The 56,878-nt window shown below is 66.6% G+C and carries 53 protein-coding genes (1 of these 53 cut by a window edge); 20 read left to right on the top strand and 33 right to left on the bottom strand.

Going from position 1 to position 56,878, the window contains the following annotated elements; translation table 11 throughout:
• The 4 genes from ABLE94_RS21880 to ABLE94_RS21865 form a co-directional block, all read right to left on the bottom strand.
• A protein-coding gene (locus ABLE94_RS21880) for a hypothetical protein (protein ID WP_348809844.1) crosses the window boundary here: on the bottom strand, positions 1 to 878 show its 5' portion. Its footprint begins 364 nt before the window's first position; only the first 878 of its 1,242 coding nucleotides appear in the window; it begins with the start codon at positions 876 to 878; the stop codon falls past the left edge of the window.
• Positions 871 to 2,175 carry a YcaO-like family protein gene (locus ABLE94_RS21875; RefSeq protein WP_348809843.1) on the bottom strand — a complete coding sequence of 435 codons (1,305 nt, stop codon included), beginning with the start codon at positions 2,173 to 2,175 and terminating at the stop codon, positions 871 to 873. Before ABLE94_RS21875 ends, ABLE94_RS21880 begins: the two co-directional genes overlap by 8 nt.
• Positions 2,172 to 3,122, bottom strand: a complete 951-nt coding sequence (locus tag ABLE94_RS21870; protein WP_348809842.1) for a hypothetical protein — start codon at positions 3,120 to 3,122, stop codon at positions 2,172 to 2,174. Before ABLE94_RS21870 ends, ABLE94_RS21875 begins: the two co-directional genes overlap by 4 nt.
• Positions 3,123 to 3,395: 273 nt before the next feature.
• Positions 3,396 to 4,775 (bottom strand): amino acid ABC transporter ATP-binding/permease protein, encoded by a 1,380-nt coding sequence (locus ABLE94_RS21865; protein ID WP_348809841.1) that lies wholly within the window; start codon positions 4,773 to 4,775, stop codon positions 3,396 to 3,398.
• A gap of 192 nt (positions 4,776 to 4,967) precedes the next feature.
• On the opposite strand from ABLE94_RS21865, the gene ABLE94_RS21860 reads away from it, so the two are divergent.
• Positions 4,968 to 6,403, top strand: a protein-coding gene (locus ABLE94_RS21860) for an IS3 family transposase (protein ID WP_348809840.1) whose coding sequence is annotated in 2 segments (ribosomal slippage) — positions 4,968 to 5,331 and positions 5,331 to 6,403 — 1,437 coding nt in all. Because the reading frame shifts where the segments join, the coding sequence is not laid out codon by codon here.
• Here the strand turns inward: ABLE94_RS21860 and ABLE94_RS21855 are convergent.
• Positions 6,400 to 6,804, bottom strand: a complete 405-nt coding sequence (locus ABLE94_RS21855; protein ID WP_348809839.1) for a hypothetical protein — start codon at positions 6,802 to 6,804, stop codon at positions 6,400 to 6,402. The genes ABLE94_RS21860 and ABLE94_RS21855 overlap by 4 nt on opposite strands.
• A complete protein-coding gene (locus ABLE94_RS21850; RefSeq protein ID WP_348809838.1) occupies positions 6,797 to 8,557 on the bottom strand; it encodes an ABC transporter ATP-binding protein/permease in 1,761 nt (586 codons plus the stop codon). The genes ABLE94_RS21855 and ABLE94_RS21850 overlap by 8 nt, the downstream gene beginning before the upstream one ends.
• 37 nt (positions 8,558 to 8,594) lie before the next feature.
• Between ABLE94_RS21850 and ABLE94_RS21845 the strand changes: the two genes are divergently transcribed.
• The 4 genes from ABLE94_RS21845 to ABLE94_RS21830 all read left to right on the top strand — a co-directional run bounded on the left by ABLE94_RS21845 (position 8,595) and on the right by ABLE94_RS21830 (position 12,074).
• Entirely contained in the window at positions 8,595 to 9,674 is a 1,080-nt protein-coding gene (locus ABLE94_RS21845; protein ID WP_348809837.1) for a FecCD family ABC transporter permease, read from the top strand.
• A gap of 56 nt (positions 9,675 to 9,730) precedes the next feature.
• Complete coding sequence (locus tag ABLE94_RS21840) at positions 9,731 to 10,732, top strand: ABC transporter substrate-binding protein (RefSeq protein ID WP_348809836.1); 1,002 nt, start codon at positions 9,731 to 9,733, stop codon at positions 10,730 to 10,732.
• Positions 10,729 to 11,460 carry an ABC transporter ATP-binding protein gene (locus tag ABLE94_RS21835; RefSeq protein WP_348809835.1) on the top strand — a complete coding sequence of 244 codons (732 nt, stop codon included), beginning with the start codon at positions 10,729 to 10,731 and terminating at the stop codon, positions 11,458 to 11,460. The genes ABLE94_RS21840 and ABLE94_RS21835 overlap by 4 nt, the downstream gene beginning before the upstream one ends.
• Positions 11,461 to 11,771: 311 nt before the next feature.
• Entirely contained in the window at positions 11,772 to 12,074 is a 303-nt protein-coding gene (locus ABLE94_RS21830) for a GIY-YIG nuclease family protein (protein WP_348806007.1), read from the top strand.
• 388 nt (positions 12,075 to 12,462) lie between these two features.
• On the opposite strand, the gene ABLE94_RS21825 is transcribed toward ABLE94_RS21830, so the two are convergent.
• The 3 genes from ABLE94_RS21825 to ABLE94_RS21815 are packed head-to-tail and all read right to left on the bottom strand — an operon-like array spanning position 12,463 to position 14,786.
• Positions 12,463 to 12,945, bottom strand: coding sequence for a MaoC family dehydratase (locus ABLE94_RS21825; protein ID WP_348809834.1), 483 nt, complete (start codon positions 12,943 to 12,945; stop codon positions 12,463 to 12,465).
• 30 nt (positions 12,946 to 12,975) lie between these two features.
• Complete coding sequence (gene couO, locus ABLE94_RS21820) at positions 12,976 to 13,872, bottom strand: 4-hydroxyphenyl-beta-ketoacyl-CoA hydrolase (protein ID WP_348809833.1); 897 nt, start codon at positions 13,870 to 13,872, stop codon at positions 12,976 to 12,978.
• Positions 13,869 to 14,786 (bottom strand): SDR family oxidoreductase, encoded by a 918-nt coding sequence (locus ABLE94_RS21815; RefSeq protein ID WP_348809832.1) that lies wholly within the window; start codon positions 14,784 to 14,786, stop codon positions 13,869 to 13,871. Before ABLE94_RS21815 ends, couO begins: the two co-directional genes overlap by 4 nt.
• Positions 14,787 to 14,889: 103 nt before the next feature.
• On the opposite strand from ABLE94_RS21815, the gene ABLE94_RS21810 reads away from it, so the two are divergent.
• A complete protein-coding gene (locus ABLE94_RS21810) occupies positions 14,890 to 15,336 on the top strand; it encodes a MarR family winged helix-turn-helix transcriptional regulator (protein WP_348809831.1) in 447 nt (148 codons plus the stop codon).
• Between the two features lie 5 nt (positions 15,337 to 15,341).
• Here ABLE94_RS21810 and ABLE94_RS21805 read toward each other — a convergent pair whose 3' ends face one another.
• The 6 genes from ABLE94_RS21805 to ABLE94_RS21780 all read right to left on the bottom strand — a co-directional run bounded on the left by ABLE94_RS21805 (position 15,342) and on the right by ABLE94_RS21780 (position 21,827).
• Positions 15,342 to 16,868 carry an acyl-CoA synthetase gene (locus ABLE94_RS21805; RefSeq protein WP_348809830.1) on the bottom strand — a complete coding sequence of 509 codons (1,527 nt, stop codon included), beginning with the start codon at positions 16,866 to 16,868 and terminating at the stop codon, positions 15,342 to 15,344.
• Between the two features lie 147 nt (positions 16,869 to 17,015).
• Positions 17,016 to 17,792, bottom strand: coding sequence for a crotonase/enoyl-CoA hydratase family protein (locus tag ABLE94_RS21800; RefSeq protein WP_348809829.1), 777 nt, complete (start codon positions 17,790 to 17,792; stop codon positions 17,016 to 17,018).
• Between the two features lie 74 nt (positions 17,793 to 17,866).
• Positions 17,867 to 18,892, bottom strand: a complete 1,026-nt coding sequence (locus ABLE94_RS21795; protein ID WP_348809828.1) for an acyl-CoA dehydrogenase family protein — start codon at positions 18,890 to 18,892, stop codon at positions 17,867 to 17,869.
• A complete protein-coding gene (locus ABLE94_RS21790) occupies positions 18,889 to 20,034 on the bottom strand; it encodes an acyl-CoA dehydrogenase family protein (RefSeq protein ID WP_348809881.1) in 1,146 nt (381 codons plus the stop codon). Before ABLE94_RS21790 ends, ABLE94_RS21795 begins: the two co-directional genes overlap by 4 nt.
• 119 nt (positions 20,035 to 20,153) lie before the next feature.
• Positions 20,154 to 20,909 carry a hypothetical protein gene (locus ABLE94_RS21785; RefSeq protein ID WP_348809827.1) on the bottom strand — a complete coding sequence of 252 codons (756 nt, stop codon included), beginning with the start codon at positions 20,907 to 20,909 and terminating at the stop codon, positions 20,154 to 20,156.
• A gap of 75 nt (positions 20,910 to 20,984) precedes the next feature.
• Positions 20,985 to 21,827, bottom strand: a complete 843-nt coding sequence (locus ABLE94_RS21780) for an NAD-dependent epimerase/dehydratase family protein (RefSeq protein ID WP_348805998.1) — start codon at positions 21,825 to 21,827, stop codon at positions 20,985 to 20,987.
• Between the two features lie 129 nt (positions 21,828 to 21,956).
• On the opposite strand from ABLE94_RS21780, the gene ABLE94_RS21775 reads away from it, so the two are divergent.
• Both ABLE94_RS21775 and ABLE94_RS21770 read left to right on the top strand, forming a co-directional pair.
• A complete protein-coding gene (locus ABLE94_RS21775; RefSeq protein ID WP_348805997.1) occupies positions 21,957 to 22,262 on the top strand; it encodes an ArsR/SmtB family transcription factor in 306 nt (101 codons plus the stop codon).
• Positions 22,263 to 22,383: 121 nt separating this feature from the next.
• On the top strand, positions 22,384 to 23,553 hold the full coding sequence (locus ABLE94_RS21770; RefSeq protein WP_425476258.1) for an APC family permease: 1,170 nt from the start codon (positions 22,384 to 22,386) through the stop codon (positions 23,551 to 23,553).
• Positions 23,554 to 23,707: 154 nt separating this feature from the next.
• On the opposite strand, the gene ABLE94_RS21765 is transcribed toward ABLE94_RS21770, so the two are convergent.
• The 4 genes from ABLE94_RS21765 to ABLE94_RS21750 are packed head-to-tail and all read right to left on the bottom strand — an operon-like array spanning position 23,708 to position 28,153.
• Positions 23,708 to 24,754 carry a pyridoxal phosphate-dependent aminotransferase gene (locus tag ABLE94_RS21765; RefSeq protein ID WP_348809825.1) on the bottom strand — a complete coding sequence of 349 codons (1,047 nt, stop codon included), beginning with the start codon at positions 24,752 to 24,754 and terminating at the stop codon, positions 23,708 to 23,710.
• Positions 24,751 to 25,785, bottom strand: coding sequence for a 3-oxoacyl-ACP synthase III family protein (locus ABLE94_RS21760; RefSeq protein ID WP_348809824.1), 1,035 nt, complete (start codon positions 25,783 to 25,785; stop codon positions 24,751 to 24,753). The genes ABLE94_RS21765 and ABLE94_RS21760 overlap by 4 nt, the downstream gene beginning before the upstream one ends.
• The gene (locus ABLE94_RS21755) at positions 25,782 to 26,447 is read right to left on the bottom strand and encodes an SRPBCC family protein (protein ID WP_348809823.1); all 666 of its coding nucleotides are present in this window, start codon (positions 26,445 to 26,447) and stop codon (positions 25,782 to 25,784) included. The genes ABLE94_RS21760 and ABLE94_RS21755 overlap by 4 nt, the downstream gene beginning before the upstream one ends.
• Entirely contained in the window at positions 26,447 to 28,153 is a 1,707-nt protein-coding gene (locus ABLE94_RS21750) for a thiamine pyrophosphate-binding protein (protein WP_348805992.1), read from the bottom strand. The genes ABLE94_RS21755 and ABLE94_RS21750 overlap by 1 nt, the downstream gene beginning before the upstream one ends.
• A gap of 147 nt (positions 28,154 to 28,300) precedes the next feature.
• Between ABLE94_RS21750 and ABLE94_RS21745 the strand changes: the two genes are divergently transcribed.
• On the top strand, positions 28,301 to 29,866 hold the full coding sequence (locus ABLE94_RS21745; protein ID WP_348809822.1) for a sensor histidine kinase: 1,566 nt from the start codon (positions 28,301 to 28,303) through the stop codon (positions 29,864 to 29,866).
• Here the strand turns inward: ABLE94_RS21745 and ABLE94_RS21740 are convergent.
• Positions 29,783 to 30,454: a response regulator transcription factor gene (locus ABLE94_RS21740; RefSeq protein WP_348806087.1), complete on the bottom strand. Its 672-nt coding sequence runs from the start codon at positions 30,452 to 30,454 to the stop codon at positions 29,783 to 29,785. The genes ABLE94_RS21745 and ABLE94_RS21740 overlap by 84 nt on opposite strands.
• 136 nt (positions 30,455 to 30,590) lie before the next feature.
• Between ABLE94_RS21740 and ABLE94_RS21735 the strand changes: the two genes are divergently transcribed.
• A complete protein-coding gene (locus tag ABLE94_RS21735; protein ID WP_348805990.1) occupies positions 30,591 to 31,856 on the top strand; it encodes a cytochrome P450 in 1,266 nt (421 codons plus the stop codon).
• Positions 31,857 to 31,873: 17 nt separating this feature from the next.
• On the opposite strand, the gene ABLE94_RS21730 is transcribed toward ABLE94_RS21735, so the two are convergent.
• Entirely contained in the window at positions 31,874 to 32,347 is a 474-nt protein-coding gene (locus tag ABLE94_RS21730) for a DUF2231 domain-containing protein (RefSeq protein WP_348805989.1), read from the bottom strand.
• Positions 32,348 to 32,396: 49 nt separating this feature from the next.
• Positions 32,397 to 32,996 carry a TetR/AcrR family transcriptional regulator gene (locus ABLE94_RS21725; protein ID WP_348805988.1) on the bottom strand — a complete coding sequence of 200 codons (600 nt, stop codon included), beginning with the start codon at positions 32,994 to 32,996 and terminating at the stop codon, positions 32,397 to 32,399.
• A 120-nt stretch (positions 32,997 to 33,116) separates the two neighbouring features.
• On the opposite strand from ABLE94_RS21725, the gene ABLE94_RS21720 reads away from it, so the two are divergent.
• From ABLE94_RS21720 to ABLE94_RS21680, 9 genes are all read left to right on the top strand, one after another.
• Positions 33,117 to 34,013 (top strand): metal-dependent hydrolase, encoded by an 897-nt coding sequence (locus tag ABLE94_RS21720; protein WP_348809821.1) that lies wholly within the window; start codon positions 33,117 to 33,119, stop codon positions 34,011 to 34,013.
• A gap of 17 nt (positions 34,014 to 34,030) precedes the next feature.
• On the top strand, positions 34,031 to 35,083 hold the full coding sequence (locus ABLE94_RS21715) for a PDR/VanB family oxidoreductase (RefSeq protein WP_348809820.1): 1,053 nt from the start codon (positions 34,031 to 34,033) through the stop codon (positions 35,081 to 35,083).
• Between the two features lie 8 nt (positions 35,084 to 35,091).
• Positions 35,092 to 36,615: a flavin-containing monooxygenase gene (locus tag ABLE94_RS21710; protein WP_348809819.1), complete on the top strand. Its 1,524-nt coding sequence runs from the start codon at positions 35,092 to 35,094 to the stop codon at positions 36,613 to 36,615.
• On the top strand, positions 36,612 to 37,463 hold the full coding sequence (locus ABLE94_RS21705) for a short-chain dehydrogenase/reductase (RefSeq protein ID WP_348805984.1): 852 nt from the start codon (positions 36,612 to 36,614) through the stop codon (positions 37,461 to 37,463). The genes ABLE94_RS21710 and ABLE94_RS21705 overlap by 4 nt, the downstream gene beginning before the upstream one ends.
• Positions 37,460 to 37,939, top strand: a complete 480-nt coding sequence (locus tag ABLE94_RS21700; protein ID WP_348805983.1) for an SRPBCC family protein — start codon at positions 37,460 to 37,462, stop codon at positions 37,937 to 37,939. The genes ABLE94_RS21705 and ABLE94_RS21700 overlap by 4 nt, the downstream gene beginning before the upstream one ends.
• Before the next feature lie 88 nt (positions 37,940 to 38,027).
• On the top strand, positions 38,028 to 39,812 hold the full coding sequence (locus ABLE94_RS21695; RefSeq protein WP_348809818.1) for an AMP-dependent synthetase/ligase: 1,785 nt from the start codon (positions 38,028 to 38,030) through the stop codon (positions 39,810 to 39,812).
• Between the two features lie 105 nt (positions 39,813 to 39,917).
• Positions 39,918 to 41,057 carry an acyl-CoA dehydrogenase family protein gene (locus ABLE94_RS21690; protein WP_348809817.1) on the top strand — a complete coding sequence of 380 codons (1,140 nt, stop codon included), beginning with the start codon at positions 39,918 to 39,920 and terminating at the stop codon, positions 41,055 to 41,057.
• A gap of 16 nt (positions 41,058 to 41,073) precedes the next feature.
• Positions 41,074 to 43,242 carry a 3-hydroxyacyl-CoA dehydrogenase NAD-binding domain-containing protein gene (locus tag ABLE94_RS21685; RefSeq protein ID WP_348809816.1) on the top strand — a complete coding sequence of 723 codons (2,169 nt, stop codon included), beginning with the start codon at positions 41,074 to 41,076 and terminating at the stop codon, positions 43,240 to 43,242.
• Positions 43,243 to 43,256: 14 nt separating this feature from the next.
• Positions 43,257 to 43,865, top strand: a complete 609-nt coding sequence (locus ABLE94_RS21680) for a TetR/AcrR family transcriptional regulator (RefSeq protein ID WP_348809815.1) — start codon at positions 43,257 to 43,259, stop codon at positions 43,863 to 43,865.
• A 10-nt stretch (positions 43,866 to 43,875) separates the two neighbouring features.
• Here ABLE94_RS21680 and ABLE94_RS21675 read toward each other — a convergent pair whose 3' ends face one another.
• The 11 genes from ABLE94_RS21675 to ABLE94_RS21625 form a co-directional block, all read right to left on the bottom strand.
• Positions 43,876 to 44,295: an HIT family protein gene (locus ABLE94_RS21675; RefSeq protein WP_348805978.1), complete on the bottom strand. Its 420-nt coding sequence runs from the start codon at positions 44,293 to 44,295 to the stop codon at positions 43,876 to 43,878.
• Positions 44,292 to 45,179, bottom strand: coding sequence for an SDR family oxidoreductase (locus ABLE94_RS21670; protein ID WP_348809814.1), 888 nt, complete (start codon positions 45,177 to 45,179; stop codon positions 44,292 to 44,294). The genes ABLE94_RS21675 and ABLE94_RS21670 overlap by 4 nt, the downstream gene beginning before the upstream one ends.
• A gap of 50 nt (positions 45,180 to 45,229) precedes the next feature.
• Positions 45,230 to 46,090: an LLM class flavin-dependent oxidoreductase gene (locus ABLE94_RS21665; protein ID WP_348809813.1), complete on the bottom strand. Its 861-nt coding sequence runs from the start codon at positions 46,088 to 46,090 to the stop codon at positions 45,230 to 45,232.
• Positions 46,091 to 46,282: 192 nt separating this feature from the next.
• Positions 46,283 to 47,542, bottom strand: coding sequence for an HNH endonuclease (locus tag ABLE94_RS21660; RefSeq protein WP_348809812.1), 1,260 nt, complete (start codon positions 47,540 to 47,542; stop codon positions 46,283 to 46,285).
• Positions 47,543 to 47,747: 205 nt separating this feature from the next.
• Positions 47,748 to 48,530, bottom strand: coding sequence for an alpha/beta fold hydrolase (locus ABLE94_RS21655; protein WP_348809811.1), 783 nt, complete (start codon positions 48,528 to 48,530; stop codon positions 47,748 to 47,750).
• Positions 48,531 to 48,538: 8 nt separating this feature from the next.
• Positions 48,539 to 49,747 (bottom strand): CaiB/BaiF CoA transferase family protein, encoded by a 1,209-nt coding sequence (locus ABLE94_RS21650; RefSeq protein WP_348805973.1) that lies wholly within the window; start codon positions 49,745 to 49,747, stop codon positions 48,539 to 48,541.
• Positions 49,748 to 49,794: 47 nt separating this feature from the next.
• Positions 49,795 to 50,955, bottom strand: coding sequence for an acyl-CoA dehydrogenase family protein (locus ABLE94_RS21645; RefSeq protein WP_348809810.1), 1,161 nt, complete (start codon positions 50,953 to 50,955; stop codon positions 49,795 to 49,797).
• 93 nt (positions 50,956 to 51,048) lie between these two features.
• On the bottom strand, positions 51,049 to 53,220 hold the full coding sequence (gene helR, locus ABLE94_RS21640) for an RNA polymerase recycling motor ATPase HelR (protein ID WP_348809809.1): 2,172 nt from the start codon (positions 53,218 to 53,220) through the stop codon (positions 51,049 to 51,051).
• Positions 53,221 to 53,316: 96 nt separating this feature from the next.
• Positions 53,317 to 54,558: a CynX/NimT family MFS transporter gene (locus tag ABLE94_RS21635; protein WP_348809808.1), complete on the bottom strand. Its 1,242-nt coding sequence runs from the start codon at positions 54,556 to 54,558 to the stop codon at positions 53,317 to 53,319.
• Positions 54,555 to 55,229 (bottom strand): FadR/GntR family transcriptional regulator, encoded by a 675-nt coding sequence (locus tag ABLE94_RS21630; RefSeq protein WP_348805959.1) that lies wholly within the window; start codon positions 55,227 to 55,229, stop codon positions 54,555 to 54,557. The genes ABLE94_RS21635 and ABLE94_RS21630 overlap by 4 nt, the downstream gene beginning before the upstream one ends.
• A gap of 43 nt (positions 55,230 to 55,272) precedes the next feature.
• Positions 55,273 to 55,491, bottom strand: a complete 219-nt coding sequence (locus ABLE94_RS21625) for a hypothetical protein (RefSeq protein ID WP_348805958.1) — start codon at positions 55,489 to 55,491, stop codon at positions 55,273 to 55,275.
• Between the two features lie 82 nt (positions 55,492 to 55,573).
• Here ABLE94_RS21625 and ABLE94_RS21620 point away from each other — a divergent pair, with 82 nt between their 5' ends.
• The gene (locus ABLE94_RS21620; protein WP_348809807.1) at positions 55,574 to 56,536 is read left to right on the top strand and encodes a GlxA family transcriptional regulator; all 963 of its coding nucleotides are present in this window, start codon (positions 55,574 to 55,576) and stop codon (positions 56,534 to 56,536) included.
• The last annotated feature ends 342 nt before the right edge of the window (positions 56,537 to 56,878 follow it).

Here is a 56,878-nt window from a genome sequence, read left to right as displayed (position 1 = left end):
TGTGCCGGCAGCCCCGAGGTACCGGCGCGATACATTGCGCTCCCCGCGTCGCTCAACGAACGGGCGACGACGAGCTGCCAGAACGCTCGCGCGATCGCGGAGCGTTGTGCCCGAGCATCGTTTCCGTATCCACCGCCCAACGCGATGATCTCGCCATCGTCGACCGCGGCCAGGGTCACCACGCCGCCGAGGCGGGCGGGCAGCACCTGCAGGGTCACCGGCCCTGGCGCCGGGCCCAGAAGATCACTCACCTCGGGATGCATCGCGGACGCCGTCTCGATCACCTCGGGCTGTTCGGCGGCCCACCACCGCCACAAGGCATCCTCGACGGCGAGCGCGGCCCACGCATCGTCTACCGCGGCAGCGTGGGTGAGGCCGGCACCCAGCCCGGATAGGAAGGGTGGATGATCCTCGGGCTCAGCAGGTTTGGTATCCCATCCCCGAGCAAACGCGAGGGTGTACGGCACCCATCCACAGCGCTTCTGCGGTGGCCGGTCACTCTCGGTAACGCGATATCGGGTCGCCGCCACCCAGGTTCGTCGGACGTCGGCTCCCGGTGTGGTGACGGGGCAGCCCGGTTCGGCGACCAGCGCCGGATCGATCAATCCCAGATCGGCGACGTTCAGCGCGGGCGAATGTTCCTCGGACAACTCGGTCATCCGTCCGACCCGGCGAGGCAGCCGGGAATGGTCGGCCGACCACCAATGACGCACCGCCGCGAGGCGAAGACGATCCGCGTCATCGGACTCATCGAGATCGACCACCACGGCCTGCGCGTCGACACCATCATGGCGGGGCAGCGATATCTGGTGGTGCCGGAATGCCTCAGGGATATCGGCGGAATGGCGGATCCGGATGGCGTGCAACATCTCAGGCATGGGGCATGGGGAAGTAGTTGAGATCTGTCTCGGCGAGCGGGCGCTCGCGCCAGCCGAGCTGAACAGGTACGTCCATGACTCGTGCCCGACCGAGAAACGGGAAGGCGGCAGGAGCATTCCCGACCGTGCCCGGGGCGAGCACACGAACCACCCGCATGCCGGTACTGCCGATGTCGTCGGTGGTGATGTCGACGACGATCGGGTCGATACCGTTGGCGTGCAACGTGTCACCGTACTGCGATGCCGATCGGGAGGGCAGTTCGGCGATGTCGGAGATCGCGATCCGGGCGGCCGGTTCCAGCAGATGCGCCATACGTTCACCGGCCCGCGGATCCAGGTAGACCTGCTGCTGCACCATGAGGTCGTCGCAGTCGTGCATGTCGGGGCGGAAGTCATCCAGGTATGCGCGATCGGCTCGCCACGGTTTGAAGGCTCGGCCGTTGAGCTCGCCGTCGGCCATCACCTTCCAGTGCAGGCCGTTGGCACGCAACAGATCGCGTGATCCCTCCTGCAGGGTGAAGGCCTCGGTGAGTGCTTTGAGTGCGGCGTCGCCGAACCGCGGTCGCGCCGAGAAGCCCACGTTGACCAACGAGTGGGCATCGTCGTGCACCACCGAGGCCGCCACGGGTACGCCGAACTCGTTGTCGAGACGGATCACATGGTGACGCAGTCCGTCTGCAAGTATGGGTAACTCGACACCGGCGACAGCGGGCAGGGGTAAGGCGTTGAGCCACCAGATCATGGTGGCGTGACGCTCGATGATCTCCTCGAGTGCACTCGCGACGGCGAAGTCCTCATCGGGTCCGGCCGCGATCCCGGCGAAGGCGCAGAAGTTGGTCGGTGGGGCGGCCGCGAACCCGGCCGAGTACCAATTGACATAGACCAGCGACGCGGGAACGAGGATCTCCGAGCGATCGCCGAGCCTCCGCCCGGGAACCCAGTGGATCCGCAGATCACGGGTCAGAGGGACGAAAGGAAAACCCGGAGAACGATATTGGGTATCGCTGTAGAGTACGAGTTCGGCCGGATCAAGCGTCGGAACACCCCGGCGTACGAGTTCGTGATAGGAGCCCCAGGTGACCGGCAGGGTATCGAGGATGTTGCCGCAGTATCGTTCGGCCGACTCTCCCAACGCCGCCAACTCAGCGGAGCGTGGGTCGTCGAAAGCCGAACCCTGACAGAGGATGTTGTTGGCCCACGGAGTGACTGCACGGATGTCGCCGACGTCGGCCTGTCGGGTGGCGAGGGCGGCCGGAACGCTCGCGTCGTGGGTGACGGTGCGGACCCTTACGATCACACCGGTTCGGTCGTCGACGAGGTCGTCGATGGTATGGGGGCGGTGTGTGGTGCGCCGGGACGGCATCGGGAGTACCGGGTGTCTGCGGTGGTCGACGTCTCCGGTTGGGTCGATCCAGAGTTCGTGGACGACATCACCGGCCCCTGCGCGGGCTGCTGACGGTGATGTGGTGGCGATGATGTCCAGTGCGGCGTCGAGAAGCGTTGTGAGCGAACGTGGACGAGGACCGTGATCGCCGGTGATGGCCGGTGTCCGCAGGACACGAGGACCCGTGGGTCGCGTGCTGCCGCGAGTCGGCGCGCCGCCGCATCCTCATACGAGGCGCCGAGTCCCGGCGTGACCACGGGACCCACCCACAGGCGTCCGCGGGTGATCTCCACCGGGAGCCAGGTGACCCGCATGTCGTGGCACATCCGGTCGATGTCGATCAGATCCGACTCTCGTGAGCCCTGAACAACCACCACCAGAGGTGATCTGGTGGTGAACGCCTGATTCACCACAGCGCGCGCCCCGGTCCATTCGACGGGAATGAGGCGGTCGTCAGGATGAGTGAGCGTGACCATCGCATCGACGGCCTCACCATCGCCGCTGATGAGTGCATCGATACCCCGTCGCCGGATGTCTTGTGGCGCAACCGACCGCACGGTACTCGCGCCTTCGACGGAACGATCTCCGATCAACGCACGCAGCGGATGCGCGGCGCGCGTGAGGTCCGCACTCACCAACTCGTCGCGTCCGGCCTGCCAGGCGGCGATCAGCATCGTCACGGTTGCGGCCGGCAGCCCGATGATGTGGTGCGCCTCGCCGCGGCTGATCACGCATGACCGGTCGTCGAGGGATCGTATCTCCACGCCGACGACCGGGCGGAGTGTCTCGGTGACGAGGGGAACCGGTGTGGAGATGGCGGTAACGGACTCGGAGGTAATGGACTCGGAGGCGGCGGACATGGAGTTCTCCAGGGAAGTGTCGTGCAGGACAACAGGTGTGGCGACCGACGGGGAGGGACGCGGCCCCGGTGGTTACCGGGGCCGCGTCACCGCTGGCCCGGGATCACTCCCAGGAGAAGGCGGTTGCCACGTGGCCGTGATGGTTGGAGTTCGGTGCAAGCACCGCCTCCTCGGCACGCGCCTCTTCGACAGCGACGATCGTGATCTCCGACATGTTTCACCTCCTCTCAGTGTGTGCGTGATGAATCGGTTGGGGGACAACGAGAGTGCGACTCACGAGGGCGTCGCACCGTCATCGTCGGATGATCCGTGCAGCTCGCGATAGTGCGGTGAGCTGACGATGAGATCGTCGTGACGACCGGTCGCGACGATGGTTCCGGCCGCGAGTACGGCGACTCGATCGCACGCCGCCATGACAGAGGCGCGGTGGGTCACGACGATGGTCGTGCGGTTGCGCCGTGCGGCGGCGAGAGCGGACAGGAACTCGGCCTCGGTGTTCGGGTCCAGCCCCGCGGTCGGCTCGTCGAGGATGAGCACATCGGGGGATCTCAGCAGGCCACGTGCGAGGCCGAGTCGCTGCCGCTCGCCACCGGAGAGATCGGCACCCCGCTCGGAGAGGACGGTGTCGAGTCCTCTCGGAAGCCGTCGAATCCGTTCCGCCAGTCGGGCGTTGGTTAGGGCCTCCCAGATGCGTACGTCGTCGGCCGCGGGCAGCAGCAGATTCTCACGCACACTCGCATGGAAGATGTGGGTGTGCTGACCCACGAGGACGACGTGCTCGCGGGTCCGTTCCGGCGACAGCCGGGCCACGTCCACATCGCCGATGGAGAATCGACCGGATTCCTCGGCGATGAGTCGTGTGAGCGCCAGTGCGATGGTGGATTTGCCTGCGCCACTGGCTCCGACGATGGCCACCAGTTCGCCGTCGTCGACGTCCAGATCGAGGTCGCGCACGGCGGGTTCGGTGGTGCCGGGGTAGCGAACCGTCAGTGCGTCCGACCGCACCTCGGCCGAGGTGATGGCCGGTTCGGGTTCGTCGGGACTCGTCTGTGGACGAACTCCGGGGGTGGTGATGAGTTCATCCACTCGCGCGGCGGCGGCAGAGGTCTCGCCGAGTTTGCCGACGGCGCCGCTGATGGCGACGGCCGGTGAGACGCCGGCGGCGGCGAGGGTCACGATCACCGGAACCATGGTGGGGGCCAATGTCCCCGAGCTGACCGCTTGAACGGACAGACCGAGAGCCGTCAGCACAATCCCGACGGTGGATGCTTCGATCAATCCCTGTTCGATGCCACCGCGCACGGCCAATGCCCGTCGTGCCCGCTGGATCCGGCGGGTGCCGTCGGCGGCCCGGGCGGCCACGATGTCCAGACGTCCCAGCAGGACCGCCTCCCGTGCGCCGGTGCGTGCCGACAGGGCATCGGCGGACATGGTGGAGATCGCTGTGCGCAGGACCGTGCCCTGACGAACAGCCCAGGGCAGCAGGGTGATCGGGATGGCGACGATGATGATCTGGGCGAGCGGAAGGAGAAGGCCGGCCGGACCGAGCCAGATGACCGCACCGATCGACACCGTGACCGAGGCGATGGCACCGGCGACCACCTGTGCGGCGGTGTGGGCGTAAAACCATTCGAGACTCTCGGCGTCGGTCATCGCAGCCGAGACGGTGTCCCCGGACTTGCGGCCGGCGAGGCCGAGGGGAGCCAAACGTGCGAGCGCGCGGTCCCTGTCTGTCAGGGTGAGTTGAGACCAACGCTTCGTAGCAACCCTCGTTTTGGCAGGGCGAGATCAGGATGAGTATCGATGTCTGTGTCAACCATTACGGCCACCTCCGATAATGGGGTGATGAGCGGTAGCAATGACCAACCGTCGCGTGCAAACGGGTCGCGGCGCCGTAACTTCACCGCCGAGGACAAGCTGCGCTACCTCGCAGCGTATGAGAAGGCGTGCGAGACCGGCGAGGGCGGCGCGTATTTGCGGCGTGAAGGCTTGTACTCCTCGTCTATCAGTGAGTGGCGCCGACTGCGTGATGCCGGCGTCCTCGATGCCGATGACGCGGCCCGGTCACGGACGCCACGCTCAGGGTTGACCGCCGAGCAGGCCGAGATCGCCAAGTTGAAAAAAGAACTCGCCCAGGCCAACTCAAAATTGGAGACCACCCAGACCGCACTGGACATCATGGGAAAAGCGCACGCGCTCTTGGAGCAGATCTCCAAGAGCGCGGATTCCGATCCCAACCACGGCAAGCGTTGATGTACGCGTTCGAGGAGCTGACCGCGGCCGGCACCACGCAGCGGTGCGCGGCCCGGTTGACGGGCATGTCGCGGGCCACCATGGCGCGGCGCCGCACCACCGAGTCTGCTGCCGATGAGTCCGTGGCCGGTCGTGGCCGAGTGGAGCCGGTGAACAAGCTCGGTACTGCTGAACGCGCAGAAGTGTTGGCGGTGCTCAACAGTGACCGGTTCATTGATGCCACCCCCACCCAGGTGTATGCGACGCTCCTGGCCGAGGGCCGCTATCTGTGTTCGATCTCCACGATGTATCGCATCCTGGGCGAGAACACGCAGGTCAAAGAACGGCGCCGGCTGGCCACGCATCGTTCACCGGCGATCCCGGAGCTGGTGGCCGCCGCACCGCGGCAGGTGTACACCTGGGACATCACTAAACTCGCCGGCCCGCAGCGGGGCGTCTATTACGACGCGTACGTGATGATCGACATCTACTCCCGCTACATCGTCGGGGTACACGTTCACACCCGCGAGTCCGGGCCGCTGGCGGTGGAGATGATGCGTGAGGTGTTCGGGGTGCACGGCATCCCGCACGTGGTGCACGCCGATCGCGGTACGTCGATGACCTCGAAGACAGTGACCGAGTTGCTCGCGGATTTGAACGTCACCAAATCTCACTCCCGCCCGCACGTATCGAATGACAATCCGTACAGCGAATCCTGGTTCAAAACAATGAAATACGCGCCGGCGTTCCCGGCCAGGTTCGGGTCGATCCAACACGCACGAGAGTTTCTAGCGGCGTTTGAGGATTGGTACAACCACGACCACCACCACAGCGGTATCGGTCTGCACACACCCGCCGATGTGCACTACGGCCACGCGCCCACTGTCGCCGCGCAACGCTCACGCACTCTGGCCGCTGCCCGCCGGATTCACCCCGAACGATTCGGCCGCACCGACCCCGCACCCAAGATCCTCGACATGCCCGGCGCGGCGTGGATCAACAAACCCGAACACGACGACCACCAGCCACCCAAACCGGCAGCAGCCTAACCCACGCTGGACTCAAACCCCTTGACAAGTTCCGGGTGGATGCGCAGTCGAATGGTGTCGATGACGCGGTAGGCCAGCACATGCGCGAACCATTGCTCGGTCCACGACGCGAGACCGATACCGATGACCGTGGCGATGAGCCCGATCAACAGCATGGGCGCCGCTCCGGTGTCGGCGACCAGCGCCGCCGCCGCCGCCACCGACAGAACGGAGGACAGGATGCCCAGAATCAGGACGGTCCAGACAACGGCCACGACGCCGATGAACAACCGCCACTGACCGCGCAGGTGGGACGAGAGGGCGAGGATGGGGGCGATCACGGCCGCGCGTGAGGCCGGACCGGCGTCGCTGCGAGCGTGGACCGCCGAGGTGGGAGGTGCTGCCGCGGTCGGTTCAGTCATGCGGGTGCCTGTTCGGTGACGCCTCGGCCAAGTCCTGGTGAGCTGCTTCTGCATCGTGGACGTGGTCGTCGACGATTCGTCCGTCTCGCACCTGGATCAGGTGATCGGCCTGATGCGCCACGTCGAGACGATGGGTGATGGCGAGGATCGGGAGCCCCGGGTGATGGGAACGCAGATTGGTGAGCACCCCGTGCTCGCTTGCCGGGTCGAGGGCGGAGGTGGCCTCGTCGAGAATGAGCAGTCGGCGTCCCTGGGCCAGGCCGCGAGCGATCGCCACTCGCTGACGTTGGCCTCCGGAGATCAGTGCACCGTCCTCGCCGACGGGCGTGTCCAGTGTGAATTCTCCTCCGGCATCACCGATCCCGACGATGTGGGCGGCGTCGATCACCTGCCGGGGGTCGGCGCCGGGCGGCAATCCCATCGCGATGTTCTCGGCGACGGTCCCGGCGAAGAGTAGGCAGTCCTGTGCGACGAGGCTGACTCGTTCCAGGAGCTCATCGGGCGTACATTGATTGCCCCACAGGGCAACCGAACCCGCCTCCGGTACCAACAGTCCGGAGATCACGGCGGCCAAGGTCGATTTGCCCGATCCGGTGGCGCCGACGATGGCGGTGAGACCGGGCCGCACGATGAGGGAGGCATCGACAATGCTCGGCTCGGCTGCCCGGGGATATCTCGCGGTCACGCCGACCAGCCGCAGCGGATCGGCCTCGTCCGGTGCTGGGGCGCCAATAGCCTCTCCGACAACGGGATTGCCGCCGGTGGCATCGAGGTCCAGGGGAGTTGCGGCGCCCCGACGGTGGCGGGCCTCCTCGTCCAGCAGGTCCAGGATCCGTGGACCCGAGAATGTGCCCAGATAGCCCGCATGCCACATCGACGCGAGGTCGCGGAACGGACGAACCAGTTCCACCGACAGCAGCACCAAGGCGAACACGTCGAAGGCGGTCAGGTGATCGTGCCGGAGTGCGACCACCACCAGGACGGCCGCCGGGATGGCGGCCAGCGCGAATCCGGACAGACCCGATTCGACCAAGGAGAGCCGAAGCTGACGCAGGGTACGTTGCAGCAGTGTGCGCGATGCCTGCGCCAACTGCTGTTCACGACGCCGATCGGCACCGAAGGTCACCAGGGTGGTCATTCCCTGCATCGAGTCGACGAACTCGGCGTGCAGTTCTTGGTAGGCGTCCCAGTGATCCGAACCGCGTGCGGCGAGAGCGCGGTCCCACAGCCGGGGAAGGAACGGCAGAACGATGGTCACGCACACCGCCACCAGACCGGTGACGGGATCGATGGTGACCATCGTGATGCCGGCCGCGAGCACCACGACGATCGTCACACCGATCTGAGGGACGTAGCCGGAGAGGTAGGCGTCGAGGTTCTCCACGCCGTCGACCGCCACGGCATGGTCACGTCCACTCCGCCCGCCTGCCGGGTCGAGTGCACTGCGTCGGACGAAGGCGCGCAACGCGCGTGAGCGGATGTCTGCCTTGATCGCACTCATCGACGAGTGCGCGACCAACTGGCGGGCGAGCACCAGCAGAGGTCGTGAAACAAGCACGGCGGCAAGGGCTATGGCGACCGGGATCATGGTGGTGCCCGACCATCCTCGCGACCCGATCACGTCGGCGAAGATCTGCGAGGTGAGCAGCGCCTGCGCCATCCAGGTCGCGGATATCGACAGGCCGATCACCACCAGGCAGAGCAGTCTGCTGCGGCGATCATCCCACAGCCTGAGGAGGCGAATGTGCTCCACGTCAGCGCCCAGTAATGCACATGGTTATCATTACCGAGTGACCGTACGAGCCAGACGCCCATCAGTCAACATCGGGGAGCTCGACCCGATCCCGCGGCGGCGTCGTCCCGGTGTCGTGCTCGCCGTGTTGGCCGTGGCCACCCCGGTGGTGGCGGTGCTGATGGTGGGGGTCGGCCAGCTCTACGTCACTCCCGGTGAGGTGGTCGGCGTGGTGATCGCCGGGCCGGCGGCGGGCGGTGGCCGATCCATCGTGGACACGGTCATCTGGGAGCTACGACTCCCGCGTGTCCTGACCGGCCTGTGCGTCGGTGCGGTTCTCGCCGCAACCGGATGCGCACTGCAGGCAATCGTCCGTAACGATCTCGCCGATCCCTACCTCCTCGGTGTGTCCTCGGGTGCGTCGTTGGGAGCGGCGGTGGTCATCGCCACCGGGCTCGGCGCTGCTCTGGGCGTTGTCAGCGCCACCGTCGGTGCCTTCTTCGGGGCGATCGCATCGCTGGTGATGGTGGTGCTGCTTCTCGGCGGCGGGCGTGCCCTGAGTGGCTCGCGGTTGGTTCTTGCCGGGCTCACCGTCGGCTACTTCATGGCGGCGGTGACGAATCTGGTTGTGGTGCTGTCGGATAACCGTGACGCCGTCCGCGCGGTGATGTTCTGGATGCTGGGTTCACTGGGCCGGTCGTCCTGGGATGAGCTGCCGGTTCTCGCCGGTAGCAGTGTTGTCGCACTGTCGATCATGATCCTGTGGGCGCGGCGGCTCGACGCCATCGGTCTCGGCGACGACGTCGCGCGCAGTCTGGGGGTCGACGCATATCGCCTACGACTACAGGTGACGATCCTGTCCGCGTTGGCCATCGCCGCGGCGGTGGCGGTCAGCGGGGCCATCGGCTTCGTGGGACTCGTCGTTCCGCATCTGGCACGGCAGTTGGTGGGTGCCGGGCATCGGGTGCTGATCCCGACGAGCGCGCTGATCGGCGCCCTCGTTCTCGTCGCCGCCGACGCCCTCGCACGAACCGTGCTCTCTCCCAGGGAAGTACCGCTGGGAATCCTCACCGCACTGCTCGGTACCCCGCTTCTGATGTACATGCTGCACCGGCGTCAACGCTTCGAGTCACGATGATCGTGGGTCGTAGCGGCGGCGAGTTTCCCATTGTCCCAAGAGAAAAGGAAGTTGTTGTGTCACGTTCGCCCCTGCCCGTCGCCCGGCTGTGTGCTGCCGCCGGGGTCGGGCTCTTGTTCTCCGGTCTCGTCGCGTGTTCCGCGGACCCGTCCGAATCGTCATCCTCGGCGGCTCAGGGATACCCGGTCACGGTGAAGGACTGCGGCACCGACGTCACGGTGAGCGAGGCTCTGGAGCATGTCCTGACCGTCGGAACCGCAGCGGTGGAAATCCTCGATGCCGCTGGAGCCTCCGGTCATATCGTTGCTCGTACCGGAGAGTTCGGTGCCCCACTGCCGACCACGCTCACCCAACCGCCGGCGGAATCGCTCATCGTCGATCCCTCCGATCCGACCACCGAGAACATCCTCACCTCCGGAGCCGACGCCGTGTACGGCTACGGTCTGTTCAACGCCGACCCGGCCAAGATCCGCGACTCCGGGATCACGGTGCTGACCGTGCAGGGCGAGTGCGGGCACGACGCCGAGACGGATGCAGCGCCGGCCGTGGATCTCGGCACGATCACCGCCGATGTCCGGCGCGTCGGCACCGTCTTCGGTACCTCCGCCACCGCCGATCAGGCGGCCGATGCTCTCGACGCCCGAGTGGCAGCGGCCCGCCGTGACTCCATCGGACAGTCGGCCGCATGGGTGTACTACTTCTCGTCCGAGGACCCGCTCTCGTCCTATGGCGGTGCGGGGCTACCGAATTCGGTACTCACCACGGCCGGACTGAGCAACGCCTACGCGGACCAGGCCGACACCTATGCGCAGATCTCCACCGAGAGCCTCATTCAGCGTCAGCCGCAGTGGATTGTGCTCAACTACGGCGGATACGGCGAGACCGAGGACGAGGCTCGTGCCAAGTTTCTCGCCGAACCCGGTGTTCGGGCACTCGACGCTGTCCGCGCCGGACGGATTGTGATGGTGCCGGCCAGCTCGTCGAATCCGTCGCCCTCGGCCGTGGCCGGTCTCGAACAGGTGGTGGCGGACACCGGCTCGCAGGACAGTTCTCGGTGACTGCCCGGGCGGGCGGGTCCGGCGGTGGAAGCGCCGCGTCCAGCGCCGCAGCGGTGGAAGCGATCGGCGTCGTGGTGGAACATCGGGGAAAGGCGGCCGTACGCGACGTGTGCGTGCGGGTCGACGAGGGCGAGACGGTTGCCCTCGTCGGCCCCAACGGGTCTGGCAAGACCAGCGTGCTGCGTGTGCTGGCGGGAATCGCGAAGCCCACCCGCGGCCGGTGCCGCATCCGGGGTCGCGACATCGGTGACCACTCTGATTCCGAACGCGCCCGGATCATCGCCTCCGTCGGGCAGGACGAGCACACGGAACTGCCCTTCACGGCTCGAGATGTGTTGCTGCTGGGCCGTTCCGTGGGTATGCCGGACTGGCGGCCCTACCGTGACACCGACCACGTGGCGACCGAGGACCTGGCGCGCACGTGGAAACTGACCGGGCTGCTCCACCGCCCCCTCACCGAGATGTCCGGCGGCGAACGCCGCCGGGTGCTGCTGGCACGAGCATTCGCTCAGCGCGCCGGGATCGTGATCCTGGACGAGCCGACCAATCATCTCGACCTGCGCCACCAACACGAGATCCTGGCGCGTGTTGCCGATTCGTCGATCACCGCCGTGCTCGCCCTCCATGATCTGAATCTCGCTGCCGCCTACTGCGATCGGGTGGTGATGATGGATCGGGGTGAGGTCGTCGCCGACGGCCGGGAGATGTGCTCACCGCCGAATGCGTGACGCGGGTGTACGGTGTCGCCGCCCGGCGCGACGACGTCGATGGCCGGGTGCGGTTGTTGATCGGCCGGTGAGCAGGCACGAAGTACCTCTGCCACTCTGTGGCTGGTGCCGGGCTTCATCCCGTTGGTCGAGCCGGGCCCCCGCCCGTTGGTCGAGCCGGGCCCCCGCCCGTCGGTCGAGCCGGGCGAAGCGAAGCTGAGTCCGAGTCGAGACCTCGTAACGCGGAGCTGGAACCTCCACCCGACCGATCGCGGACTGCACCTGTGGATAGAGAAACTCGCTGACTCCGACCATGCGGCAATATCCAACGCATGCCGGGATACATGTACATCCTCGAATGCTCGGACGACAGCTACTACGTCGGCAGCACGCGCAACATCGAACATCGCTTCGCCCAGCATAATTCGGGCAAGGGCGCGGAGTACACGAGGCGTCGCCTTCCGGTGCGGTTGGTGTACCTTGCCGAGTTCGAGACCGTCGCCGAGGCCTACGGCTGGGAAAAGCGAGTGCAGAAATGGTCACGTGCGAAGCGTAAGGCGTTGATCGATGGCCGCTACGACTTGCTGCCGGGATTGTCGCGCCGTCGTTCTGCTCGACGGTTGAAAGGCGAGTAGGTGCCAGCTTCGTGTTGCGGGGTCTCGACTCGGGCTCCGCTAGCGCTTCGCCCGGCTCGACCGGCGGTGTGGGGCCAGCGCGACCTGCGGCGTGGGCCGGCTCGACCGACAGGTTGAGGTCCGGCACCAGCCAGGACGCGGAGTCAGTTCCAGCACCGTGTTGCGGGGTCTCGACTCGGGCTCCGCTAGCGCTTCGCCCGGCTCGACCGGCGGCGGGGGGCTGGCTCGACCGGCGGTGTGGGGCTGGCTCGACCGGCGGTGTGGGGCTGGCTCGACCGGCGGCGTGGGGCCGGCTCGACCGGCGGCGTGGGGTCGGCTCGACCGGCGGCGTGGGGTCGGCTCGACCGGCGGCGTGGGGTCGGCTCGACCGGCGGCGTGGGGCCGGCCCTCAGCCCTCGAAGTACCGGTACACACCCTCGAGGACGACGGCGGGCCGGTCGCTGTTCTCCAGTTCGATGATGCCGTCGACGGTGATCTGCACCCCGCCCTTGGGAAGGTGATCGACCTGCTTGAGGGTGGCCTGCAGGCGCACCCGAGCGCCGGCGGGGACGGGATTGGTGAAGCGAACCTTGTTGAGGCCGTAGTTGACTGCCATGGTGACGCTGTCGATGGTGAGCACCTCCGCCCACATCGGGATGAACAGCGACAGAGTGAGGTAGCCGTGGGCGATCGGGCCGCCGAAGGGGCTCTCGGCTGCGGCACGTTCGGGGTCGATGTGAATCCACTGGTGATCGTCGGTGGCGTCGGCGAAGGTGTTGATGCGTTCCTGCTCGACGGGCAGCCAGGAGCTGACGCCGATCACGGTGCCGACGAGGTCGTCGAGTTCGGCGAGGGTGCCCAGGTGGGTGGTGGTGGGTGTTGCGGTGGTCATCGGATACTCCTGTGGGACTGGGGGAAGGTGTCAGTGCTTGATGCCGAGAACGGTCATCGCGTTCTCCTTGAAGATCAGCGGCAGAACCTCCGGCTTCATGTCGAGGTTCTCGAAGTCCTTGCGCCACCGGTCGACCCCGATCACCGGGAAGTCGGAACCGAACAGGACCTTGTGGCGCAGCATCGAATTGGCTGCGCGCACCAACTGTGTCGGGAAGTACTTCGGTGACCATCCGGACAGATCGATGTACACATTCGCCTTGTGGGTGGCGATCGAGATCTGCTGATCGACCCACGGCACCGCAGGGTGAGCCATCACGATGGTCAGGTCGGGGAAGTCGGCCGCGACGTCGTCGAGCAACATCGGATCCGAGTAACGCAGCTTGATGCCGTGTCCGCCGGGCAGTCCCGCGCCGATGCCGGTCTGACCGGTGTGGAACAACGCCGGCACAGCGGCTTCGACGATCGCCTCGTACAGCGGATAGAACTGCCGGTCGTTGGGTTCGAAACCCTGCATGCTCGGATGGAACTTGAAGCCGCGCACACCGAACTCGTCGACCAGCCGATGGACTCGTTTGATCGCGGCCTTGCCCTGCAATGGGTCGACGGAGCCGAACGGGATGAGCACGTCGTTGAATTGTGCTGCCTTCTCCGCGATTTCCTCCACACTGTTGGGCACATGCCCACTGGCGGAGGTGGCGTCGACGGTGAAGACGACCGCCGCGATGTTGCGTTCCCGGTAGAGCGCCGCCATCGTCTCGATGGTGGGGGTGCGTTCCTCGCCGGACTTGAAGTACTTCGCCGACGCCGCCATCAACTCGTCGTCGACGGAATGGTGACCGCAGCCGTCGATCTCGACGTGGGTGTGGATGTCGATCGCATCGATCGCATCGAAGTCGATCCCGTACTCGTAACGCGTGCCGGTCATTTCGTGGCCGCCAGAACCTCGGCGGGGAACTCTTCGCCCACGGTCTCGAGATGATTCGCGAAGGTGCCGGGCCACACCGCGGCGACGTCGTCGGCGCTGAATCCGCCATCATGGTAAGACGTTTCGGTGAGCTCTGGATGTGACCAGAGAGCCAACCGGTCGCCGCCGATGGAGATGGCCTGACCGGTGATGTCGGCCGCCGCATCGGAGGCGAGGAAGGCGATGACACCCGCGACGTCCTCGGGGGTACCCATGCCGACCTCGCGACGGATGACGTCGGGAAGCGAACCGGTCTCCTCGGCCTCGTCGATGAACGGCTTGAACACGGGGATGGTCTTGGTCATCGCGGTCACCGCGACGGGACAGACGGCGTTGGCGGTGATCCCGGCCCTCTTCAGCTCCATCGCCCAGGTGCGGACCATGCCGACGATGCCGGCCTTCGCGGCCGCGTAGTTGGTCTGCCCGAAGTTGCCGCGCTGCCCGGCGGGGGAGCCGATGCAGATGACCCGACCGCCCTCGCCCTGGTCGCGGAAACGGTTCACCGCCTCCCGGACACACGTGAAGGTGCCCTTGAGGTGCACGTTGATCACCGCGTCGAAGTCGTCGTCGGTCATCTTCCACAGCACCTTGTCGCGCAGGATGCCGGCGTTGGTGACCATGATGTCGAGGCGGCCGAACTGCTCCACGGCGGTCGTCACGAGCTGCCGGGCGGTCTCGGTGCCGCCGACGGGCGCGACCACGGCGACTGCGCGTCCGCCGTCGGCGGTGATGGCGGAGACAGCCGATGCGGCGGTGTCGGCGGAGACGTCGTTGACGACGACCGCGGCGCCGCGTCGGGCGAGTTCGCGGGCGTAGGCGAGGCCGAGTCCCTGTCCGCTGCCGGTGACGACGGCGACTTTTCCGGTGAGATCCATGTGATGCCTCCTCAGGCGTCGGAACCAGTAATTGAATTGAAGCGTCAATCGTTTAAAAAGTCAATGATTGCGCGGTGATAGGGTGCCTCCAGGAGGAGGGCCGATGACATCACCACGACGACTCGACGACGACCTCGGGTTTCTGGTCGCCCGCGCGAACGCGGTACTGACCAAGGCGACCAATCGTGTCCTCGCTCCGCTCGGCCTGAAGGTGCGGGCCTACAGCGTTCTCGCCGCGGTCTGCGACCAGCCCGAGGGCATCGCCCAGCGACGGCTGGCCAACGACGTCGGGCTTGATCCGAGCCAGATCGTGGCCCTCGTCGACGAACTCGAGGGCCGCGAGCTGGTACAGCGCACGACCGACCCGACCGACCGGCGCAACAAGCTCATCGTCGCCACCGATGCCGGGGTGGCGCTGTGTGTGCAGGCGCGTGAGCGCGGTGCGGATGTGGTGGCCGAGCACCTTGGCGACGTCCACCCGGACACGCTCGAGACGGTCCGAATGGTGCTGCGTCGCATCACCTTCGACGAGAGTGTCGCCCGTCGCTGACGCGCTCACGCATGCGCGACATCCGGGCTGGCGTACCTGGCCCGTAGGCGATCCTTGCGGATCTTCCCGGTGGCGTTGCGGGGGATCTCGTCGAGCAGCACCATCGACTTGGGAATCTTGTAGCGAGCCAGTCGCTCGATCAGGTAGGCCTCGAGCTGCTCATAGGTGAGCGTGTACCCGTCCTCCAGGGTGATTGCGGCACAACCGACCTCGCCCCACCTCTCGTGCGGAACCCCGAATACCCCGCAGGCCGCGACGCCGGGCATTGACAGGATGACTGCCTCGATCTCGGCCGGATAGATGTTCTCCCCGCCCGAGATGATCATGTCCTTGAGTCGGTCGACGATCGTGATGAATCCCTCGTCGTCGCGGATGCCGACATCACCGGAACGGAACCACCCGTCCTCGGTGAAGGCCGCGGCCGTCGCGTCGGGGCGGTTCCAGTAGCCGGCCATCACATTGGGGCCGTGGATCTGGATCTCGCCGCGCTCGTCGACGGCGGTCTCGTCGCCGTTCGCATCGACGACCCGCACATCGGTGAAAAAGTGTGGAAGCCCGGCACTTCCGAGCTTGCGAGCGGTGTTCGACGGCGTCAGGACGAGTGCCCCCGGACCTGTCTCGGTGAGTCCGTACGCCTGGCACAGGGCGACGCCCCGTGCGGTGTAGGTGTTCAGGGTGCGTGGCGGCACGGGTGCGGCGGCCACGATCCAGCGACGGATGGAGCCCAACTCGGCGGCGGCGAAGCCCGGATGTGCGCTCATCGCATCGAGCATGGTCGGCACGCCGAAGCCATAGGTGACCTTGCGTTCGGCGATCACCCGCAGCACCCGACCGGGTTCGAATCCCTCCTCGATCACCACAGTGCCACCCTTGAGGACTGTCGGCAGGGAGATGAAATTCAGTGCGGCAGTGTGGAAGAGGGGTGCGACCACCAGGGAGACCTCGTCGTTGCGCAGATCGAGATCGATGATCGGGTTCATCGCCGCGAAGGTCACCGAACCATGTGTGAGGACCACACCCTTGGGCTTCCCGGTCGTTCCCGAGGTGTACATGATGAAGCACGGATCCTCGTGGGCGACGGCACGGTCGATGCGCGCGACACTCGCAGCGGAGATCGCCGACTCGTAACCGATCGCGCCGCCATCGGGTTCGCCGTCGACCACCATCCGGGTGTCGGTTCCAGACTCCCTCGACGCGGGGATCGCGATGTCGGCGAGTGCGGCGGAGTGGATGAGCACGCGGACGCCGGAGTCGGTGAGCGCGTAGGACACCTCGGGAGTCGTCAGGCGCGCGTTGAGGGGTACGAGGATCGCGCCGAGCAGCCCGGTTGCGAACAACGCCTCGAGGTAGGACGGATGGTTGGCCGACAGCAGTGCGACACGGTCACCTCGTCGGACCCCGAGGTCTTCCAACGCATGGGCGAGGCGGGTGATCCGCTCGTCGAGGTCGGCGTAGCTGGTCTCCCGATCACGGAAGACGATGGCGACGCTGTCCGGTGACTGCCGTGCCGTCCGCTGTGGCCATGTGCCCACGCCCTGGTTGTGCATCGTTTCCCTCTCGAAGACCGAGTGTTGCGTACATCACCATAAAAGACAATGATTGATAATGTCAATGGTTACTCGGTGGAAGGGTACTGTCTGACTCATCGGGGCGTGTCGATCAGGGCGTTCCGAGCGTGATCAGGTGGTCTTCCATCGTGCGACGCGCTCGGCGTGCTCCGGCGACAGATGTGCCAGCGGCTGCATCGCCGCGGCCATGCCGAGTACGGATTCCATTGGGCTGGTGCGTGATTCCTGGAGCAGCCGCTTGGCCATCCGCAAGGCCTCGGGCGGATTCTTGGTGATGCGGGCGGCGAGGGCGCGCGCCTCCTCGAGCAGCGCGTCGTGGCCCACGACCCGACTGACCATGCCCCAGTCGGCGGCCGTCGCGGCGTCGACCCGATCGCCGGTGAAGGTCATCTCGGCGGCACGCTCGTAGCCGATCGCCCGCGGCAGGAACCAGGTGCCACCGTCGCCGGGGATGAGGCCGACCTGCACGAAACTCTCGGCGAAGGAGGCGCGTTCGGACGCTATCCGGATGTCGCACATCATCGCCAGGTCGCATCCGGCGCCGACCGCAGCCCCGTTGACGGCGGCGATGATCGGCACTTCCAGGCGTGCCAACGCTCGCGGCAGGCGTTGGATACCGGCGACGTAGGCGCGACGCTGCTCACGCTCGTCCACACCGAACATCCCGGTCCGATCGGCCATCTCCTTCACGTTGCCGCCGGCGGAGAAAATCTTGCCCGCCCCGGTCAGGATGATGGCGCGGACGTCCAGGTCGGCGTTGGCGGCGTCCACGGCCGACTCGAAGGCCTCGACGAACTCGATGTCGGTGATCGCGTTGCCCACCTCGGGCTTGTCGATCGTCCAGGTCGCGATCGCGTCAGAGATCTCGATGTTCAGTTGGGGTCCCATGACTGGGTGCCTTTCTCTCGGTGGAAATACCACATGCACACGACGATCACATGCACACGGCAAGGGCTCCCGGCTCAGCCGGTGATCAAGGGCCACAGGCCCGCACGGCCGGCTCGCAGGGCGTGATCGGTGACCACCCGATCCCAGAAGCGGGGTGAACCGAACTCCGACCGCCAGGCCATGGCGGGTAACGAGTACCTGTGCAGCGGATGCTCTGCGGTGGTGCCGATGGCGCCGTGCACCTGATGCGCATTGCGGACGACCACCGAGACGGCCTGACTCACACACGAACGGGACACGGCGACAAGGAACTCCGATCGGGGATCGGTCCAGGCGTCGTCCGCCGCGACCCTCAGCGCTGCCTCGGTGGCCGCCCGCGCGGCCGATACCTGGATCGCGATGTCCGCGACGAGGTGCGCAACGGCCTGAAACCGTGCCAGCGGACGACCGAACTGGCTTCGCGTCGAGACGTGGTCGATGGACAACTCGAGGATGCGTTCGGTGGCGGCGCAGATCTGCACCGACCGGGCGAGCGCGCCGCGGAGCCGGAACGTCTGAAGCAGGCCGTCGTCGACGACGGCACCGGAGAGGGTGCCGAGGTCGACCTGCACGGTGTCGCGGGGCTCGCCGGCGACGTTGCGGCCGGGGGTGATCCGTGCCGATTCGGTGGGAATGTCGGCCGCCCGCAGCCCGTCGGCGGACTGCCAGATGACAACGATGCGTTGCGCCTCGCCTGCCCATCCGACACCGTGGGCCACGCCGCATGCGTCGACGACGCACGCTGTCCGACGGTGCGCCCCGACGTCGAGTCCGGCCGTTTCCAACACCCACCCGGCGAGCAGGTCGTGCTCAACCAGCGGTACCGAAACAGCATGCCGCGCTGCGCTTCTCAACAGTTCTGCGGCCTCGGCCCAGCCTGCGCCGCTGCCACCGGAGTCGTCGCTCCCGGTCAGCCGTGCCAGACCGAGTTCATCGAGTCGACGCCACAACGCACTGTCCCAGCCCACGTCGGCGGTGGCACCGCGCCGCTGCGCGTGGTCGGCGAACACCGCCGACATCATCTCGGCCAGGGCGGCGTCGACGGTTCCCGGGGCGGTCATCGCAGGCCCAGGCCGCGTGCGATGACGCCCCGCAGGATTTCGTTGGTGCCACCGCGCAACGTGAACCCCGGGCGCTGGGCAACGGCCGCGTCGATGAGTGCGTGGAGGTGATCGGGCGGGTCATCGTCGCCGGTCGACACATCGGCGAAGTCGGCGATGTCGCCCTCGGTGGTGGTGCCGAGAACCTTCACCACGGCAGCCGCGGTGTCGGCGGGTTCACCGCGAGTGAGTGCATCGGCCACGGCACTCGACATCAGATGCAGCGCGGTCACTCGCGCGACGTACCGACCGACCTCGGCGTCGGCGGGTAACTCGCCGGTGCCCATGGCGTCGGTGCATTCGGACAGGAGTGGGAACGTCGACAGGAATCGTTCGGGGCCACTGCGTTCGAAGGCCAACTCGGAGGTCACCTGTGTCCAGCCCGCGCCGATCGTCCCGAACACCATCGCGTCGGGAATGATCACGGAGTCGAGGTGGACCTCGTTGAAGTGGTGCGCGCCGGTCATCGACCGGATGGGGCGGATCTCGACGCCGTCGGCGCGCAGATCGACGATGAACTGCGACAGGCCCGCATGCCGGTCGGCCGGGTCGACAGGTGCGGTGCGGGCCAGGCAGATGAACGCATCGGCACGGTGCGCTCCCGACGTCCAGACCTTGGTCCCGGTCACCGACCATCCGCCGTCGACTCGGGTCGCCGATGTCCGGACACTCGCGAGGTCCGATCCGGAATCCGGTTCACTCATCCCGATCCCGAAGAAGCACTGTCCGGCCGCGATGCGTGGCAGGAAGTGTCGCTTCTGGTCCTCGGTACCGTACTTGAGCAACGACGGCACGATCTGTCGATCAGCGATCCAGTGCGCGGCGACCGGTGCACCCGCGGCCAGTAACTCCTCGGTCACGACAAAGCGTTCGAGATGTCCACGCCCGTGACCGCCGTAGGAGACGGGCACCGTCATCCCGAGCCATCCGCGTTCGGCCAGGCGCCGGGTGAAATCCTCATCCCAGCCGGTGAGCCAACTGTCCACACTCGTGGGAGCATCACCGGTTCGGTTGTGCGAGAGGAACTCCCGCACCTCCGAGCGCAATGACGTCAGGTCCGCGGAGTCGGCGGTGATCGGCGGAACGAGTCGTGGGGTGGCCATCGCGATCCACTCTGTCATACCTGGACCGGACGCTACAGCGATCCCGCCAACACCGATGTCGGTGTGACGTCGCCGAGTTGCAGATCGGCGCCGAGCGGCACGTCAGGCCGAGCCGCAGATCAGTGTTGGCACTGGGACTTCCAGCGATCCCGGGTGCCCACATGCGGTCGTGGTGCTGTCGCCGACACCGCCGCGCGCGAGGACGTCGCGCTCGCGAGGGTGCGGGGAATCGGGTGAGTGGTGGTGCGTCCGGTGCGATGCGGGGCGCGTGGCAAGGTTCTCGCCGCCGACGGGCGTGGTGCCGGCAATCGGCAGACGGTGGTGGCGGCCAGCATCGCCGCACCCCACGCGCTCACGAAGACGGGGTGGTCGGCCACCGAACCCGTGATGCCCATATGCCCCGACCAGCGGATGCACCGCGAGATGGCCAGGCGTTCGGAGACGACGGTGATGCTGCGGGTTCGCGACAACCGGCTGATCCCGACCGCCCGACGCAACGTACCGATCTGTTCGGGCGACCAGGATGCGGGATGGGCGATCGTCACCGCACCCACATGCCCGCCACCGGCGCGTTCGGCCTGCTCGATCGTCAGGGCCACGGTGGCGACCACCAGTTGATGGGCCGGGCGGTTCTGCCGGGCGGCGGTACGGATCGGTGTGACCTCGGTGAGGCGATCGAGATAGTGGCCGAAGAGATCGCCTGGATGGTCCGTCGTCCGCGGCAGTCGCGGTGTCGCGCCCGCGGGCCACCACAGTTGCGCGGGGCGGGTGGTCAGGTGCGGCGGCCGGGGGTTCGCCCCTGCGATGTCCGCGGCAGTGCCGGCGGCGACGACGAGGTGATCGTCGTGCAGTGCAATTCCCATGACCAGTCGCATGTACTCAGGATGCGAGCGACCGCTGGGCGCACACTGGCATCACGATGTCGGGTTCCTGGGAACGGCGTCCGCTGATCAGCCGAGAACGAGATCCTCCAGCGAGGTGTTTTTGGGTGTCCATCCGAGCGACCGCGCCTTCTCGCCGTCGGCCTGTTGATCGAGCAGCAGTGCCTCGGCGAACAGCCCGCCGAGGCGCCCGGCGGTGTCGTCGGCACCTTCGGGTACCAGTTCGGCCCCGGCGCTCTGCACGGTTGCGATGTCACGAACGGTGGGGTTGGTTCCGGATACCCCGAGGACGTGGCCCGCCGGAGAATCAAGCGCCAGCAGGGTGATGTAGAGCCGGGCCAGATCCTCGACGTGCACCAGGGTCCAGTGCTGGGTCCCGTCGCCGATCAGCCTCACCTCACGCTCGCCGGGTTGCGGACGAAGCAGGCCGGTGATGCCCTTGCCCTGGCCGACGACAACTGCCGGTGCCGGGAGGGACACCGCCACAGCCGAACTCAGTAGGCGTGACTCCACTGCGGGACGCCACGAGACCAGTGTCGGCGGGTCGAGGGGACTGGTTTCGGTGAGCGCGTCACCATTTCCGTGGATCCACACGCCGGAGGTGTGCAGGTACGGCTTGGCGGTGCCGGAGAAGGCGGCGATCACCGCGTCGGTGATTGCCCCGTCGAATGCGGCGCTGGTGGCATCGCCGGGCGCGGCGGTGTGGATGGCGGCGTCGGACGCCGACAGTTGTTCGGCGAGCCAGGTGGTGTCGGTGACGTCGCCGATGACCGGTTCGCCGCCGGCGGTCGCCACCACGTCGGACGACCGTTCGCTGCGGACCGGGGCGAGCACGTCGTGCCCGTCGGCGATCAGTTCGTTGAGGACCGCGGAGCCGATGTAGCCACTGGCGCCGGTGAGGAGAACCTTCATCGCATACCTCCGAGATTTGATGGGTGTCGTACTACGATCAACAACGTACTACGGTATTCGTCGTATTACCAGGGGTGGCGTAGTAGAGTACGGCGAAGCACCACGAACAGTGCCGGAAAGGGGAAGTGGGTGAGGGTTCTCGACCACCCGGACGCCGCCGACGTCACCATCGACGACGTGCTCCGTGCGCTGGCCGATCCGGTCCGCCGAAAGATCGTGCGGCAGTTGATGACCAACCGCGATGCACAGAGTTGCAGTTGCTTTGCGTTACCGGTGGGCAAGTCCACCCAGACCCATCACTTCCGGGTGCTGAGGGAAGCCGGGATCATCAGCCAGGAGTACCAGGGCACCTCGATCATGAGTAGCCTGCGACGCGACGTGATCGACGAGCGGATACCCGGACTTCTGGACGCGATTCTCGCGGCGGAGGACTGAACGGTCGTCCCCGTGCCGTCGATCTAGGATGACGGCTGTGTCGTCACCCCCGCCGACTCCTCCCGCCCGCCTTCGCCGAGAACTCGGCGTCGGGGACGCAATCGTCATCGGCCTCGGTTCGATGATCGGCGCCGGGATCTTCGTCGCCCTCGCGCCGGCGGCCGCCGCGGCAGGGTCGGGTCTGCTCATCGGACTGGTGGTCGCCGCGGTCGTCGCCTACTGCAACGCCACCTCGTCGGCGCGGCTCGCGGCCCGCCACCCGACATCGGGCGGGACCTATGTGTACGGCCGGGAGCGGCTCGGCGACTTCTGGGGATACCAGGCCGGATGGATGTTCGTGGTGGGCAAGACCGCCTCGGGTGCGGCGATGGCCCTGACGGTCGGGGTCTACCTCTGGCCCGGGCAGGCCCATGCGGTCGCGGCCGCAACCGTCGTCGCCATCACCGCCCTCAACTATCTGGGAGTGCAGAAGTCGGCGTGGGTGAGCCGGCTGATCGTCGCGTTCACCCTGGCCGTGCTCACCCTCGTCATCGTCACGTCTGTGGGTTCGGGATCGGCGGACCCCGGCAGCCTGGCGATCGGCTCGGACATCGGAGTGCTCGGGGTGTTGCAGGCGGCCGCGATTTTGTTCTTCGCGTTCGCGGGATATGCGCGGATCGCCACTCTCGGGGAGGAGGTGCGTAGCCCTACCCGGGCCATTCCGCGTGCGATCCTCGGCGCTCTCGGCATCACCCTCGCCGTCTACGCCGCCGTGGCGGTGACCGCTGTCGCGGTGCTCGGTCCGCAGACATTGGCGCACGAGTCAGCACCGTTGGTGGCCCTCGTCCGCACGGCGGGAATGGCCTGGATGGAACCGGTGGTGCGAGTCGCCGCCGCGGTGGCCGCGATCGGCGCGTTGGTGGCGATGATCCTGGGGATTTCGCGAACCGTTCTGGCCATGGCGCGCAACGGCCACCTACCCCGGACCCTGGCCGCGGTGCATCCGCGGCGACACATTCCGCATCGTGCCGAGATCGTGGTGGGTGCGGTGGTCGCGGTGGTCGCGGCGGCCGCCGATGTTCGTACCGCCATTGGTTTTTCGTCATTCGGCGTGTTGCTCTATTACGCCCTCGCAAATGCGTCGGCGTGGACGCTCTCGCGGTCGGAGAATCGGCCACCGAGGATCGTCCCGGTCGTGGGGTTCATCGGATGCATCATGTTGGCGGCTGTGCTGCCGATTGATTCCGTGATCGGCGGCGCGGCCGTCGCTGTGGTCGGAGGGATGGCCTACCTGCTGCGACGGCGCGAATAAAAACCGTAGCAGGACAACGACTTTGCGAAACCGAGGGCTAGGGGATCCGCCCGTGACCACGTCACAGGTGGTTCGGCACTGTTCTCAACCGCAGGAGATGTCGGTGGGATCGATGGTCGTGATGCGGGCTGGTCGGCTTGTGCGATGCGCTGCATCAGACCGCAGCGGTGAGTCCTCGAAGTGCTGCGACGATCCTGTCGGTGTCGGCGCGACTGCCGACAGTGATGCGTACGCCGTGAGCGCCGCACACCTTGACCGGTATGCCGCTGGTGATCAGAAGCGAACCCAACGCCACACCCTCTCGGCCGGGGACGAAAAGGAAGTTCGCGTCGCTGTGCAGTGGTCGGGCGCCGTATCGACGCAGACGTCGTGCGAGGATCTGGCGTTCGGTGCGCATGGCCCAAACCCGTTGCATCAGTTCCCGTTGCGCGGCAAGGGCCACCGGCACTGCAGCGATCGCGGGAGCGCAGATGCCGAACGGTACCTCGAATGCGCGCAGCCGGCGGGCCAGATCGGCCTGCGCCACCCCGTAACCCACACGGAGCCCGGCCAGTCCGTAGGCCTTGGAGAAGGTACGTATCACCACCAGGTTCGGATGCCGGTCGACCAGGTATGCCGGATCGGTCGGATGCTCACTGAATTCGATGTAGGCCTCGTCCAGGATCGCGATCACATGTGGCGGGAGGGCCGCCACGAATTCGGTGATCGCGGATACGTCGAGCACCGAACCGGTGGGATTATGCGGCGAACACACCACCACGACACCGGTGTCCGGCCCCACCGCGTGAGCCATCGATTCCAGGTCGACGGCGCCGCGCCGAAGCGCGACCCCGACGAACCGCAGCCCGGACATCTCGGCGACGATGGGATAGCCGTCGAACGTGGGTGATGCCGACACCACCGACACGGGTTGCGGCCCAGGTTGATCGATCGCTGCGCGCGCCAAGGCGAAACACATGCCGACGACGCCGGTAGCGCCGGCGCCTATGACCACCTGCTCGGGACGCACCGCCAGGTGACCGGCGACCTGCCGCCTAGTCGAATCCGGAAAGAACTCCGGGTAGCGATGTGCGATGGCGCACTCGTCCCGCAGCACCGCGGCAACGGCCGGAAGCGGGGGATAGCACGACTCGTTCAGGTCCAGGCCCGCGGGCGGGCGCGCTCGACGGGATACCGGCGCCGGGAGTTCGGCCGCGGTCATGGCCGGCCCCCGAATCGGATGGCCGCCGCACCGGCGAAGTCGCCGGCGTGGGCGAAGGCCGACATCATCACCACATCACCGTCACGGATCCGGCCGTCGGTGATCGCGGTGTCCAGGGTGATCGGGATTCCCACCGCGAAGAGATTCCCGCACTCGTCAAAGGTATCGGGGTGTCGCTGCGCCGGAAGCTCCATCGCCTCACGCCAATTGCGCAGGAAGATCCGGTTCGGCTGATTGGTGATCAGCCAATCCAGCTGCGGCGGATCGATACCGATCAGGTCGGCCACCTCGATCGCCACCTCCGGCACCATCCGGTTTCCGCGGGCGAGCACCTTGGCGATCTTGGCCTCGGTGAATCCGATGTGTATCTGGCCTTCACCGGCCTCCCAGTACTTGCGCTCGGGGTGGGCGACCGAGGTCATGTCACCCGCGTAGGCGCCATACGAATGGCACATGGTGGCGAGTACCGGTGAACCACCGCCGTCGAGTGAGACCACTGCGGCTGCCGCGCCGTCACCCGGGATGGCAGCCTGCGCGGTACCGCGCACCTGCTCCTGGGTGAATATCTGCGATGCGCTGTTCTGTGCCAACGCCAGCAACGCTTTTCCGCCTCCTGCCGCCGTCAACAGTGCGCCGGCGAGGTCGAGCATGTGCACGAAGGCCGCACAACCGCCATTGTGCACATCGAGGACGGTATGCGGGCGAATGCCCAGACGGTGGGCCACTTCGCCACCGCAGCCACGGACGGGGACCTCGGGGAGTTGACTGTGGGTCAGGACGATGGTGACGTCGTCGAGGTGATCGGCCCCGTGGCGATCGGTGAGAACGCGTGCTGCGGAGAGCATCATATCCGCAGATGTCTCATCCCGGGCGGCGTGATGGCGGAACGCGGGCGCGGCGAACATCACGTTGTGGGCGAGGGAGTCGTCTTCGGCGAACTCGGCGAAATACTCTGCCGGCACCCGGTTCTCGGGCAAGTACCCGGCCACATCGTTCAGCATGACAACGGACGAGATGGAGGTCGGCATCATGATCGCATCCAATCGGGGGTGAGGGGCAGTCCGTGGTCGTGCCGGTATTCGGCGATGGCGGTGAGGTTGTCGAGTTCGAGCTGATGGCCGGCAGAGAACATGTCCCAGAAGTCGCCCACCCAGACCGGTCGTGACGCGGGAGCTGTTTCCGGATAAGGGTTCTCGTCATAGAACGGGTGGTGGCAGTTGTTCCACAGCACCACCGATCCGGGACGGTTGAGCACGACCTGAGCGTCGACGACCCGCATGAGGTAGATCATCCACAGGTGCGTCCCTTGATCCCAGGCGCAGTGATAGTCGACGGTCATCGCGTCGGGATTGGCAACGGTGCGCGTGTAGATGTCGGTGGCGTCTCCGAGGCGATCCTGGGCGACCCATAGCCCGGGCTCGTCGGTCTCGGCGAAGCCACGCAGGCTGTATGTCCATTCCTCCAGGGATCGGGTGTCGGCGAGCCATTCGTAGAGTTCGCGTGGTGGAGCGTCGACGTAACCCTGAACGGGACAGAACTGCCCGTAGACCGTGTCGTGCGGGTACACCGACCGCAGTCGCTCGAGGATGACAGGGGTGGCCACCTCGCGTGGGTGGGATTCGATTCGGGTGAGGCCGTCCAGGTCGGTGGCTCGTGCGCCCAGATCGGACAGGGCGGGAAGGGTTGCGGTCATCACGGACCTTTCGGGAGGAAGGGGAGAAACGGAGGTACCTCATCGCAATCGGTCTCGACAACAAGGCAGTTGGGCCCATCGGCGGCGAACAGTTGCTTACAGTCCACTCGCAGCTCGCCGGGGTCGGTGGGGCATCGGACATCGATTCCGTTGAACATCGCGGCGAGGCCGGAGCCGATGTCGGTGTGACGAAATCTATTGCTGCTGATGGTGTTCGGGAAAAACAATCCCTCTCGGGTGACGCACATACCGTGTGCGTCGTTGTTGGCGACGATCAATGTCACCGGTGCACCGTGTTCGACGGCGGTATGAAACTCCATGCCGTGCATGAAGAACGCCCCATCACCGGCGAACGCGACGCAGCGTCGTCGCGAACCCGCCGCCTCGGCGACGGCGACGCCGATGGCGGCGGCGATCGCATGACCCATGCCACCCATGCCGAGTGCGACACCGAAACGCTGCTGCGCCCGCAGTGTGAGGTGGTGGACGACGGTGGCGCCGATGTTGCCGGCGTCGGCGAAGATCAGCGCATCGTCGGGCAGTTCGCCCGACGCCGAGGCCACCACATCACGCAGCGACATCGACGCTCGGTCATGGTCGGGCGCGGGTGGATTCGGGACCTCGAGGAACTCACGGCCGGTTGCGGCGGGGGCGGTTGCCGCAACACCGAGATCGGCCAGCTCGACCTCCAGTGTCCGAAGGGCCGCCGGTAGCGACGCGACACCGAGATGGGTGCATCCCGGCAGACGAGGAGGGTGAGAGCCCAGGTGTGTCACCGGAATACGAGCAAGTACGTCGTCCAGGCCTGCGCGATCGGTGATGCTCATCCGGCACCCGATGGCCACGCACCTCGCCGCGCCGGCCATCGCGGTCACCGCGGACGGGTGTCCCATGACCCCGGTGATGCCGGGGCCGTGTGTACCGTCGGTGCCGGTCGCGTCCATACCGCCCGGCGCGGCGAGGACGTTCGCTCCGAGTCGGTCGGCGAGGGTGCGGACGAGATGGCCGACCTGGCGACGGGAGGCCTCCTCGCCAACCCAGATGACGACGCGATCACCACGGCGCACCGTGTCCGCGAGTTCGGCGGCGAATTCGGCGAGCATGGCGTGTTCGGATCCGGCAGTCGTTGTCGGGGCGACGGTGACGATACTGTCGGTGTGACGAGGCGAGGGCGATGGCAGCGGTTGTTGCTGAACGTCTTTGGGGATCACCAGAGCGGCCGGGAGGTCTGCGGCCAGACATGCCGCGGCCGCGTTCAGCGCCGGTTGCAGCGCTGCGGCGGAATCGATGACGCTGCAGTGGCCGGTGACGGCGCCCACGAGCCGCTCCAGATCGATCGTGTCCGGTGGTGAGAGCATGTCCTGAAACGCACCTCGGGACACCAATGCCGTTGGTGCACTGCCAATCACGGCAAGAATCGGAACCCGGCTGTCATAGCATTCGGCCAGCGCTCCGATCACGTTCATGGCGCCACCTCCGGACGTGGTCAGCACCAGGCCGGGAACTCCGGTGACGCGTGTGAGCCCGTCGGCCATCGCACCTGCGGCGAATTCGTGCTTGGCCACCACGGTCGGCAGGTCGATGTCCGCGGCGGCGGCGTAGATGTCCTCGATGTTGGCGCCGTGCACTCCGAAGGCCAGCCGAGTACCTCGCTGACGAGCATCCTGCAGAATCCGATGAGCGACGGACATGGTGGAGGTGTCCATGTACACCACTGTCCTCCCCTGCACCTGAAGGGCCACTGAAACCCGACGGTGGTCGGCTCGGGGCCTCGCGCCATACGATGGGTGCCATGGCGGTCCGCGCTTGTCACGTCTCGGCGGGGATGACACCGTCCTAGGCAGGTGAGGTCCGTGGGCGAGAAGAGTCGTCGGCGTTACGGACTCGGCTCGCGGCGAGGGGTTCGAGCGCGTTCGACGGTCGCCGCAGCCGTCGTGGTGACGGTGGCGCTGGGCATCGCGGGAGTGGTGTCGCTTCTGATGCTGCATCGCGCCAACACCGAGGCGATGTACCGAGCGACGAGCCGACAGGCCTATCAGGTGGCCACCGCGGTGGCCAGGACCGGCGTGGACGGGGTCGATCCGGACGATCTGGCCCCCGGTGCCGGGGTCGACTTCGTGCAGGTGGTCGACCGCGAGGGCCGGGTGTTGCGGGCGTCGCCAGGAGCGCCGGATATTCCGGTCGCCGACTTCCTCCTCGACGACGGCATCTATTCCTACCGCGACGACCTGTCGATCAGGGGACGCGACGGAGAGTATTGCGCGACGGCTCTCGGTGCCGAGTTCGGGGGCCGATACTACGCGGTGATCGCGGTCGACCGCACCAACAACGTGCGGCGCAGCGAGTGGATCACCGCCGCGATCATCGGCGTAGAGCTGCCGATCATCGTGGCGCTGGCGGCGCTGGCGGTCTATCTGCTGGTCGGCCGCACTCTGCGACCGGTGTCCCGAATCACCAGGCAGGTCAACGCGATCAACGCCAGCCGCCTCGACCGCCGAGTGCCGGTACCGGACGCCGACGACGAGATCCGCACCCTGGCAACGACCATGAACAGCATGCTCGCGCGGTTGCAGGTCAATCGTGGCGCACAACTGCGGTTCGTCGGGGATGCCTCCCATGAGCTGCGCAGTCCGTTGACCACGGTGCTCGGACTGCTCGACCTGGCCGACGAGACCGGGACAGCCCTGGATCCGGAGACGGTCCGCACGATCCTGTTGCCCGAAGCCCGCCAGATGCAGCGCATTGTCTCCGACCTGCTGTTGCTCGCCCGAGCCGACGAGAACGGTCTCACCGTCACGCGGGTCGATGTCGATCTCGACGACGCTGTCCTGTCCGAAGCGCAGCGCGTCCGCGCGATGGGGTCTGTCGACGTCCGCACCCGCGTCATCGCCGCTCGCGTCCTCGGTGATCCGGTCATGGTCGCCAGGGCGTTGCGCAACCTCGTCGACAACGCGATCCGGTATGCGCGGTCGACACTGTGGATCCTGATGTTCGCCGACGACGAGGTGGCACGCATCGTCGTGGGCGACGACGGCCCGGGAATCGACGGCGACGACCGTCGGCGGGTGTTCGAACGCTTCGCCCGGCTCGGCACCGATCGTCGTTCGGGGTCCGGGACAGGTCTGGGCCTGGCGATCGTGCAGGAGATCATGGTCGCCCACGGCGGCAGCGTGTCGGTGCTCGACGACGCCGACGTGTCGGCGCTCGGTGATGCCGGCTCGGTGGGTGTCATCACCGGTGCCGCGATCGAACTGCGGTTCCGCCGTGCGCCGGCGGGCGACGACGACGACGGCGCTCGTGAACACCCGACCACGGATCGGGCGGCGGCCGGGTCGTCAGACGCTGCGCAGACAGTACCCGGCCCCTCGAACGGTCTCGATGGAACCGACACCGAAAGGAGTATCGATTCGTTTTCGTAGGTAGCCGATGTAGACCTCGACGATGTTGTGGTCGCCGTCGTAGTTCTCATCCCAGATCGATTGGAGGATGGTCTGTTTGGATATCACCGTGTCCGCGTTGCGGATCAGTAGCTCCAGAACCGCGTACTCGCGGGGGGTCAGCGCGATGTCGGTGCCGTCCCGCGTGACGCGGCGTTCGGCCGGATCGAGTGCGAGCCCCCCGGCCCGCAGGATGGCCGGACGTTCCTTGCGGCCACGACGCATCACCGCCCGCAGATGGGCCTTGAGCACGACCACGGAGAATGGTTTGACCAGGTAGTCATCAGCTCCGAAATCAAGGGCCTCGGCCTGATCGTATTCACCGTCCTTGGCCGATAACATCACCACCGGAACCCAATTCCCGGCCGCACGCAGGTCACGCACCACCTCATACCCGTTCCGTCCGGGCAGCATGATGTCGAGAACAACGGCATCGAAATCCTCGTCCGAAGCACGACGGTATCCCTCGAGTCCGTCGTGGGCGATCACGACGCTCCAGCCGTCACTGATGAGCACGCGCTTGATCGTCTCTGCCGCGTGTGTGTCGTCGTCGACCACCAAGACCCGCACGTACCCGCTCACCTCCCATCATGACCGCATCCTCGCGTGAGACGTCGCATGCGGCCGGAAGGACTCCATGCACCACCGTATTCTCGCATCCCCAGACCCTCAGTCGACCCTACGCGCGGTCACCGGCCCACGCGCTGTGCCCCTGTTCGGTGCGTTGCGCCTGCGCTCGGATCCGACGGGCCTGGCCCAGGACCTCCGCCGCGCACACGGCGACATCGCGTTTGTCACCGTGCTCGGTCGTGATGTCGTCGTAGCTCAGGGTCCGGCCGCCGCCGCCGAACTCGTCGGAGACCGCGATGAAGCCTTCGCGAACGAGCCGGTCTACGGCTTCGCGCTGGGTTCGCTGTTCGAGCGGGGAATCCTGCTGATGGACGCCGACGAGCATCGCCGGCATCGCCGAATCCTACAGACCGCCTTCACCCGGACTCGGCTCGACGGTTACGCGCAGCGACTGCACCCCCTCGTGTCGTCGGCGATGGCGAACTTTCCCACGGGAGATGGCGTGGACATGCGCATCCCCCTCAAAGCGATCGCGCTGGATCTCGCGCTGGAGATATTCCTGGGTGCACGTTTGCCACGCGCCGACGTCGATCGGATGAACCGGGCGTTCGTCGAGTTGATCGAGGCGGCCGGCGCATTGGTGCGGCTCCCGATACCGGGCACGCGCTGGCACCGCGCCCAGCAGGCGAAGACCGTCCTCGACGACTACATGGCGGATGTGGTGTCCGATCGGCGCCGCCGGCCCGGGGCGGACCTGATGTCGGCGTTGTGCAGCGCCGACATCGACGGTGCCGGACGTCTCTCGGATGCCGAGATCGTCGACCATATGCGATTCATGCTCTTCGCCGCCCATGACACGGCGACGATCGCGATGACATCAATGGTCTATCGGCTCGGCCGTCATCGGCGGTGGCGCGACGAGCTTCGCGACGAGGCGATCGACCTGGGCACTCGTCCGGGTCTTGGTGAGCTGCGGTCCGCGGTGGCCACGGACGCGGTGTTTCGCGAGTCGGTGCGCCTGCGGCCACCGGTCCCGGTTGTGCCCCGTGCCGCGATCAAGGACACAGAGCTGTGCGGACACCTCATCCCTGCAGGGGCTTTCGTGATCGTTCCCATCGGGGCCAATCATCGCCGGCCCGATATCTGGCCTGATCCGGCACGTTTCGACCCCGGGCGGTTCATCGGAGAGCGGGATCGACGAGACCACCCCATGGCCTGGATGCCGTTCGGGGGCGGTCGGCACAACTGTATGGGCATGCACTTCGCCTACCTCGAGTCGGCGATTGTGGTGCATCACCTGCTCGAGGCCTATGACTGGACTGTCTCGTCGGATGCCTACGAGCGTGATGACGTGGCGCTGACGGAGAACGTCGGCTTCCTCGCCGACGTACGGCCGCGGTGACCCGTGCCGGGTGATTCTCAGTTGAGCCACACCGCCCGTGCGCCGGAGTCCCCGACCAGGTAGACCATCACGATCGAGCCGATCGCGGTGACGATCACCGCCACGCGCAGGACGATGTCGATCACGCGGAATACATTGGGCGACAGAGTTATCGGTAGTAGCCGCATGATGGCGTCGGAGTGCAGGGCCCATAGCAGGACGACCGCGACGAACAAGGGTGCGACCCACGCGATCATCTCCCCGCCGAGGTCGGTGTGTCGGTGCAGTTCGGCCGATTCCGGTACCCGCTTCTCCAACGCTTCGCCGGCCGATGTGGTGAGGGGCGTGATGATGACGGCGACGAGTGCGACGATCGGGGGCACGACGCCGAGCACGCGGCGAGCGGACGGCCACGCTGCGCCGATGATGCCCAGGAGGGCCGCAAGTGGGATCGCGACGACGGCGAGATGTACCAGAAGAGGATGCAGCGGCAGGCCGGAGATGGTGTCCACCCCGGAAGTGTCGCCGGACCGAGCTGAACGGACGCTGAGAAGCGCTCGGCTACCGCGGTTGCGCGATGGTCAGCAGGTGCTTCCGCGCGAACTCCTCGACCTCGGCATAGGTCGACAACGGCAGCCGGACGTTCGGCGTCAGCAGGATCGAGTGGGTGATCCGCACCAGGATCTCGGCGCGGGCCAGGACCTCCTCGTCGTCGAGTTCGGCGTCCGGTGAGCGCAGCACGTCGGCGGTGGCCTCGACCGCACCGGCGAGGAGGAACGAGCCGTTGAGAGTCAGTTGGTCGAGCACGTTGCCGGGTTCGAGTTCGAGGATCCGATTCCAGACCGGGTTCTCGCGGATGGCCGTCACCGTCGTCGCGAACGCGTTGACGACGCGGTCGGCGTAGCTGTCGGCCCGCTCGGCTGCGGCTCTGACCTGGTCGAACAGCCGGCCGGATTCGCGGATCATCACTGCGACGAGGATCTCGTTCTTGCCGCCGACCTTGCGGTACACGGTCACCCGTCCGACCTTTGCGCGCTTGGCGATGTCGTCGATGGTGGCGCGTCGGATGCCGATGTCGGCGAAGACCGCCAGCGCCGCGTCGAGGATCGGATCGGCCTCGGTGGCGCCCGGCGACGCGGTGAAGAGGCCGGAAACAGACATGTCGGAAGTCTAGTCGACCTCGGGGGTTGAAACAATGAGTGGCAAAACGTATCTTCATTTCAACGAGGTGACGTGGACCACCCCGACACCGGTACGGACGTGACGAACAGGAGAACGCTCATGGCACACGCGCAGGGCGCACAGACCCGGGAGTACGGCGAGGAGGCACTGGCGATCAACGCCCGACCGGTCTCGTTCGACTGGACCGGAGTGCCGCTGGAGTACATCCCCGGCGAGCCCTATGCCACGCACTTCTGGAACGTCATGCATCTCGTGCTGCCCGAGGGGGAGCGGGCCATGGCCGACGTGTTCGCGCAGGCACTGCCGCTGATCGACGACGAACGTCTCCGTGAGGAGGTCGTCGGCTTCGTCGGGCAGGAGGCCACCCACGCCGCATCGCACGAGGGCTTCCGAAACTACCTGCGCGCCAACGACGTCGAGATCACCCCGGTGATGCGCCGGATCGAGTACGCGGTGGCCAAGATCTTCGGCGATCACGGCATCACCAACAAGCGCGCCAAACGGGCGTGGCTGTCCGAACGCCTCGGCGTCTACGCCGCCGCCGAACACTTCACCGCGGTGGTCGGCGAATGGTTGCTCGACAACGCCGAATTCGACCGTGTCGGAGTCGATCCCACCATGCTCGACCTCCTCCGCTGGCACGGTGCGGAGGAACTCGAACACCGCAATGTCGCCTTCGACGCATTCCAGTACGTCGACGGCGGCTACCTGCGCCGGGCCCGCACCACACTGATCGCCTGCACCGGCCTTGCCGCACTGTGGTTCTCGACGGCGGCCTACCTGTACCGCAACGACACCACCGTCAAGCGCCGCCGTCCGTGGCCGATCGCCTTCGCGAAGGCCGCACGGGCCCACCTCATTCCGGGCATCAGCTTCCTGTTCGAGCAGATCTACTACTACCTGCAGCCGGGTTTCCATCCCTCCTCGATGGGCGACATCGACAAGGCCGTGCGGTATCTCGCGATCTCCCCGGCGGCGCGGGCGGCAGAACAGTGAACTACCTGCAGCCACCCATGACCGATGTCGAGAATCCGACCCGGATGCTCGCCGCCATCGGTGGGCTCGCCCGCGGCTACTCACGCCTGTTCGCCGAAAGTGCGTACGCCGAGCGTCTTTCACCACCCAATCCCACCCGTCACGTCGGATTCGACCTGCGGCTCGACGTCATCGACAGTCGGAGAGCAGCCGACGGGGTGCGGCTGATCACCCTCGCCCGGCCCGATCGCACCGCACTGCCCCGGTGGACGCCGGGCGCCCACATCGACGTCTTCACCGCGTCCGGCCGCCAACGGCACTACTCGTTGACCGGTGATCCTGCCGACACCGCCACCTACCGAATTGCGGTGCGCCGCATCCCCGATGGACTCGGCTCCGCCGAGATGCATCTGCTGCGAACCGGGGACACCCTGCACATCCGCGGCCCGCGCAACGCCTTCAACTTCGCCGCACAGCGTGGGTGCCGGTTCGTCGCCGGCGGCATCGGCATCACCCCGATCCTGCCGATGCTCCGCGAGGCCCACGCCAAGGGACTCGACTGGACGCTCATCTACACCGGGCGCAACCGGGACAGCATGCCGTTCATCGACGAACTGCTGGCCCTCGACGCCGCCCGCGTGCAGATCCGCACCGACGACGAGCACGGTGTGCCGGACATGCGCGAGATCCTCGACATCGACGGCCCCGCCGCCCCCATCTACCTGTGCGGTCCGTCGGCGATGCTCGAGAGCGCCCGCCGGCTCATCGTGACCGAGGCCCCCGGCCGCGAACTGCACAGTGAACGATTCGCCCCGCCCCCGGTCGTCGACGGCACCGCCTTCCGGATCGACTTCGCCTCCGGCGGATCGGTCGAGGTGGCCGCCGACGAGACCGCACTCGCGGCGATCCGGCGGGTCAAACCTGACGTGCGGTACTCGTGCCAGCAGGGATTCTGCGGTGCATGCCGCGTCAAGGTGCTCGACGGCGCCGTCGCCCACCACGATCGCGTGCTGATCGGCGACGAACGAGACGACTCGATGATGATCTGCGTGTCACGCGCAGCCGACGACCACGTGGTCGTCGATCTCTAGGAGGAACCGTGGCAGACACAGCCCCACACCACGTCCATGTCGCGATCATCGGTACCGGCTTCGGTGGTATCGGTGCCGCAATTCGCCTGACCCAGGAGGGTTTTGACGACTTCCTGCTGTTCGAACGTGCCGACGAGGTCGGCGGCACCTGGCAGGCCAACACCTATCCCGGTGCCCAGTGCGACATCCCGTCGGCGTTGTACTCGTTCTCCTTCGCCCCGAACCCGGACTGGACGCGCCTGTATCCGCTGCAGGAGGAGATCCAGGCCTACATCGCGCGCTGCGCCGACGACTTCGGGATCACCTCACGCATTCGTTTCGGCCATGACGTCACCCACGCCGGCTGGGATGACCTCGCGCAGGTGTGGCGCCTGACCGCGGCCGGGCAGGAATTCACCGCCGACGTGCTGGTCGGCGCCACCGGTCCGTTCAGCGAACCGTCGGTACCCGCCATCGACGGACTCGACGATTTCGCCGGTGAGGTGTTCCATTCGGCGCAGTGGGACCACTCCTGGTCGCCGGAGGGCAAACGGGTCGCCGTCATCGGAACGGGTGCCTCGGCGGTCCAGTTCGTGCCGCAGTTGCAGCCGAAGGTCAAGCAGCTGAGCCTCTTTCAACGGACGCCCACCTGGATCATGCCGCACCCCGACCGGCCGGTGAGTCAGGGGGTGCGCACCATGTTCCGGCGCCACCCGGTCACCATGCGCGCACTGCGCGAGAGTTGCGGCCTGGCGCAGGAGATGATGGTGCCCGGACTCGTCAAGCGTCCCGGCTTGCTGGCGCCGATGGCCGCGGTCGCCCGCCTGCACCTGCGGCGTCAGGTCGCCGACCCGGAACTGCGCGCCAAGCTGACGCCGCGATACGCCTTCGGATGCAAACGTCCCACCTTCTCCAACACGTTCTATCCGGCCCTGGCCGCCGCCAACGCCGAGGTCATCACCGACGGCATCGTCCGGGTCACCCCGACGGGCATCGAGACCGCCGACGGCGTCCTGCACGAGGTGGACACGATCGTGCTGGGCACCGGCTTCAAACTCGCCGGCAACGAGGGGTTCCGGCGCATCCACGGCGCCGACGACCGTAGCCTTTCTGCGACCTGGGAGGGCGGTGAGATGGTCGCCTACATGGGGACCAGCGTCGCGGGCTTCCCGAACTTCTTCCAGATCCTGGGACCGAACTCGGTGGTCTACACGTCTCAGGTGGTCACCATCGAGGCACAGGTCGACTACCTCGTCGACGCACTGAAGCAGATGAGAGACCAAGGCATCCGCAGCATCGACGTGCTGCCGGAGGCGCAGGAACGGTTCGTTCGCGAGGTCGACGAAGGGCTGGCGCACTCGGTGTGGAACACCGGCGGATGCTCGAGCTACTACCTCAGCCCCTCCGGTCGCAACTACACCTTCTGGCCCGGATTCGTCGTCGGCTTCCGGCGCCGGATGAAGCACATCCGGTTGGCGGACTTCACCGTTCGCAGGATCGACGGGTTGCGACTGGTGGAACCCGTCGCGCACGAACAGGAGTTGATCGGATGAGCGCCTCACCTCTGGCCCTTCCGGGGTCGGTCGCCCTGATCACCGGGGCCGCCGCGGGTATCGGACTCGCGACAGCGAGGCGTTTCGTCGCCGCCGGTGCCGACGTGGTGCTCACCGACGTCGACGCGGCCGGGCTGTCCGCGGCCGTCGACAAGCTCGGCAATGAGCACGCCCTCGCGGTGCATGCCGATGTGCGAGAACTCGATTCACTGCAGATCGCCGTCGAGAAGGGCATCGGCCGCTTCGGGCACCTGGACATCGCGGTGGCCAACGCCGGCGTCACCCCGCCGCCGGCAACGCTGCGCGACATCGCACCCGAGGACTTCCGGCGCGTCATCGACATCAATCTGATCGGCGCCTTCAACACCATCAAGGCCACCATCGAACCGATCACGCAGCGCCGCGGCCACATCGAACTCGTCGCCTCCTGCGCGGCCTTCGCGCCGGGGATGGGCGGATCGGCCTACATGATCAGCAAATCCGCGGTCGAACAACTCGGCCGCGCACTGCGCATCGAGCTGGCACCGCACGGTGCGTCGGCCGGGCTGGCGTACTTCGGCATCGTCGAGACCGGAATGACCCGGGCAACACTCGACGACGATCCGCTCGGCAAGGAGATCGGCGCGCAGCTGCCGTGGCCGCTGAACAAGCGGATCAGCGTCGAGCAGGCCGCAGAGGTCATCGTCACCGCCTCCGCCGAGCGTAAGGCGCGCACGATCGCGCCGCGTCAGTGGACCGCCTACTCGCTGCTGCGCGGCCTGATCAATCCGGTTCTCGACGCACAGTTGGTGCGGGACAAGTCCATTCACTCGATCATCACCACGCTCGAATCGGCGGACCGGCCATGAAGTGGCGGGAACTCAACATCGTCGGCGACCCGTTCTTCGCCAGTGCACCCGTGTGCACCACGGTGACGCTCGACATCGAGGCCACACCGGAGCAGGTGTGGGAGGTGCTCGCCGCCGACGACGCCGTGGTGTCGTGGAGTCCGTTGGTGACCGCCGCGAGCTGGGCCGGGGAGCGTGGCGTGGGGGCGGTCCGGACCGTCGCCATCGCCAAGGTGCTGTCGGTGCAGGAGCGGTTCTACCGCTGGGATGAGAACTCCCGCATGACCTTTGCCGCGACCCGCACCACCGGCCCCGGCATCAGGGCGTTCGCCGAGGACTATGTGCTGACCGAGCAGGTCGGCTCCACCCGCCTCGACTGGACGGTGGCGATCGACGTGCCGGCGCCGCTACGTGCCGCGGGACGTCCCGTGAGTGCGGGACTCGGCGCCGCGGTGCGACAACTCGCAAAAGGATTGCACCACAAAGTGGTTGGGTAGCCCGCTGGCACCCGCTTATTGACAGCCAGACAACACAACGTCAGAATAATTGGCAGCACGCCAACAGTGCGCCACGAGGAGGACAGTGATGACGACCGAGACCCTCTGCTCGCATTTCCAGCGTCGGGTGACCGAGGTGCCGAACCAGGTGGCCATCCGCAGTGCGGACGGCACGCAGTCCGTGACGTGGGCGCAGTACGGACGTCGTGTCCGTGAGGTTGCGGCGGGACTCGCGGCGCAGGGGGTGACCCGCGGTGACGTGGTGGGCATCATGCTCACCAACCGCATCGAGTTCCATATCGTCGACGCGGCCGCGATGCACCTCGGCGCGGTGACCTTCTCGGTGTACAACACCAACGCCGCACCCCAGATCGCCTACCTGTTCAACAACGCCGAGCCGCATGTCGTCATCACCGAAACCCAGTTCCTGCCACGGGTCCTCGAGGCCGCGCGCGGCACATCGGTGCAGACGGTCGTCGTCGTCGACGGGACCGACGGTGCGGACGCCACCGACGGTGGTCCCGGACTGATCGCCCTCGCCGACCTGATCGCGCGCGGGGACGCCGACTTCGACTTCGACTCGAAGTGGCGCGTCGGCACCCGCGACGACGTACTGACACTCATCTACACCAGCGGCACCACGGGAAACCCCAAGGGAGTCGAGCTCACCCACGCGAATCTGCTTTATCAGCTCGAGGTGATCACCGACGTGATCGGGGACCTCACCAACGGCCGGGTGATCTCCTACCTGCCGGATGCCCACCTGATCAATCGCTGGATCTGTCAGTACGCGCCGATGTATTTCGGCATCACGGTGACCGATCTGGACAACCCGAAGGCGTTGGTGGAGACCCTCGGTCAGGTGCGCCCCACCTTCTTCGTGGCGGTGCCGATGCTCTGGTACAAGATCAAGGGCAACGTCGAGGTCACCATTGCCGGTGAATCCGGTGTCAAGGGATCGTTGGCGCGCTGGGCGCTGGCGGCGGGCAGGAAGAAGGCCGCCGCCATCGTCGCCGGCACGAAACTGAATCCGGTGGACACGGTGGCCGCTGAGGTCGCCGATCGATTGGTGCTGTCGAAGCTGCGGGCGAAGTTGGGCATGAATGACCTGACCGCCGCAGTGTCGGGGGCAGCACCGATCGATGTGGGTGCACTGGAATTCATGCTGGCACTCGGTGTTCCGGTGATGGAGGCGTGGGGGATGTCGGAGACCTCGGCCGTCACCACGGTGAATCCGATCACCGCTCCCATCTACGGCTCGGTGGGTCGCGCGATCCCCGGCACCGAGGTCATCCTCGCCGCCGACGGCGAAGTCCTGGTTCGGGGCGGTGGTGTGATGCGCGGCTACCGCAACGACCCGACGCGGACCGCCGACACCCTCGATGCCGACGGCTGGATCCACACCGGAGACATCGGGACCCTTGATGATCGGGGCTACCTGAAGATCATCGACCGCAAGAAGGAGCTGATCATCAACTCCGGCGGAAAGAATATGTCGCCCAGCAACATCGAGGGTGCACTGAAGGCGGTGAGCCCGCTCGTCGGTTCGGTCGCGGCAATCGGTGACAACCGTCCGTTCGTCTCGGCGCTGATCACCCTCGACCCGGATGCCGCCGCGGTGTTCGCGGCGCAACGCGGGGTCGACGTCGATCCCGAATCCCTCTCGGTTCACCCCGATCTCGTCGAGGCGATCTCCGACGCCGTCGATCAGGCCAACACCCGTCTGTCACGCGTGGAGAGCATCCGTTCGTGGCGGGTGCTGCCCACCTACTGGATTCCCGGCGGCGACGAACTGACCCCGACGATGAAACTCAAGCGGTCGCCGATCGCCAAGAAGTACGCCGAGCAGATCGAAGATCTCTACCAGCGGTAGGGACCGGCGAATGCGGTAATTCAGCACTCAGCACTCAACACTCAGTGCCCGGCGCCCGCGTCGTTCCACTGACCAGTCCACCCCCAACCACCCGAAAGAGCCTCCATGACCGACGATCTGACCACCGAACTCGGAGATCTCACCGCGCTCGCACGCGAGTTCTTCACCAAGGAGGTGGCGCCGCGACGTGAGGAGTTCGCCGCCGCGGGCGAACCCGACCGTGCACTCTACCGCCGCGCCGGCGAACTGGGGTTGCTGAGCATCTCGATCCCGGAGCAATACGGCGGTGGCGGTGGAACTTTCGCACACGAGTCGGTGGTCTTCCGGGAGCAGGGCCGATGTGGCGACCTGTCGATGCAACTCGGGGTGCACTCGGGCATCGTGCCGCATTACCTGAATTCGTATGCCACCGAGGAGCAGAAGCAGCGGTGGCTGCCGAAGTTGGCATCGGGTGAGTGGATCGGTGCCATCGCGATGACCGAGCCGGGCACCGGATCGGATCTGCAATCCATCGCCACCCGCGCGATCCGCGACGGCGACGAGTACGTCATCACCGGCGCCAAGACCTTCATCTCCAACGGCGCCACCTGTGACCTCATCATCATCGCCGCCAAGACCGACCCCACCAAGGGGGCCGCGGGGGTGTCGCTGCTCGTCGCCGAGGTTGCCGACGGCCCTGCCGGTTTCGAACGCGGACGCAAACTCAAGAAGATCGGGCAGAAGGGGCAGGACACCACCGAACTGTTCTTCGACGGCCTGCGGGTGCCCGCGGCGAACCTGCTCGGTGGCGTCGAAGGAGCCGGCTTCGTCCAGCTGATGCAGCAGTTGCCGCAGGAACGCCTCATCGTCGGAGTCGCCGCCCTCGGGGTGGTCGAGGCCGCCTACGAGCACACCCTGGCCTACGTCCGGGAACGTGAGGCATTCGGCGAGCCGTTGTTCGCCCTGCAGAACACCAAGTTCGAACTCGCCGATGTGGCAACGACACTCGAGGTGATGCGTGCCTTCGTCGACGACGCGATCGCTCGGCACGTGCGCGGCGAACTCGATGTGAAGCGGGCGGCGATGATCAAGCTGTGGTGCTCGGAGCAGCAGACGCAGGTGGTCGACCGCTGCCTGCAACTGCACGGCGGATACGGCTACATGGAGGAGTACCCGATCGCGCAGTTGTTCGTCGACGGGCGTATCGCCAAGATCTACGCCGGAGCCAACGAGGTCATGAAAGACCTCATCGCACGCAATCTCTGACAAGGGGGACACCGCCATGAGCACAGATATCTTCGGCTGGTCCGCCGACGCCGACGGCATCGTCACGCTGACCATCGACGACCCGTCGCAGCCCACCAACACCATGACCGACGACATGGCCACACAGTTGCGCAGCACCGTGGAACGCCTGGAACGGGAGAAGGATTCGATCACCGGCGTGATCGTCACCTCGGGCAAGGACACCTTCTTCGCCGGTGGCGACCTGAACAAACTGATGTCGGCGGGACCCGACGACGTCGTCGAGATCTCGTCCGGCCTCGACCATTTCAAGGAGTCGTTCCGGCGGTTGGAAACCCTCGGGCGGCCGGTCGTCGCGGCCATCAACGGCACCGCCCTCGGCGGAGGTTTCGAGGTCGCACTGGCGGCCCACCATCGGATCGCGTTGAACAGCAGAGGATCACTGCTCGGACTTCCCGAGGTCACCCTCGGTGTGCTGCCCGGTGCCGGTGGTGTCACCCGTGTCGTACGCATGCTGGGCGTGGTCAACGCCCTGATGAACGTGGTCGGTCAGGGGCAGCGCATGTCCCCGGCAAAGGCGTTGGCGGCGGGCGTGATCGACTCCGTCGTCGACACCCGCGAGGACATGCTCGCCGGTGCGCGTGACTGGATTCTGTCCAATCCGGATGCCGTGCAACCCTGGGATCGCAAGGGCTACCACATTCCTGGCGGCACCCCGTCCTCGCCCGCCCTGGCCGCACAGCTTCCCGCCTTCGCCGCCACCCTGCGTAAGCAGACCAAGGGTGCACCGATGCCCGCGCCGATCGCCGTGCTCGCCACTGCGGTGGAGGGCGCATCGGTGGACATCGATACCGCGTTCGTCATCGAAACCCGATACTGCGCCAACCTCATCTGCGGTCAGGTGTCGACCAACATGATCAAGGCGATGTTCTTCGATCTCAACGCGGTCAACAAGGGTGCGTCACGTCCGGCCGGGTATCCGCGACGGAATGCGCAGCGGGTCGCGGTGCTCGGCGCCGGGATGATGGGTGCCGCAATCGCCTACGTCACAGCACAAGCCGGTGTCGACGTCGTTCTCCGCGACGTCACGATCGAGGCCGCCGAACGCGGCAAGGACTACTCCCGACGTCTCCTCGACGCGGCGCTGGCCAAGGGACGCATCGACGAGGCGCGCCGCGACGCCGTGCTCGGCCGAATCCTGGCGACCGCGGACATCGCCGATGTGGCCGGCGCCGACCTCGTCGTCGAGGCCGTCTTCGAGGATGTGGAACTCAAGAAGAAGGTGCTCGCCGAGGTGGCCGGCCACGTCGCCGACGATGCCCTGTTGGCGTCGAACACCTCCGCACTCCCGATCGCCGAGGTGGCCACCGCGGTGGCGCGTCCGGCCGACGTGATCGGCCTGCACTTCTTCTCCCCGGTGGACAAGATGCCGCTCGTGGAGATCGTGGTCGGCGAGAACACCTCCGATGAGACATTGGCGCGGGCACTGGATTTCGCGCGCCAGATCCGCAAGACCCCGATCGTCGTGCGGGATGTCTACGGGTTCTACGCCAACCGGGTGATCGCCAAGTTCGTCGACGAGGCGCTGTCGCTGGTGGCCGAGGGTATGGCGCCGGCCGCCGCTGAACAGGCCGCGCTGCAGGCCGGGTTCCCGGCCGGTGCGCTCACGCTCTTCGATGAGATCAACATGAAGACGATCGCCAAGATCCGTGCGGGCTTCATCGCCGATGCCGCCGAGCGCGGCGTCGAGTTCGTCCCGAGTGCGTCGTATCCGCTGGTCGACCGGATGCTCGGGGAGTTCGATCGGCCGGGCCGCCTGGAGGGGCGTGGCTTCTACGACTATGACGGCCCGTCGGGGGCACGTTTGGGTCTGTGGCCCCGGCTGGCGCAGGAGTACCACCGCCCGGATGTCGAGATTCCCTTCGACGACGCCAAGGAACGGATGCTGGTCGCCGCAGCGCTCGAGGCCTTCCGCTGCCTCGACGAAGGTGTGATCGGCACGGTGGCCGAGGCCAACATCGGATCGATCATGGGTATCGGATATCCGGCCTGGACCGGTGGTGCGGTGCAGTACATCAACCAGTACGACGGCGGCGTGGCGGGATTCGTGGCGCGCGCCGATGAGCTGCGGGAACGCTACGGTGACCGGTTCGTCGTCCCCGACGCGCTGCGCGCCCGAGCCGCGGAGGGCCTCGACGTGGTGTGAGATCATCGGGGGTTGTGACCGCATCCGAACCCCGCTGGCGCCGACTCGATCCCGATGACCGTCGTCAGGCCATCCTGGAATCCGCCATCGCCGCCTTCGGCAAGCAGTCCTATGCCGCGGTGCAGATGGCGGAAGTGGCGCGTGATGCCGGTGTGGCGCGTGGTCTGCTGAATCACTACTTCGGTACCAAACGTGACCTGTATCTCGCGGTGGTCCGGGAGATGATGATCGTTCCCGAACTGGAGAATGTGCGGCTGCCCACCGGCGACCTCGATGCTCGTGTGGCGGCCTCGGTCGACTGGTTGATGCTGGTGATCGGCCGGCACGGTGCCACGTGGCTGGCGGTCGGAGCCGACGGCGTCGGCGACGACGAGGAGATCCGCGCGATCCTCGACGAGGCCGACGACCGGGCGGCGCAGCGGGCGCTGGATGCGATCGGCTTCGAGGGGAAGGGTGCGCGTCACGAGGCCGCGATGGCCGCGATCCGCGCCTTCGGTGGTTTGGTGAGGGCCGCGGCACGTGAGTGGCTGTATCGAGAGGCGTTGAGCGACAAGCAGGTCCGTGTGCTGCTCACCGAAACCCTGGTTCGGATAGCCGAAATGGTGATGGCCGACGAGATGTGAGTGTGCTGCATTACAGGGCAGCCGACAGCCGCCGACCAAGCGTGACGAGTACATCGGGGTCGCTGCCCTGACCCGGTCGCCACGGTAACGTCAACCGATCACGTGCCGGGTCTGCGTATCGGGGGACGACGTGGAGATGAAAATGGAAGACGGTCTGCCACGCATCGGCGCCACAGCAATTGAGCAGGTTTACTCCGTCGGCACCGAGTACCTCGATGGCGACACGCGCGATTCGTTGGGCCGTCAGTGTCACCGCAGTCAGGTCGTCGGTGCTGATATCCAGTAAATCGGTGCTGTGCCGCTTCGGGATGACGAGCAGATGGCCCTCGGTTGCCGGATTGATATCCAGGAAGGCCAGCGTCGAGTCATCCTCGGCGATGGTGGCACTCGGGGCGTCACCGGTCACGATGGCGCAGAAGATGCACGTCACTTGCGGTCCTCGGGGTCGCGGGTGTTCGCAGGTTCCTCCGCGCGTTTGGGTTGGCCGATGGCCCTGTTCTCATAGGCGGCGCGGCTTGTCGACCCGCGGACCGCGACCACCTGATCGGGAACCATACGGCGCATCAGCACATCGCGAATTCGTTGGGGCAGTAGGCCGGCCGCTCGGACGGCCGGACCGACATAGGACGGGATGGTCACCTCGAAGCGGGGCTTCTCGATTGCCGAGCAGACGGCCGCGGCCACATCCGACGGTTGCAGCATCGACGCCGAACCCGTCGCGGTGCCGGCCGCCAAGGGGGTGTCGACGACGGTCGGCATGATCGCCGTCAGCGTGACGCCGGTACCCCGCAGCTCCTCGCGGACCGCGGTGAGATAGCCGAGCACGCCGTGTTTGGTTGCGGCATAAGTGGCCTCACCCGGGGGTGCCAGCTTGGACGCCGCCGATGCGATGGTGACGATGTGTCCGTGCCCGCGGTCCCGCATCATCGGAGCGGTGAGTCGAACCCCGCGGATGACGCCGTGCAGGTTGACCGCGAGCATGCGGTCGGTGGCCGCATCGGTCTCGGTGTCGAAGGGACCGACCCACATCACGCCCGCATTGTTCACCAGCACGTCGATGGGCCCGAGTCCCGATTCGACGGAGGTCAGGAACCTCTCGAAGGAGTGCGTGTCGGTGACGTCGAGCTCGAAAGCCGTGACGTTCCCGGCCAGTTCACGTTCGGTCTCGCGGGCCGCGTCGAGATCGCGATCGCCGATCGCGACATGCGCGCCGCCCTCGGCGAGTTGCCGGGCGATCTCACGCCCGATGCCCGCGGCACCACCGGTCACCGCGATCACCTGTCCGGACAGTGACGTCGAGCGTGGGGATGCCATGGGTGCCAGTCTGGCACACGGGTGCACAGGCACACAGGAACGTTGGTCGGTCAGCGGTCGGTGAATCCGCGGGCGGCGAGCTCCTCGAGGACGTGCGGTGACGCTCGGTAGGGTGCCTCGGGTCGCGGCCAGTGGATGATGACGTCGGTGAAGCCGAGCTCTCGGGCGCGTCCCACCATGTCGTCGAACAGTGCCACGCTTTCCAGGCCGGCGCGGGGCGAGGAATCCAGACTGAGGTAGCGGGGGAAATCGGTGCGTCTGGCCTCGCTCAGCGTGTCCTCGAGAACGGCGCAGGATCTCGCGATCCCGGCGAACCAGTCGTCCAGCGAGTCCGACGGCGCGCCGGTGGTCACCCAGCCGTCGCCGTGGCGGGCGGCGAAACGCACCGAGCGCGGCCCGTTGCCGGCGAGGAGCAGTGGCACCCGCCGCCGGACCGAACCGCCGACGAGACGCATGTCGCGGGCCCGGTAGTACTCACCGTCGGCAGAGACGTGGTCCTCGTCCAGAGTGCGGCCGAGGAGCCGGGTGAACTCCTGCAGACGGTCGACACGTTGACGGGGCGGCAGGCGGTCGGCGTCGAGGATGGTGTCGTCCGGTGTTCCGCCCGCACCGAGGCCGAGGAGGAATCGGCCGTCGGAGATGTCGATGAGCGTCTGCACCTCGCGGCTGAACGGCACGGGGTGGCGAAAATTGGGGGAGACGACGAAGGCACCGAGGTCGATCCGGGTGGTGACCGCGGCCGCCGCACTGAGGATCGGCATGCAGGAGAACCACCGGGAATCGGGGAGTCCGCCCCAGACCAGGTGATCGTAGGTCCAGGCGTGATCGAAACCCATCTCCTCGGCGCGAAGCCACAGCGGTCGCGACTCGGCCCAGGTCAGGTCGGCAAGAATGCAGATACCCACGCGCATGGGGCTCAGTCTAGGGCGCGTTACCAGCGGGGCCGGCCGGGTTCGGATCCGATTGCCGCAGTGGTGTGCTGCTCATCGTCGGATGCGAACCCGCGCTGTTTCTCTGTGGACTTGTCAAAGAACGAAAGCTGTTGGTGTGGACCGGGTTATGGGGTCACATGTCGTGCACCGAGACGGTCCTGCGGGGGTGGGTCAGGCGGCGTCGTCGAGTCGCATGGTGCGGCGGTTGTAGGCGGGTTGGGGTCGTTGTTTGGGGTCGACGGTGGCCGGTGGGATGAGCCAGGGGTGTCGGTCGGCGCCCATGATGACTGCCCATCCGCCGTGGTGGATGTCGTCGTGACACGACGGGCACAGCAGGCATCCGTTGTCGAGGTCGGTGGCGCCACCCTCACTCCACGGCTGGATGTGGTGGGCGTGGCAGCGGGATGCGGGTGCCCCGCATTTGATGCAGCCGTCGTCGCGGACGATGTAGGCCTTGCGTTGGGCGTTGGTGAAGAACCGTTTGCGGCGGCCGACGTTCAGTGGGACGCCGTCACCGTTGGTGGTGATGTCGGTGACCGCACTGTCACAGCTGAGCATGTCGGCGGTGGATTCGGTGACGGGCCCGGAGTGCGGCAGTGACGCTGCGGCCGGGTCGTCGGCGGATCTGATCATGAGGACCTCGAGGCGGGCGGTGGTGGGGATGGTGTCATCGGCCAGGCCGCGGACGGCGGCGTCGAGGAGGGTTTCGAGGGCGTCGGCTTGGCGGCGTTCAGTGGAGCGGGGATCGTGGCTGCCGTCGGGTTGGGGTACGGGGGCGGACAGCACGTCGATCGCGGTGGACAGTTTCTCTCCAACGGTCACGTCGAGGTCGGCTGTGACGGCGAGTCGTCCGTCCGCGTCATGGTGCAGGGATAGTTCGTTGACGCTGCGGTCCTCGGCGGCGGGGAGGCCGCCGTCGGTGTCGGCGGCGAGTTGGTTGCCCAGTTGCCGGGCGTACTTCTGGATGTCGGAGGGGGCCATTCCAGCTCCGGCGTGGGAGAGCAGGGCGATGGTGTGGTCGTGCCGCATGTCGGGGGTGACTTCTTCGGGGGAGCGGTGGGCGATGTGGGTCAGTCCGCGGATGATGGCGTCGGCGTGTTCGGAACCGAGGGAACCGAGTGCGGTGCTTGCGGTGACGCGGGGGATGTCGGTGGCGGCGGCTAGTCTGAGGTAGCGCTGTGCGACGGCGGGTGGATATCCCATGCAGATCAACAGTTCTCGGAGTTTACGGCCTTGGTGGGTGGCGACGTGGAGTTGTTCGAGGTGTCCGGTGAACACCACGCACAGGTGGTCGACGAGGTTGCGGATGAGGCGCAGTTGGGTCATCACCTCGGTGGCGTGCCGGTCGGTCAGTGACTTCTGGTCGATGCTCGGTTCGGTGAGGTTGTCGATGATGACGTCGAGAATCTCTGCGAGGTCGTGGTCGCTCATTCGTCCCCCTGTGTGAGTGCAGCTGATATCTAGTGTAGCCGATAATCAGTTCGATACAAGAGGGTAGCCGGGCAGGAATGTAACAGTTCCAATGCATTTCGCATCTTCAGTGAACAGGGTCCCCGGTGGTGCACTGTGGTGAACAGAAGTCACATGGACTTCTCGATGACCGTCGACGACCCCGCGCGCGGCACCGGCGGTTCTGTCATTTCGAGGCGAGAAGCTCAGACACCAACGGGTCTGCGACGTCCCGGCATTCGTCGAAGTAGGCATGGCGGGCACCGTCAAAGACGTGACTGCGGGCGTTCGGGATTCGGTCGGCGAGGAGTGCGACGTTGTCCACCGGTGCCATCAGGTCGTCGCTGCCGTGCAGAATCAGTGTGGGGCAGTCGATATCGGGAAGGACATCCCAGGCGTCGTGGCGGTTGCTGGCGAACAGGTGCGCACGCCGGTCGGCCTCGGACATCAAGTCGTCGCCGAGAACGAAGTATGGTCCGGGATGTTCGTCGCGCCACCCGGGCGTGTACATGTAGTCGAGTAGAGCGTTCTCGGCGTCGGGTCCGGCGAGTGCCTCCCGGACCTCGGCGCTGCGTTCGACGGCGTGGGTTCCGCCTGGCGTGGTGCACCCGAGCACGAGTCCCCGGACCCGGTGGGGTGCCCGGGCCGCGAGCCATTGAGCGGTGCGGCCACCCATCGAGGTGCCGTAGACCGCGAATCGGTTGATCGCCAGCGAATCCATCACCGTCAGCGCATCGTCGGCGAAAAGTTTTGTGGTGAAGCGACTCTCACCGGACGTGCTGTGACCGGTACCGCGGTAGTCGAAGGTCACCGTGGTGTACTCGCCGGTGAAATCGTCGCGGACACGATCCCACCAGTGATGGTTGTTGGCCTGTCCGGGGAGCAGCAGCAGTGCGGGACCGCTGCCGCGAACCTGGACGTCGAGGCGTGCGCGATCACGGGTGCGGGTGACCTCGTGGTATTCGCGCATGGACACCGTCATCCCACTGTCGCGCTGTCGGTCCCGACGGCCTGATGTGTTCGATCCCCACCGAGTTCGGCGACTGCGGCGTCATCGAGGCCGAATTCCCGTGCCACCGCTGCGGTGTGCTCACCGAGTGCCGGCACCGCACCCATGCGTGACTCGGTGCCCATCTGAATCGGTGGCAGGAGTGCGCGGATCGGACCGGCCTCGGTATCGACGGTGCGCCATCGGTCCCGTTCGGCGAGGACCGGATGGTCGAGGAACTCGGCAACGGTGTTCACCCCGGCAAAGGCGATGCGCGCCTTGGTCAGTCGCTGTGCAAGGGTGTCGGTGTCGAGGGCGGCGACATGGGCGATGACGCGTTCGTTGAGGGCGTCACGATGGGCCACACGCAGTGTGTTGGAGGTGAACCGCTCGTCGGTGGCCAATGCCGGATCGTCGAAGACATCCTCGCACAACCGTTTCCATTCCGGTTCGTTCTGGATGGCGAGAAGGAACACGTGGTCGTCGGCCGCGGTGAACGGCCCGTACGGTGCGATCGTCGCGTGTTGTGCCCCGAAGCGTCCCGGCTGACGGCCCGCCCCGGCGGTGAAATGCATCGGCTGACCGACCCATTCGGCCAGCGACTCGAACAGGGAGACCTCGAGTGTGGCGCCGTCACCGGTGGTGGCTCGCTGGTAGAGCGCGGCCAGGACTCCGGAGAACCCGTACATCCCGGCGGCGATGTCGGCGACGGAGACTCCGACCTTGGCCATCTCGTCGGGAGTTCCCGTCAACGAGACCAATCCGGTTTCGCATTGCACCAGAAGATCGTAGGCCTTGCGGTCGGCCCACGGACCGGTGCTGCCCCACCCGGTGATCGACAGGACGATCTTGCTGGGGTCCTTGGCGCGGATCTCGTCGGCGCCCAGACCCAGACGTGCCGCGGCACCGGGACCGAGATTCTGCACGATGACGTCGGCCTCGTCGGCGATGCGGTGCAGGAAGTCGCGTCCCTCAGGTGTTTTCACGTCGATGGCCACCGATTCCTTGGAGCGGTTGAGCCAGACGAAGTAGCTCGCCAACCCGTTCACCGACTGATCGTAGGCCCGGGCGAAGTCACCCGAACCCGGCCGTTCGACCTTGATCACGCGGGCGCCGAGGTCGGCGAGTTGTCGGGTGGCGAACGGCGCTGCGACGGCGTGCTCGAGTGACAGCACGGTCACTCCGCGGAGCGGGAGCATGGATGTGACCTCCGGTGGCCGGGAATGCGATTGGGGCAGAAGCGAGATCAGATGTCGAGGCCGCCCCGTTTGACCAGTTGCTTGGCGATGACGTTCTGTTGGATCTCGTTGGTGCCTTCGCCGACGATCATCAGCGGTGCGTCGCGGAAGTAGCGTTCGACGTCGTACTCGGTGGAGTAGCCGTACCCGCCGTGGATGCGAACGGCGTCCAGTGCGATCTCCATCGCGGTCTCCGAGCAGAAGAGTTTGGCCATGCCGGCTTCCATGTCGCAGCGTTTCCCGGTGTCGACCCGTTCGGCGGCGTCGAGCAGAAGGCCGCGTGCGGCAGCGAGTTTGGTGCCCATCATGGCGAGCATGTTGCCGACGGCCTGATGCTTCCAGATCGGTTGCCCGAAGCTTTCGCGGTCCTGGGCGTACTGCAGCGCGTCGTCGAACGCGGCGCGCGCGACGCCGGTGGCGCGGGCCGCCACCTGGATGCGGCCGGTCTCCAGTCCCTTCATCATCTGCGCGAAACCCTTACCCTCGACACCGCCGAGCAGGGCGTCGGTGGGGACGGTCGCGTTGTCGAAGTTGAGCTCACAGCTCTCCACGCCCTTGTAGCCGAGTTTCGGCAGGTCCTTGGAGACGGTGAATCCGTCGACCTTCTCGACCAGCAGGATGGAGACGCCCTTGTGTGCGGGTTCCGCGGCGGGATCGGTCTTGCACAGGAGTGCAACGAGGCCGGACTTGCGGGCGTTGGAGATCCAGGTCTTGGAACCGTTGATGACGTAGTTGTCGCCGTCCTTCTTGGCGACGGTGCGCATGTTCTGCAGGTCAGAGCCGCCGCCCGGTTCGGTCAGTGCCATCGTCGCGCGGAGTTCGCCGGTGGCCATGCGGGGCAGGTACTTCTGCTTCTGCTCCTCGGTGCCGAAGGTCAGCAGCAGCTTGGCGACGACGGTGTGGCCGCCCATCGCTCCGGCCAGGCTCATCCAGCCGCGCGCCAACTCCTCGGTGACCTGGGCGTAGCAGGGCATCGAGACCTGGGCGAATCCGTACGGCTCGGGGATGGCCAACCCGTAGATGCCCATCTCCTTCATCGTCTCGATGAGCTCTTCGGGGTAGGTGTTCGAATGCTCGAGATCTCGGGCGACCGGGCGGACCTGCTTGTCCACGAAGTCGCGAACGGTCTTGACGATGGCTTCTTCTTCGACGGACAACGTGATGGCCATGAGCTCTTCCCTTCGGTCTGTAGAAAATAGTCTATAGAGTCAGGCGGAGGTCTGCAACCGGTGAAAGCAGGATCTGGCAGCCTCAGAGCGTGGTCATCGCAGGATCACCAGTTCGGACGTGGCGCGGGTCATCGCCACATAGCGGTCCACCGCACCGTCGATTCCGGAGCCGAAACCGTCTGGATCGACCAGCACCACCAGGTCGAATTCGAGTCCCTTGACGTCGACCGGAGGCAGCGCACGGATGCGATCTCCCGCGACTGCGGCGGTGTCGTCGCCGATGACGCAGGCGGTTCCCTCCGGGTGTGTGTTCGACCAGGTACTCAGGATCTCGCCGAGGTCCCGGCGTGCGCCGAGCCGCACCGGAATCCCGCTGCGCCGAATGGAGATCGGGACGTTGGCGTCGGGGATCGCGGAACGGATGACCGGCTCGGCCGCCTCCATGATCTCTTCCGGAGTGCGGTAGTTGACCGTCAGTCCGGCGACGGTGATGTCGATCAGCCCCACCCGCTGCAGCCTGTCGGTCCAGGTCTCGACGAACCCACGTCGAGCCTGTGCCCGGTCGCCGACGATCGTGAAGCTTCGGGAGGGGCAGCGAGACAACAGCATCGACCATTCGGCATCGGTGAGTTCCTGGGCCTCGTCGACGATGATGTGGGCGAACGGCCCGGCCAACGGGTCGACCGGCGCCGCCTCGACGGCGCGGTCGTCGACCAGAGCATCGCGAAGATCGTCATTGCGAAGTTGGGTGGTCAATCCCTCGCCGTCATCAAGGCTGTGTGCCGCCAGCAGATCATCGACCACCCGGTCCATCTGCACACGATCGGCGGCCAGGGTGCTCTCGCGTCGTCGGCGTCGTCGTGAGAACTCCGGATCACCGAGGCGCCGACGAGCGGCGTCGAGGAAGGGGAGATCGGAAATGGTCCAGCGGTCGACAGTGCCCCGCCGGAGCGCGCCGATCTCCTCGGAACCCAGTGCCGGCGCAGCCAGCCGCAGATAGGCCGGCACCGACCAGAGGTCACCGACGAGTGTCGCGGCGTCGATCACCGGCCACGCGGTTGTCACGGCTGCCCTCAGATCGTGGTTGTGTACCAACGCATTGCGCAGGTGGCTGTCCGGAATCCGACCGCTGTCGGGAAGCAGGTCCCGGATGATCGCGACCAGCGCCTCCCAGATGTCCCCCCGCGCTTCGTTGTGGGGAGTCGCGGCGTCGGGGGTGCCAAACGCTTCCGCCCAGTCGTGTGGTCCGAGAATGGCCGCACCCCAGGGGGTGTCGACCTCGGTCGGGTCGGTGGGAGGCATCTCGTAGAACCGGACGGCGCGGTCGATGGTGCGGATGGGATCGATCGCGGATTTCAGTGCCCGGACGTCGGGGTCGGTTTCCGCTACGGCCTCGGGTCCGCCGGGCACCAGATCGCGCAGAGTGCAGGTGTGTACCCCCTCCTCTCCGAGATCGGGCAGTACATCGGCGACGTAGCCCAGGTAAGGATCGTGCGGACCGATGACCAGGAGACCGCCGCGATGGCCACCCAGTCGCGGGTCCGAGTAGAGCAGGTATGCGGCACGATGCAGGGCGACAACGGTTTTCCCGGTTCCGGGGCCGCCGTCGACGACGAGCGCGCCATGGCTGCCGGCCCGGATGATGGTGTCCTGGTCGGTGGCGATGGTGCCCAGTACGTCGCGCATGCGTGACGTGCGACCGGCCTCGAGGCTTGCGATGAACGACGAATCGGCGTCCAGTGCGAGTGGTCGCCGGTCCGGGTCGGTGCCGAGAGCCTCATCCCAGTAGTCGACGATGTGGCCTCGCCCCCAACGGTATCGGCGTCTGCTCGCCACACCCATCGGCTCGGCGAGTGTGGCGGCGAAGAAGGGTCGGGCGGCCGGGGTGCGCCAGTCGACGAGGAGTTGCGTGCCCTCGTTGTCGGTCAGCCCGATTCGCCCGATGTAGGTGATCGAACCGTCGGAATGCACCATCCGTCCCAGGCACAGGTCGACGCGGAATCGACGCAACCGGCGAAGTCGGAACTCGGCGTCGTGGATCTCCATATCGCGATCGACCGCTCGTCGGCCACCGCCACCGGCGGAGCGGCGTAGTGCCGCGATCCGGTCGGTGAGCATACCGATCGTCTGATCGAGGTGTGTGGCGATGGCGGCCAGGTGCGTCTCGTCCTCGGCGAGGAGCTGAGACTCGGCCTTGGCGGAGTCCGGATTCGACAGCGCAAAGGCGCTCGGGCCACGACGGGGTGAGGTGACGCGAAAATCCATGTGCGCCATTGTGAAGGCGCCATGGGGTCTTGCCGCAAGGCCCCATCTGCGCTATACAGTGAAGTGGGAGAGAGAATCCGTCCCACCTTTCCGCGATCAGCCTCGCGTGACGTGTCTCCGAGAATCCGCGCGGTCCATCTTCACGTTTCGTGCCGCGAGCGCCGTCGACGCCGCCTGCAGGACGAGCGGAACGGCCAGCACGGACAGCGCCACCGTCCACGATCCCGTCGAATCATGCAGTGCACCCACCGCTATCGGGCCGACGGCGGCCAGTACGTAGCCGACGAACTGGGCCATGCCGGAGACCTGACCGGTTTGTGCGGGCGACGAACTGCGCAACACCATGAACAGCAGGGCGAGACTGATCGATGCGCCGGGACCGAACATCACCAGCGAAACCCACAGCGCGGCAGCGTGATCGACGGTCAGCAGTCCGACGAGCCCGATTCCGCAGACCGCGATGACCAGGAAGGTGATGCCGCGTTGGTCAGTGAACCGGCCCGCGATGATCGGGATGATGAGTGAGGCAAGCAATGCGACCACCTGACCGACGGCCAGAACGTTTCCGGCGGTGGCACGGGAGTACCCCTCACTCATCAGGAATGCGGGCAACCACGCGGTGAAGGTGTAGAACACCAGCGACTGCGCCCCCATGAACGCGGTGATCGCCCATGCAATCGGGTTGCGGCGCAACGATCCCACCGTCACCGCGGTCTCCGGACGATGGCGGGTGACCTGGGGTGCCCAGACGATCACAGTGATCGCCGTCAGCACCGCCCACGATCCCAGTGTCAGCCGCCAGTTCTCGTCGAGTGCGGTGTCCACCGGCACGGTGATGGCGGCGGCCACCGCGGCACCACCGGAGAGGGTCATCGAGTAGAGGCCGGTCATCAACCCCGAACGATGAGCGAAGTCGCGTTTGATCAGCGCGGGGAGCACTACGTTGCAGACGCCGATCGCGGCGCCGATCACCGCCGAACCCGCGAACAGGGCGGGCGCGCCCGGGATGAGGCGCAGCAACGTCCCGACGATGAGCACGAGCAGTGCGGCGAAGATGGTGCGTTCGATGCCGAATCGTGCCGCGAGGCGGGGTGCGACCGGTGCGCTGAGGCCGAAGAACAGCACCGGCAGGGTGGTGAGCAGACCGGCTGTGGCACTGGTGAATCCCTCCTCGGCGGAGATCTCGTCGATCAGCGGTGCGACGGCGACCACCACCGGGCGCAGGTTCGCGGCGACCAGCATGATGCCGACCGCGGTCAGGACGGTGAGCAGTGGCCGGCCGCCGCGGTCGCTCGGCGTCGACGTCGATGCGACGCGGGTCCCGCCGTCGGCGGTCATGTGATCCCCCGGAAGGCGACGTCGAGGTAGCTGAGCACGGCCGCGCGGGCCGCGACCGGGTCGTGGGCGACGATCGCGTCGACCACGTCGTGGTGGCCCGCGGGGTGTGCGTCGAGGCCGGACGCCCCGGCGATGGTGGCGTGGTTACGTGCCATCACCTCGCCGATGCCGTCGTAGAGGTCGATGAGCAGCCGGTTGCCCGACGCGGCGACGAGAGTGGCGTGGAAGTCGATGTCGATGCGGGCGTAGTCGTCGAGGTGGCCGGATTCCAGGGCGTCGACGGCGCGGGTCAGCTGGTCACGCAGGAGCGCGATCTGTTCGTCGGTGGCGTGTTCGGCGGCGAGCGCGGCCGCCTCGGTTTCCAGGGCGCGGCGGGTGGAGAGGAGGTCGTCGGCCTCCGAACCGGGTACGCACCGGGCCAGGGCGCCGACGAGGACGTTGCGGCTGCGCACATAGGTGCCGTCGCCGCGTCGGGGCATCAGCAGTCCGGAGTGTTCGAGGGCGCGGACCGCTTCGCGAATGGTGTTGCGGCCCACGCCGAATTGCTCGACGAGTTCGGGTTCGGCGGGGATGCGGGCACCCACCGGCCACCGGCCGTCCCGGATCAGTTCGTGCATGCGGTCGACGACCAACGAGCTGGTGCGGGGTGGTGGCGTGATCAGCGGGGACACTCAAACACGCTAACATCCCATGTTTGACGCTCGCGCGGAGCGCTCAGGCTCCGTCGTGGTGATAGCGGGTCAGGATGCTCAGCTCGTCGGCGATCCGGTCGGAGTCCGGACCGTAGGGCCGAAACGGGTCACGGGTGAGGGAGTCGACGAGGTGACTCAGCGGAAAGCGGTGTGAGCCATCGACTTTGCGGTGTGTGCGATAGGTGAGGACGGCGATCGGGACGGTGACGAGGAGGGCGAGGGCGATGATGAAGATGGTCATGTCAGAAAGCATGCGCCCGTAAGATTCCTGCCAACAGTGGCAGTGCGGACAATGTACACAAAGAATCTGCCATACTGGGGCGGTGCTGAAATCCGTCGGTGTACTCCTCTATGGGCGCGTGGCGCTCTTCGAGTTCGGCGTCGTCAACGAGGTCTTCGGCCTCGACCGCACCGACGACGGAGTCCCCGCCTTCGACTTCCGGGTCGCCTCGCCGACGCCCGGCGCCCCACTGAGCGTCGACCACGGAGTGTCGGTGGTCGCGCCGCACTCACTCGACGAGTGCCGAGACGTCGACCTCGTCGCCGTCCCCGGTGGCAGCACCTCCGGCGACTATCCCGAGGAGGTCCTCGAGACGCTGCGTGCCGTCGTCGACAACGGCGGCCGGGTACTCACCGTCTGCTCCGGCGCTTTTGCCGCGGGCGCCGCGGGCCTGCTCGACGGACGACGCTGCACCACCCACTGGCGGTACGGGGACAAGCTGGCCCGAATGTTCCCCGAGGCCCGCGTCGACACCGACGTCCTGTTCGTCGACGACGGGCCGATCACCACCAGCGCCGGCACCGCGGCCGGAATCGACGCGTCGCTGCACCTGGTCCGCGAATCGTGGGGTCCGCGGGTGGCCAACACGATCGCCCGACGCATGGTGGTCCCGCCGCACCGCGACGGCGGGCAACGCCAGTTCGTCGACGCACCGGTACCCACCTGCGCCGACCGGGGCTTCGGTGAACTCCTCGACTGGATGATCGTCCACCTCGACGAGGACGTCTCCGTCGACGACCTCGCGATGCGAATGCACATGTCCGGCCGCACATTTGCGCGCCGCTTCGTCGACGAGGTGGGCATGTCACCGCGACGCTGGCTCACCGAACAACGGGTGCTGCACTCGAAGAACCTGCTCGAGTCCACCGATCTCGGCGTCGAGGAGGTGGCCCGGCGCTCGGGGTTCGCCTCGGCGACGTTGCTGCGCCACCACTTCACCTCGGCCGTCGGGGTGGCGCCGCTGGCTTATCGTCGACGATTTGCCGGTGCGTCCGGGTCGGAGTGAGCGGCCGTCAGTCCGCACGAGATCAGTTGATCCGACCCGGTGGCACGGAATCGTCCACGCACTACTGAACTAAGGTGACGGAGGAGGTACAAAGCAATGTCACTGGAACCAGTAATGGCCGCGTTTGCTAACGCACTCCTAATATCGCGAATTAGTGGCACGATATCTAGGAAAAGTGAAGTTCGCGAAATTCGCTCCAACTATCGATTCGAAGCTTCGGGATCTCCTGACGTTCTTGTGGGTGGGTTACGGCCAGGGCAGTTCGGGGCAGGCGCCGCCGCGGGTGAGTTCGGCCATCGCTATCAGCGCTTCTGGCGTGTGGAATCCGTAGGCCCGCTTGGT

The organism is Gordonia sp. VNK1 (assembly GCF_040049135.1).
GTDB lineage: Bacteria > Actinomycetota > Actinomycetes > Mycobacteriales > Mycobacteriaceae > Gordonia > Gordonia oleivorans.
This window is presented reverse-complemented; position numbering and strand designations above follow the sequence as displayed.

What these genes read in the sequence shown, in the direction of transcription:
- ABLE94_RS21870 (WP_348809842.1), bottom strand. Translation starts at nt 3,122, where the DNA reads ATGTCCGCCGCCTCCGAGTCCATTACCTCCGAGTCCGTTACCGCCATC.
- ABLE94_RS21865 (WP_348809841.1), bottom strand. Translation starts at nt 4,775, where the DNA reads ATGACCGACGCCGAGAGTCTCGAATGGTTTTACGCCCACACCGCCGCA.
- ABLE94_RS21855 (WP_348809839.1), bottom strand. Translation starts at nt 6,804, where the DNA reads ATGACTGAACCGACCGCGGCAGCACCTCCCACCTCGGCGGTCCACGCT.
- ABLE94_RS21830 (WP_348806007.1), top strand. Translation starts at nt 11,772, where the DNA reads ATGCCGGGATACATGTACATCCTCGAATGCTCGGACGACAGCTACTAC.
- ABLE94_RS21825 (WP_348809834.1), bottom strand. Translation starts at nt 12,945, where the DNA reads ATGACCACCGCAACACCCACCACCACCCACCTGGGCACCCTCGCCGAA.
- couO (WP_348809833.1), bottom strand. Translation starts at nt 13,872, where the DNA reads ATGACCGGCACGCGTTACGAGTACGGGATCGACTTCGATGCGATCGAT.
- ABLE94_RS21815 (WP_348809832.1), bottom strand. Translation starts at nt 14,786, where the DNA reads ATGGATCTCACCGGAAAAGTCGCCGTCGTCACCGGCAGCGGACAGGGA.
- ABLE94_RS21810 (WP_348809831.1), top strand. Translation starts at nt 14,890, where the DNA reads ATGACATCACCACGACGACTCGACGACGACCTCGGGTTTCTGGTCGCC.
- ABLE94_RS21800 (WP_348809829.1), bottom strand. Translation starts at nt 17,792, where the DNA reads ATGGGACCCCAACTGAACATCGAGATCTCTGACGCGATCGCGACCTGG.
- ABLE94_RS21795 (WP_348809828.1), bottom strand. Translation starts at nt 18,892, where the DNA reads ATGACCGCCCCGGGAACCGTCGACGCCGCCCTGGCCGAGATGATGTCG.
- ABLE94_RS21790 (WP_348809881.1), bottom strand. Translation starts at nt 20,034, where the DNA reads ATGGCCACCCCACGACTCGTTCCGCCGATCACCGCCGACTCCGCGGAC.
- ABLE94_RS21785 (WP_348809827.1), bottom strand. Translation starts at nt 20,909, where the DNA reads ATGCGACTGGTCATGGGAATTGCACTGCACGACGATCACCTCGTCGTC.
- ABLE94_RS21780 (WP_348805998.1), bottom strand. Translation starts at nt 21,827, where the DNA reads ATGAAGGTTCTCCTCACCGGCGCCAGTGGCTACATCGGCTCCGCGGTC.
- ABLE94_RS21770 (WP_425476258.1), top strand. Translation starts at nt 22,384, where the DNA reads ATGATCGGCGCCGGGATCTTCGTCGCCCTCGCGCCGGCGGCCGCCGCG.
- ABLE94_RS21765 (WP_348809825.1), bottom strand. Translation starts at nt 24,754, where the DNA reads ATGACCGCGGCCGAACTCCCGGCGCCGGTATCCCGTCGAGCGCGCCCG.
- ABLE94_RS21760 (WP_348809824.1), bottom strand. Translation starts at nt 25,785, where the DNA reads ATGATGCCGACCTCCATCTCGTCCGTTGTCATGCTGAACGATGTGGCC.
- ABLE94_RS21755 (WP_348809823.1), bottom strand. Translation starts at nt 26,447, where the DNA reads ATGACCGCAACCCTTCCCGCCCTGTCCGATCTGGGCGCACGAGCCACC.
- ABLE94_RS21750 (WP_348805992.1), bottom strand. Translation starts at nt 28,153, where the DNA reads ATGGACACCTCCACCATGTCCGTCGCTCATCGGATTCTGCAGGATGCT.
- ABLE94_RS21725 (WP_348805988.1), bottom strand. Translation starts at nt 32,996, where the DNA reads ATGTCTGTTTCCGGCCTCTTCACCGCGTCGCCGGGCGCCACCGAGGCC.
- ABLE94_RS21720 (WP_348809821.1), top strand. Translation starts at nt 33,117, where the DNA reads ATGGCACACGCGCAGGGCGCACAGACCCGGGAGTACGGCGAGGAGGCA.
- ABLE94_RS21715 (WP_348809820.1), top strand. Translation starts at nt 34,031, where the DNA reads ATGACCGATGTCGAGAATCCGACCCGGATGCTCGCCGCCATCGGTGGG.
- ABLE94_RS21705 (WP_348805984.1), top strand. Translation starts at nt 36,612, where the DNA reads ATGAGCGCCTCACCTCTGGCCCTTCCGGGGTCGGTCGCCCTGATCACC.
- ABLE94_RS21700 (WP_348805983.1), top strand. Translation starts at nt 37,460, where the DNA reads ATGAAGTGGCGGGAACTCAACATCGTCGGCGACCCGTTCTTCGCCAGT.
- ABLE94_RS21695 (WP_348809818.1), top strand. Translation starts at nt 38,028, where the DNA reads ATGACGACCGAGACCCTCTGCTCGCATTTCCAGCGTCGGGTGACCGAG.
- ABLE94_RS21690 (WP_348809817.1), top strand. Translation starts at nt 39,918, where the DNA reads ATGACCGACGATCTGACCACCGAACTCGGAGATCTCACCGCGCTCGCA.
- ABLE94_RS21685 (WP_348809816.1), top strand. Translation starts at nt 41,074, where the DNA reads ATGAGCACAGATATCTTCGGCTGGTCCGCCGACGCCGACGGCATCGTC.
- ABLE94_RS21670 (WP_348809814.1), bottom strand. Translation starts at nt 45,179, where the DNA reads ATGGCATCCCCACGCTCGACGTCACTGTCCGGACAGGTGATCGCGGTG.
- ABLE94_RS21665 (WP_348809813.1), bottom strand. Translation starts at nt 46,090, where the DNA reads ATGCGCGTGGGTATCTGCATTCTTGCCGACCTGACCTGGGCCGAGTCG.
- ABLE94_RS21660 (WP_348809812.1), bottom strand. Translation starts at nt 47,542, where the DNA reads ATGAGCGACCACGACCTCGCAGAGATTCTCGACGTCATCATCGACAAC.
- ABLE94_RS21655 (WP_348809811.1), bottom strand. Translation starts at nt 48,530, where the DNA reads ATGCGCGAATACCACGAGGTCACCCGCACCCGTGATCGCGCACGCCTC.
- ABLE94_RS21650 (WP_348805973.1), bottom strand. Translation starts at nt 49,747, where the DNA reads ATGCTCCCGCTCCGCGGAGTGACCGTGCTGTCACTCGAGCACGCCGTC.
- ABLE94_RS21645 (WP_348809810.1), bottom strand. Translation starts at nt 50,955, where the DNA reads ATGGCCATCACGTTGTCCGTCGAAGAAGAAGCCATCGTCAAGACCGTT.
- helR (WP_348809809.1), bottom strand. Translation starts at nt 53,220, where the DNA reads ATGGATTTTCGCGTCACCTCACCCCGTCGTGGCCCGAGCGCCTTTGCG.
- ABLE94_RS21635 (WP_348809808.1), bottom strand. Translation starts at nt 54,558, where the DNA reads ATGACCGCCGACGGCGGGACCCGCGTCGCATCGACGTCGACGCCGAGC.
- ABLE94_RS21625 (WP_348805958.1), bottom strand. Translation starts at nt 55,491, where the DNA reads ATGACCATCTTCATCATCGCCCTCGCCCTCCTCGTCACCGTCCCGATC.